40 protein-coding genes, 2 pseudogenes and 1 riboswitch are annotated in these 43484 nt (G+C 36.8%); of the genes and pseudogenes, 10 read left to right on the top strand and 32 right to left on the bottom strand.

Annotated features, from left to right (window positions below):
* Positions 1-321: 321 nt before the first annotated feature.
* From GD441_RS13340 to GD441_RS17675, 6 genes and pseudogenes are all read right to left on the bottom strand, one after another.
* Positions 322-513, bottom strand: a complete 192-nt coding sequence (locus tag GD441_RS13340) for a hypothetical protein (RefSeq protein WP_153126928.1) — start codon at positions 511-513, stop codon at positions 322-324.
* A 102-nt stretch (positions 514-615) separates the two neighbouring features.
* A complete protein-coding gene (locus GD441_RS13345) occupies positions 616-894 on the bottom strand; it encodes a YokU family protein (protein ID WP_420849704.1) in 279 nt (92 codons plus the stop codon).
* Positions 890-2308 carry a lysine 2,3-aminomutase gene (gene kamA, locus GD441_RS13350; protein WP_153126930.1) on the bottom strand — a complete coding sequence of 473 codons (1419 nt, stop codon included), beginning with the start codon at positions 2306-2308 and terminating at the stop codon, positions 890-892. Before kamA ends, GD441_RS13345 begins: the two co-directional genes overlap by 5 nt.
* An 89-nt stretch (positions 2309-2397) precedes the next feature.
* Positions 2398-3753, bottom strand: a complete 1356-nt coding sequence (locus tag GD441_RS13355) for a sigma-54 interaction domain-containing protein (RefSeq protein WP_225434236.1) — start codon at positions 3751-3753, stop codon at positions 2398-2400.
* 461 nt (positions 3754-4214) lie between these two features.
* The gene (locus tag GD441_RS13360; RefSeq protein WP_153126931.1) at positions 4215-5681 is read right to left on the bottom strand and encodes an NAD(P)/FAD-dependent oxidoreductase; all 1467 of its coding nucleotides are present in this window, start codon (positions 5679-5681) and stop codon (positions 4215-4217) included.
* A gap of 231 nt (positions 5682-5912) precedes the next feature.
* A pseudogene (locus tag GD441_RS17675) lies at positions 5913-6014 on the bottom strand (YjcZ family sporulation protein); the annotation flags it as partial.
* Positions 6015-6286: 272 nt separating this feature from the next.
* Here GD441_RS17675 and GD441_RS13370 point away from each other — a divergent pair.
* Positions 6287-7390 carry an SGNH/GDSL hydrolase family protein gene (locus GD441_RS13370; RefSeq protein WP_153126933.1) on the top strand — a complete coding sequence of 368 codons (1104 nt, stop codon included), beginning with the start codon at positions 6287-6289 and terminating at the stop codon, positions 7388-7390.
* 12 nt (positions 7391-7402) lie between these two features.
* Complete coding sequence (locus tag GD441_RS13375; protein WP_153126934.1) at positions 7403-8008, top strand: DUF502 domain-containing protein; 606 nt, start codon at positions 7403-7405, stop codon at positions 8006-8008.
* Between the two features lie 306 nt (positions 8009-8314).
* On the opposite strand, the gene msrB is transcribed toward GD441_RS13375, so the two are convergent.
* Together msrB and msrA are read right to left on the bottom strand one after the other, a co-directional pair.
* The gene (gene msrB / locus GD441_RS13380) at positions 8315-8746 is read right to left on the bottom strand and encodes a peptide-methionine (R)-S-oxide reductase MsrB (RefSeq protein ID WP_153126935.1); all 432 of its coding nucleotides are present in this window, start codon (positions 8744-8746) and stop codon (positions 8315-8317) included.
* Complete coding sequence (msrA, locus tag GD441_RS13385) at positions 8733-9278, bottom strand: peptide-methionine (S)-S-oxide reductase MsrA (RefSeq protein ID WP_153126936.1); 546 nt, start codon at positions 9276-9278, stop codon at positions 8733-8735. The genes msrB and msrA overlap by 14 nt, the downstream gene beginning before the upstream one ends.
* 204 nt (positions 9279-9482) lie before the next feature.
* Between msrA and GD441_RS13390 the strand changes: the two genes are divergently transcribed.
* Positions 9483-10238, top strand: coding sequence for a DUF4397 domain-containing protein (locus GD441_RS13390; RefSeq protein WP_153126937.1), 756 nt, complete (start codon positions 9483-9485; stop codon positions 10236-10238).
* A gap of 107 nt (positions 10239-10345) precedes the next feature.
* Here GD441_RS13390 and GD441_RS13395 read toward each other — a convergent pair whose 3' ends face one another.
* From GD441_RS13395 to GD441_RS13405, 3 genes are all read right to left on the bottom strand, one after another.
* The gene (locus GD441_RS13395) at positions 10346-10933 is read right to left on the bottom strand and encodes a YpmS family protein (RefSeq protein WP_153126938.1); all 588 of its coding nucleotides are present in this window, start codon (positions 10931-10933) and stop codon (positions 10346-10348) included.
* Between the two features lie 17 nt (positions 10934-10950).
* Positions 10951-11775, bottom strand: a complete 825-nt coding sequence (locus GD441_RS13400) for an SGNH/GDSL hydrolase family protein (protein ID WP_191992193.1) — start codon at positions 11773-11775, stop codon at positions 10951-10953.
* 141 nt (positions 11776-11916) lie between these two features.
* Positions 11917-12501, bottom strand: coding sequence for an SCO family protein (locus GD441_RS13405; RefSeq protein ID WP_153126940.1), 585 nt, complete (start codon positions 12499-12501; stop codon positions 11917-11919).
* A gap of 234 nt (positions 12502-12735) precedes the next feature.
* On the opposite strand from GD441_RS13405, the gene GD441_RS13410 reads away from it, so the two are divergent.
* Entirely contained in the window at positions 12736-13236 is a 501-nt protein-coding gene (locus GD441_RS13410) for a PCYCGC motif-containing (lipo)protein (protein ID WP_153126941.1), read from the top strand.
* A 98-nt stretch (positions 13237-13334) separates the two neighbouring features.
* Here GD441_RS13410 and GD441_RS13415 read toward each other — a convergent pair whose 3' ends face one another.
* From GD441_RS13415 to GD441_RS13455, 9 genes are all read right to left on the bottom strand, one after another.
* The gene (locus tag GD441_RS13415) at positions 13335-13712 is read right to left on the bottom strand and encodes a hypothetical protein (RefSeq protein WP_225434235.1); all 378 of its coding nucleotides are present in this window, start codon (positions 13710-13712) and stop codon (positions 13335-13337) included.
* 63 nt (positions 13713-13775) lie between these two features.
* The gene (locus GD441_RS13420; protein ID WP_153126943.1) at positions 13776-14027 is read right to left on the bottom strand and encodes a DUF2535 family protein; all 252 of its coding nucleotides are present in this window, start codon (positions 14025-14027) and stop codon (positions 13776-13778) included.
* 371 nt (positions 14028-14398) lie between these two features.
* Entirely contained in the window at positions 14399-15607 is a 1209-nt protein-coding gene (locus GD441_RS13425) for an MFS transporter (RefSeq protein ID WP_420849703.1), read from the bottom strand.
* A gap of 284 nt (positions 15608-15891) precedes the next feature.
* Entirely contained in the window at positions 15892-17313 is a 1422-nt protein-coding gene (locus GD441_RS13430) for an alanine/glycine:cation symporter family protein (RefSeq protein ID WP_153126944.1), read from the bottom strand.
* 198 nt (positions 17314-17511) lie between these two features.
* Positions 17512-18261, bottom strand: a complete 750-nt coding sequence (locus GD441_RS13435) for a response regulator transcription factor (RefSeq protein WP_153126945.1) — start codon at positions 18259-18261, stop codon at positions 17512-17514.
* Positions 18242-20059 carry a sensor histidine kinase gene (locus GD441_RS13440; protein ID WP_153126946.1) on the bottom strand — a complete coding sequence of 606 codons (1818 nt, stop codon included), beginning with the start codon at positions 20057-20059 and terminating at the stop codon, positions 18242-18244. The genes GD441_RS13435 and GD441_RS13440 overlap by 20 nt, the downstream gene beginning before the upstream one ends.
* Before the next feature lie 140 nt (positions 20060-20199).
* The gene (locus tag GD441_RS13445) at positions 20200-21498 is read right to left on the bottom strand and encodes an ABC transporter substrate-binding protein (RefSeq protein WP_153126947.1); all 1299 of its coding nucleotides are present in this window, start codon (positions 21496-21498) and stop codon (positions 20200-20202) included.
* A 100-nt stretch (positions 21499-21598) separates the two neighbouring features.
* On the bottom strand, positions 21599-22426 hold the full coding sequence (locus tag GD441_RS13450; protein WP_153126948.1) for a carbohydrate ABC transporter permease: 828 nt from the start codon (positions 22424-22426) through the stop codon (positions 21599-21601).
* Positions 22427-23293 (bottom strand): carbohydrate ABC transporter permease, encoded by an 867-nt coding sequence (locus GD441_RS13455; RefSeq protein ID WP_153126967.1) that lies wholly within the window; start codon positions 23291-23293, stop codon positions 22427-22429.
* 454 nt (positions 23294-23747) lie between these two features.
* Between GD441_RS13455 and GD441_RS13460 the strand changes: the two genes are divergently transcribed.
* Both GD441_RS13460 and GD441_RS13465 read left to right on the top strand, forming a co-directional pair.
* Complete coding sequence (locus GD441_RS13460) at positions 23748-24008, top strand: hypothetical protein (RefSeq protein ID WP_153126949.1); 261 nt, start codon at positions 23748-23750, stop codon at positions 24006-24008.
* A gap of 461 nt (positions 24009-24469) precedes the next feature.
* Positions 24470-25387 carry a ketopantoate reductase family protein gene (locus tag GD441_RS13465; RefSeq protein ID WP_153126950.1) on the top strand — a complete coding sequence of 306 codons (918 nt, stop codon included), beginning with the start codon at positions 24470-24472 and terminating at the stop codon, positions 25385-25387.
* Between the two features lie 431 nt (positions 25388-25818).
* Here GD441_RS13465 and GD441_RS13470 read toward each other — a convergent pair whose 3' ends face one another.
* The 3 genes and pseudogenes from GD441_RS13470 to GD441_RS13480 form a co-directional block, all read right to left on the bottom strand.
* Complete coding sequence (locus GD441_RS13470) at positions 25819-26799, bottom strand: NERD domain-containing protein (protein ID WP_153126951.1); 981 nt, start codon at positions 26797-26799, stop codon at positions 25819-25821.
* Positions 26800-27305: 506 nt separating this feature from the next.
* Positions 27306-28142 carry a TIGR03943 family putative permease subunit gene (locus GD441_RS13475; protein WP_153126952.1) on the bottom strand — a complete coding sequence of 279 codons (837 nt, stop codon included), beginning with the start codon at positions 28140-28142 and terminating at the stop codon, positions 27306-27308.
* A gap of 13 nt (positions 28143-28155) precedes the next feature.
* Positions 28156-28449 (bottom strand): annotated as a pseudogene (locus GD441_RS13480) (permease); the annotation flags it as partial.
* Positions 28450-28603: 154 nt separating this feature from the next.
* Between GD441_RS13480 and GD441_RS13485 the strand changes: the two are divergent.
* Both GD441_RS13485 and GD441_RS13490 read left to right on the top strand, forming a co-directional pair.
* On the top strand, positions 28604-29326 hold the full coding sequence (locus tag GD441_RS13485) for a DUF3784 domain-containing protein (protein ID WP_153126953.1): 723 nt from the start codon (positions 28604-28606) through the stop codon (positions 29324-29326).
* A gap of 72 nt (positions 29327-29398) precedes the next feature.
* Positions 29399-29500: riboswitch (purine riboswitch) on the top strand.
* 224 nt (positions 29501-29724) lie between these two features.
* Positions 29725-30915 (top strand): NupC/NupG family nucleoside CNT transporter, encoded by a 1191-nt coding sequence (locus GD441_RS13490; protein ID WP_153126954.1) that lies wholly within the window; start codon positions 29725-29727, stop codon positions 30913-30915.
* A 103-nt stretch (positions 30916-31018) separates the two neighbouring features.
* On the opposite strand, the gene GD441_RS13495 is transcribed toward GD441_RS13490, so the two are convergent.
* The 3 genes from GD441_RS13495 to GD441_RS13505 form a co-directional block, all read right to left on the bottom strand.
* Positions 31019-32011 (bottom strand): zinc-binding dehydrogenase, encoded by a 993-nt coding sequence (locus GD441_RS13495; protein WP_153126955.1) that lies wholly within the window; start codon positions 32009-32011, stop codon positions 31019-31021.
* Positions 32012-32143: 132 nt separating this feature from the next.
* Positions 32144-32680 (bottom strand): DinB family protein, encoded by a 537-nt coding sequence (locus tag GD441_RS13500; protein WP_153126956.1) that lies wholly within the window; start codon positions 32678-32680, stop codon positions 32144-32146.
* A 463-nt stretch (positions 32681-33143) separates the two neighbouring features.
* Positions 33144-34679: a multicopper oxidase family protein gene (locus tag GD441_RS13505; protein ID WP_153126957.1), complete on the bottom strand. Its 1536-nt coding sequence runs from the start codon at positions 34677-34679 to the stop codon at positions 33144-33146.
* A gap of 196 nt (positions 34680-34875) precedes the next feature.
* Here GD441_RS13505 and GD441_RS13510 point away from each other — a divergent pair, with 196 nt between their 5' ends.
* Complete coding sequence (locus GD441_RS13510; protein ID WP_153126958.1) at positions 34876-35322, top strand: cupredoxin domain-containing protein; 447 nt, start codon at positions 34876-34878, stop codon at positions 35320-35322.
* 11 nt (positions 35323-35333) lie between these two features.
* Here the strand turns inward: GD441_RS13510 and GD441_RS13515 are convergent, their stop codons facing one another.
* The 3 genes from GD441_RS13515 to GD441_RS13520 form a co-directional block, all read right to left on the bottom strand.
* Complete coding sequence (locus GD441_RS13515) at positions 35334-35918, bottom strand: hypothetical protein (RefSeq protein WP_153126959.1); 585 nt, start codon at positions 35916-35918, stop codon at positions 35334-35336.
* 136 nt (positions 35919-36054) lie between these two features.
* A complete protein-coding gene (locus tag GD441_RS17040; protein ID WP_191992194.1) occupies positions 36055-36210 on the bottom strand; it encodes a hypothetical protein in 156 nt (51 codons plus the stop codon).
* A gap of 279 nt (positions 36211-36489) precedes the next feature.
* On the bottom strand, positions 36490-36753 hold the full coding sequence (locus tag GD441_RS13520) for a GyrI-like domain-containing protein (RefSeq protein WP_153126960.1): 264 nt from the start codon (positions 36751-36753) through the stop codon (positions 36490-36492).
* Between the two features lie 352 nt (positions 36754-37105).
* On the opposite strand from GD441_RS13520, the gene GD441_RS13525 reads away from it, so the two are divergent.
* On the top strand, positions 37106-40144 hold the full coding sequence (locus GD441_RS13525) for an efflux RND transporter permease subunit (protein ID WP_153126961.1): 3039 nt from the start codon (positions 37106-37108) through the stop codon (positions 40142-40144).
* A 353-nt stretch (positions 40145-40497) separates the two neighbouring features.
* Here the strand turns inward: GD441_RS13525 and GD441_RS13530 are convergent, their stop codons facing one another.
* The 3 genes from GD441_RS13530 to GD441_RS13540 form a co-directional block, all read right to left on the bottom strand.
* Positions 40498-40782, bottom strand: a complete 285-nt coding sequence (locus tag GD441_RS13530; protein WP_153126962.1) for a CC/Se motif family (seleno)protein — start codon at positions 40780-40782, stop codon at positions 40498-40500.
* Positions 40783-41086: 304 nt separating this feature from the next.
* A complete protein-coding gene (locus GD441_RS13535; protein ID WP_153126963.1) occupies positions 41087-41566 on the bottom strand; it encodes a hypothetical protein in 480 nt (159 codons plus the stop codon).
* Between the two features lie 192 nt (positions 41567-41758).
* Complete coding sequence (locus tag GD441_RS13540; protein ID WP_153126964.1) at positions 41759-42964, bottom strand: MFS transporter; 1206 nt, start codon at positions 42962-42964, stop codon at positions 41759-41761.
* Positions 42965-43484: the final 520 nt, after the last annotated feature.

Consider the following 43484-nt stretch of genomic DNA (forward strand, 5'->3'; position numbering starts at 1 on the left):
TGTTCCCTTCGCCCTTGATGGCCGTATCGCAACCTTTTTCGACTGTTTGTCAAGAGCGATTGCGGACTTGGCTATTCCTGAAATCCTGGCGGAGATGCCTAGAACTAGTTTTTCATAGAACTTTTGACACTACCTTATTTTTTAATATATAAATATAACGCATTTTTTCTCGAAAAACAAAGGGGTTGTCCGAATAGGGCAACTTCATTAATAATTAAAAATCAAGAATGGTGATCGATCCATTTTCTTGAACATAAAAAGGGGCATCCAAAAGCCGAAAATTCGACTTATTGGACAGCCCCTTCATGTTTCCATTTATTGTTAACCCCAACGTCCAGATTTGCTCATTTCCAACAAGGCCCAAATAATATTAAACATTAGGATGGCGATTGTTAGCGGAACAGCAAAGAGCCAGTTCTTCCCATACTTCTCTTTAATGACTCCGACATAATAGCCACACATGAACAGAACGAACATGGCAGATACGAGCATGAATGTAAGCGCAAAATACATTTGTCTTCTCCCCTATTCTCCCTAATTGCTTACCCTACCCCCTATCTTATAGGAAGAATATAGAGAAAATCTGTATAAACAATGAACAATTTGTGAAATTTTTTAGGAAAAATCAAAATAGTTCCGTTTTAAAAGTCTTTTCATGTTCATGAGCTCTTGATAGGAGATGATGGAAGGAATCGCTTTTCGATCGACGAGAAAAAGTTGATCCTCAATTTCTTTTATCGTTTCTTCACTTTGATAGGCTGCCTTGCATTTGGAACAAACAAACGTCGGAGTTTCTGTAATGGTGACCGCTCTTGTCCCATCAGGCAGTTCCCAATACGCGTTGTGAAACTCTGAAAACAATTCCCCTTCCTCGCACCATTCACACAGTTTAATCATTTTTGGTTTCCTCCTGATTTTTCTCCTTATACTTCACTTGTTCTGCAAGGAATTTTTTTTCTTTGAGCTCATCACGTTTTTCCCTTTTATCCTTCAATGAAGAATGACTAGGGTCACTTTGATAATGGCGACGTTTATTCATTCTTTTCAGCCCTTCAGGAATGAGGTTAAATTGAATATCCTGAGTCAGTCCTGAAATACCTGTTAAGGACTGTTTCTTTTCATAGTCAGGATACATTTCCTTAAAGTAATCTTCTGCGCGCCCTGCTACATAGTTTTCCGGTTCTGGATAAGTGGTTATAACTCCTTCAAAGTTACGTAAAACGGTCTTTGCTGGTGTTTGGGAAAGAATATAATTTGGCTGAAGCGAGATTTTTCCTCCTCCACCAGGCGCATCGACTACAAAAGTAGGAACTGCATAACCACTCGTATGCCCCCTCAAGCCTTCAATGATTTCTAATCCTTTTGATACCGGAGCTCTAAAATGACTGATTCCTTCTGAAAGGTCACATTGATAAATATAATAAGGTCTTACTCGAATTTTTACTAAATCATGCATTAATTTTTTCATGATTGGTACGCTATCGTTTATCCCTGCTAGAATCACAGATTGATTTCCAACCGGTACACCAGCGTTTACAAGCATTTCACAGGCACGCTTTGAGTCTTCGGTTATCTCAATGGATGTGTTAAAATGAGTGTTTAGCCAAACTGGATGATATTTTTTTAAGATGTTACACAAGTTTTCAGTGATTCTTTGTGGAAATACAACTGGGGCTCTCGTACCGATTCGGATAATCTCAACATGTGGAATGGCTCTAAGATTTTTTAAAATATATTCAAGAATTGTGTCGTTAATTAATAAGCCGTCCCCTCCTGAAATAAGGACATCACGAACTTCAGGTGTATTTCTGATATATTCGATCGCCGCATCTAACTGCTTTTTTGGGACACCCATGCCAATTTGTCCGGAAAATCTTCTTCTCGTACAATATCGGCAGTACATGGAGCATTGATTCGTCACTAGGAAGAGTACCCTGTCTGGATAGCGGTGAGTGAGTCCCGGTACAGGTGAGTCTTCATCCTCATATAGAGGATCTTCTAAATCATATTTTGTTTTATAGATTTCCTTAGAAACCGGTACCGATTGCATTCGAACCGGGCATCTCGAATCATCGGGATTCATTAAAGAAGCGTAATATGGTGTAATGTTTAATGGGATCGTTTTTGTAGATATCTTGACTCCTTCTTCTTCATCAGGGGTCAAATGGATCACTTTCTTTAAATCGTCAAGCGTTCTTACTGTATTGGTCAGCTGCCATAGCCAATCATTCCATTGTTCATCTGATACGTTCTTCCAAAGTTCAATTTCCTTCCAATGTCGTTTTGGTTTATATAAATCATGCAGCATGCGAATTCCTCCCTGCCATTTGTCATATTTATTTATGCAATTCGCATGCCAATGGATTATTTTTTGAGAGCTATTATATAAAAAAGGCTCTATAAGTTATACTTTGAAAGTTTATATTGCAAGGTTTGTCTGGGGATTTGGAGTAGTTTTGCAGCTTTTAAAATATTTCCATTTGTACTCTCAAGTGCAGCTTGTATTAATTGAGCTTCCGTTTTCTTTAAGACCTCTCTTAATGGTGGGATCGTACCGACACTTTCGCTAAGAATTTTTCTCTTTTGAATAAAGACCGGAAGATCCGCATAGGTAAGACGAGACCCTTCAACAACATTCATCATAAATTCGATGGTGTGTTTTAGCTCACGAACGTTCCCTTTCCATTCGAGCGATAAAAAAAGCTCCTCCACTTCTTTTTCGATGCCTAAAACATTCATTTTTAAAAGATTGTTATACTTTTCAATAAAATGGTTCGTTAAAAGCATGATATCTTGTTTTCTTTCACGTAATGGGGGAAGCTCAAACGACAAAACATTTAATCGATAATAAAGATCATGCCGTAAAATTTGATTTTTTAATGCTACCTGTGGTTGGATGTTCATCGCCGCTGTTAGCCTGACATCAACAGAAATGGATTTTGTTCCACCAATCCTTCGTACAAGACCATCCTCAATCACTCTGAGTAGTTTCGATTGCAGTTGGATCGGCATCGATTGAAGCTCGTCCAAAAATAACGTTCCTCCGCTGGCAAGTTCAAACAAGCCTGGTCGATCGACTGCTCCAGTGTAGCTTCCTTTTGCTGTACCGAAAAGAATACTTTCTAATAATGATTCTGGCAAGGCAGCACAGTTTTGGGCGATAAATGGCTTCTTTCTTCTCAAGGAAGCATTATGCATACCCTGCACAAACAATTCTTTTCCTGTTCCGCTTTCTCCATACACAAGAACCGGGGATGAAGAGAGTGCAGCTTTTTTCCCTTTCGCAATTGTCTCTAAGAAAACTGGATCTTTTGTTATAATTGAATCAAAGCTATACTTTGCACCATTATGATTTTCATTGTTTTTATTTGGATTTTTGTAAATGCTCTCTAAGTCTATCAACCTTTCAGCTATTTTCCTTAGCTTTGAATAATCCTTCGCCACTTCTACGGCACCAACCAACTTTCCGGATACAAAAATTGGGAGGGTTGTGTTGATGGTATCAATCGTTTTACCATGAACATTCACATACGTTTGACCTTTATGGAAAATTGGCTTACCGGTTGCAATCACCTGTAACAATGTACTACTTTCCTTTGTAAGAGACGGAAACACTTCTAAGAGTGGTTTACCAAGAACCTCTTTGACTTTCATTCCATCATGTCGGGCAGCCACTTCGTTATAAAAAATCGTGTTTCCTTTTGTATCCACAACATGAATCCCTTCATCAATGACTTTAAGAATCGCTTCCATGATTTCTCGGGTTATATATAAATGATCCAGCACGGTTCTCCTCCTAATGATCTTTTTACATATATATGAGAGGATGCCGAAAAATTGCCACCAAATTGCCAATAACATAGCAGCTATTATCAAGAAACTTGCCCCAATATTTATGTCCTCGATTTTGTCAGAGGTATAGCAATTTGCCCTAATCTCCTTGTACCCGATCTAATAAATTCCAAAAGTAAGGGATCTTGCGATGAAATATTGTTAGTAAATACCTTATCAATAATTTCTTTTAATTACATGATGAAACTTTCATCAAGCAATACTGCCGGAAATTAAGCAACGGGCCTCCACTTTAGTGATCGATATACAGGGGCAAATTGCTTTATCGGACCATAAAATACAGACTTGATCGATTTGTGCGAATTAGCAGAATAAATAAAAAAGACTGTCCAAAAATTCACCTTTTAGACAGTCTTTATCGATTATACTGCTACAGTTTCAGACGCTTTTTTCCCTTTCATCTTTTCTACAATATCTCGTGCAATCCATACGCCACAGGCGCTTGCTTGAGCTAGTCCACGGGTGATCCCGGCACCGTCTCCTCCAACGTATAACCCCGAAATTTCCGTTTCGAATCGATTATTTAGCTTAGGGCGAGCGGAATAGAATTTTGCTTCAACACCATAGAACAGTGTGTGCTCTGACGCTAAACCAGGAGTAACATGGTTTAATGCCTCTGTCATTTCAATTAAGCTCTTTAATGTATTATATGGGAGAACTAGGCCTAAATCTCCTGGGACTGCTTCCTTTAAAGTCGGTTCTAAAAAGCCTTCTTTAATACGTTTTTCAGTAGAACGGCGACCTTTTAATAAATCCCCATATTTTTGTACGATAATTCCCCCGTTTGATAAAGCGTTAGCTAGTCTTGATACTTCATGGGCATATTCATTCGGCTTATCAAACGGCTCTGCAAACGTATGGGAAACTAATAGCGCAAAGTTTGTATTGTTGCTTCCAAGCTTCGGGTCCTTATAGGCGTGACCGTTTGCAAGCATAATACCGGAATGATTTTCAACTACTACATGACCAGAAGGATTGCTACAGAAGGTACGTACAGTCGTCCCGACAGACGTGTTAAAAATAAATTTTCCTTCGTATAAATGCTCATTGATTTCTTCCATTACGATATTGGACGTTTCTACACGCACACCAACGTCAACTTGATTGTTAATCATTCGTAGACGACGGTTTTTCAACATTTGTGTCAACCATTTAGAGCCGTCACGTCCAGGAGCAACGACTACTTTATCAGCTGTGATGGTCTCACCGTTTTTCAATAGAATACCACGAGCAACAAATCCATCAGAAGTTTTTTCGGTAATGAGGTCCTCAACTTCCGTTTTGAAAACCATATCGACCTTTTCACGTAAGTATTCAAAAATATTTTTCAAAATTTCCAGGTTTTGCTCTGTACCAAGGTGGCGTACTTGAGCACGAAGAAGCTTCAAGCCTGCTGCATATCCACGACGCTCAATTTCACGAACTTTGTCTGTTAAAGGGTCAGTGATTGAGTCCGTGGCACCGTGCTTTAAGTTTATTTCATCTACATATTTAATGAGATCAACTACTTGAGAATCTGGCAAATAATCCGTCATCCAGCCACCAAATTCACTAGTAATATTAAATTTTCCGTCTGAATAAGCACCTGCCCCTCCAAAACCGTTCGTGATCGAACAGGCTGGTAAACAACCCGCATAATCTTTCTTTCCGGCTGCAGGTGGACATTTTTCTATTTTCTTTTGTAGAATAGGACAATTTCTTTTATATATATCATGACCTTTATCAATCAATAAAACATTTGCTTCTGGCATTTTCAAAGTCAACTCATAGCATGTAAAAATCCCAGCAGGACCCGCGCCTACCACAATCACATCATAATTCGTTTTCATATAGCATTCCTCCTGATGTAAATCATCAAGTTATCTATTACCCTTGGATACTATAACAAAAACCATCACAACTAGTCAACGAATTTGACGAACTATTTATAATTAATTTATAAAATTGTTCGTGATTTATTTTATGTATACCCTTTTATTACAAAATTCTTCTAATTCAATAACTAAAAATCTAACATTTAAAAAATAAAAACCGGCTAAAAAAGCCGGCTATGTTCCATATTAGCAGCAATCTCTACCCGTGAAAGAAGCACCGATGATAATGAGAAGAATAAACAATACAACAATTAGAGCGAAGGAGCCGGCGCCCCATCCAAAGCCACCGTAACCATATCCACCATATCCGCCACCAAATCCGCCGCCATATCCGCCATGCCCACAGCCATCATATCCATAATACATATTTTTCACTCCTCAAAAGTTTCTGTAATCTCAATTACACTCATACTTTATGTTAGAAGGCAAATGTCTGTATGTGCATTCGCCCATTTTTCTCAATATAGGCTTGTTTGAAAATAGATTTCTTTTGCCTTTTCAACCCATTATCCTATTTGCTATGATACTAGAAAAAGAATACGATATGGTGGAGATTGCACTTGAAAAACGTTTTTAGGCCCTTTGCATTCAGTTGCATGCTCTTTATGACAGCTGTTTGCCTTAGACATGCACAATCATTCTATGTAGAGCCGTCTTATACATCCTTTCATTTTTACGAAAAGCTTACTCATGGGCTGCCGATTAAATACATTGTGATTGGCGACAGTATTGGCCGTGGTTCTGGAGCTGAAACCTCAGATAAAAAATGGTATAAGCAAATGGAAAAGAAAGTATTTAGGCAATATGGTGCGTCCATGAAAGGCTACTATGTTGTGCAAAGTGGAGCTACTGCGTTCGAAGGACTATTCAAATTACAGAAAAAACAACCTGACAATAGCGTGGATGTCGTGTTTATTTGTTTTGGAGAAAATGACCGTAAATATATGAAAGCTCATGCTTTCAGCTTACTTTATGAGTCATTGCTTCGTAAGGCTGCTTCCCTATATCCTCGTGCCGAGATCATAACTTTTACAGAAAGCTCCTTGCCAAATCAAGAATTTGCAGAAGCCATTGAAAAGATCTCTCGTCACTATAATGCCTCGAACATCGATATGCGGGCTGCTTTTCAGCAAAGTGGCATGACAGTTCATGAACTTACAAAAGACAATGTCCATCCGAACGGAAGAGGATATGAGGTATATGCAAATACCATAATGGAGAGGCTTAAACAACATATACAAAAGCACAAAAAAATCGCGGAGCTAAAACCGCCAATCCATGAAAATTCCGATATGGAGTTTGATGTCGTTACTGAATTTTCAGAACAAAAAGGTTTTAAACTTCAGCAAAACTATCTCGTTAGCAATAAGAAAGGCAGCTACGTTGAATTTCATTTCTATGGCAGCATTCTTGGTATCAAACTGTTACGAAGCCCGGATGGTGGCATGTTCAATGTTTTTATAGATGGAAAATTTTACACTACAATGAGTACTTGGTGGCCATTTGAAAAAGAGCGATATTTGTACATTACAAGCGGGCTAACCAATGACCTTCATACGGTACGATTTGAAGTGACGGGTGAAAAAAGTAGATATAATGTTACAAATGCATCCGTGATTAGACTGTCTTCGATTATTATGAGCAAGAAAATAGAAAACAAATAGGAAGGAGAACTTATGAAAGCGATATTGAAAAATTTCATTAATGGAATTTTGACCATTGTTCCTATTATTTTAGTCATCTATGTAGTATTTAAAATTTTTACCTTTTTAGATGGTTTACTTGGAGGATACTTAAAAATTTATTTAAAAGAAGGATATGTGCCAGGTATCGGAATCCTACTTACTATTATTCTCATTACCGTTTTAGGATGGCTTTCTACTCAATTCATTACAGGAAGTGTGATTAAGCTCATAGATAAATTATTGATTAAAATTCCTTTCATTAAAACCATTTATTCGGTTATTAAAGATACTGTGCATTCCTTTTTAGGGGAAAAGAAATCTTTTTCAAAGGTCGTGATGGTCACACAGCCAAACTCTAACATGAAGAGCATCGGCTTTATCACTTCAGAAAATATCAAGGACTTTTATAGTCCACTTAGTGATCATGTAGCTGTTTATATTCCACAAACCTTCCAGGTAGCAGGGTTTACTTTCTTAGTTCCAAAAGACCAAGTGGAAGTTATTGACGTGAAGCCTGAGGATGCAATGAAGTTCATTCTATCTGGGGGCATGACATCAAAGGGGCTGCCCGAACAGAGCAACTTTGTTAAAAATTGAGGCTCTTTTCGTATAGATTAAGTGGGAGGAGTCCCCCTCCCACTTCAAATAATTTTGTATGCCAAAATCAGTTCACACTTTTAAAAAGTGTAAAAAGTAACGTTTGGCGGGAATTTTTCCTAAAGTGACGGGATTAATGTGTGAATTGGCCGGATTATTGGGAAAACTCGGGGAATATTGTGAAGAGAGGCTGCACAATCAAAAAATATAAAAGCAAGTGGAGAAAAACGGATCGTTTTTCTCCACTTGCTCAATATAGGGACTTATGGTATAGCCCCTTTCTATCATTTCATTCTAGTATCTATACTAGTTAAATAATTTCTTATACTCCCCATAACCCTCTTCTTCCAGCATTTCAACCGGTATGAATCGAAGGGAAGCCGAATTAATGCAGTATCGAAGGCCATTAGGACCAGGTCCATCTGGAAAAACATGACCAAGATGTGAATCTGCCGTTTTGCTTCGAACTTCAGTACGGCGCATCCCATATGAAAAATCTGCTTTCTCTACGATTTCATCTTCATCAATCGGTTTCGTGAAGCTTGGCCAGCCGCAGCCGGCATCATATTGATCCTTTGAACTAAATAACGGTTTTCCAGAAACGATATCTACATAGATTCCCGGTTCTTTATTATTCCAATACTCGTTCCTGAAAGGTGGCTCAGTCCCGTTGTTTTGCGTTACTTCATATTGAATAGGTGTTAGACGTTTTTTTAATTCCTCTTTATTTTTTTCCAAGTTGATCCCCCCAATGCTTCAAAATAAAAGCTTCTCTTCCGGATCCCTTGTTATAACGTTCATAGTGTAAAGGATTCTTCTTATAGTAATACTGATGATATTCTTCAGCTGGATAAAATGTCTTTGCTGGCAGGATTTTTGTAGCAATTGGCTTGTTGAACTTTCCACTTTCCTCAAGCTTTTTCTTTGATTTTTCTGCTAGTTCCTTTTGTTCATCATTATGATAGAAAATGGCTGTTTGATAAGATTGGCCGCGATCGTAAAACTGGCCTCCCGGATCGGTTGGATCGATTTGCATCCAGAAAACATCCAATAGCCTTTCATATGGATAGATTGCTGGATCGAACGTAATTTGAACAGCTTCATAATGACCAGTATTTCCTGCACAAACCTCTTGATAGGTTGGGTTTTCTTTTGTACCGCCCGTATAACCGGAAATCACTGAATGGATGCCTGGCTCCTCATCAAAAGGCTTTACCATACACCAAAAGCAACCTCCTGCAAACGTTGCTTTCTGTAATTCCTGTGACATGTTATCTCCTCCAAATATAAAACTCTTTTTACTATTTTCCCCATTTTTTGAATTTTACCCTTTCTACCCTGTTTCGTAAATGAATTTGCATCTTTTCCAATAGAGATAAATCGAATATTTTCTAATTATAAAAAACCATGGCACATGCCCAAGTTGTCTTGCATATGCTTACAACGAAGGACTTTTAAGAGAGGGGAAAAGCAGATGACGGTCCAAAAGCCTGAAAATCATTTTCAAAAAGCTGCCAAGTACGGAATGCTTGCGGATTTTTATAAATATACTAATCCAAATTTACATGTTCACTATTATCAAAAACATTTTAAGCATCTTCAAAGGGCCATTCAAAGCGGAAGAGCTAATGGGACACCTTCTATGAGTGAGTCTCCTGCAAGAGTTCGAATTCTTCATGCTGCACCAGATGCTTCGAATGTCGATGTCTATATAAATGGAATGAGAGTTTTAAAAGACTTTTCATACAAAAATGTTACAGACTACTTAAATCTGCCGAAAGGCAAATACCATATAGACATTTATCCGGCAGGAAACATGATTGCAACAGTCATAAGTAAGAGAGTGACCGTTGATAGCGGAAAAAACTATATGCTTGTAGCAGCTGGGTCGGGTAAAAATTTAAAGCTGCTAGCATTCGAAGATTCACCAATTACCCCACCGGGAGAAGCTAAGGTCAGATTTGTCCACCTTTCTCCTGATGCACCTGCAGTGGATCTAGCTGTCAAAAGCGGAGACGTAATTTTTCCAAACGTTTCATTTAGAAAGTCTACGGAATATATGGGACTGTCCCCAATGACTGTCGATCTAGAAGCACGTGTTTCAGGAACTAAAACGGTTGCATTGGCTTTGCCAAATATCACGTTCCGACCTAATACAGCATATACCATCTACGCGGTAGGATTTGCTAACGGAACACCAGCTTTGGAAGTGTTAATTTTATCTCCTTAAACCATAGTGTCTGTCCCATAGAGTTGGTATTTCATGAGTGAACTTTTTAATACAAAAATAATAAAAGGGACGACACGTGTTGCCTTGGCTAATGTCATCCCTTTTTCTCACTTAGTCGGTACAAGTAGTTCAAACGAGATCTTGTTGTTCGGTAAATCGAATTGTTTGACTTTGATCTTTGTATTACCCTTTAGCTTCAATTCCTGAAGCGATACATAAACTTGTTCATTTTTTGGATCAATTTTCACCCAGATTGGGGTTTTATATTGCTTCTTAATAAAATTCATAATATAGCTAGCAGGCAGCCTTACTTCACCCAATTCTATTGATTTTTGCTTTAACAGTAGGTCCCCGTTTCTAAGGGCTTCAGGTTCAAAGGTCATTTTCAACTTAAATTCCCTACCAAAAGCTAGCAAAGATCCGTAAAACTCTACCTCATCTGCCAAAATCACATCATAATCGATTGGACCAGTCAAACCTTCTTTATCTAAATAATGATTAATAAGTGCATTTAAATCTTTTTTATTGGTCGTAATATGAAAATTCACTTCATCTTGTTGAAGTGTCTTCGTTTTAGGAGGTTTAATGTTTTCGGTAGAGCCACCGAACAATAGTAATAATGTCCCAACGCTTACAACATTCAATACGAATAAAACGAAAAACAATATTTTCCATTTGTTTTTTACTACTTTCAAAACCAAAAATTCCTCCTCTACCTTCTTCCCGCTGCTTCTGCTGAATTCAGCATTGTTTCTTCTTTAAACCTAAGAAAAATCCTTTCTGCCATCAATTCATATCCTCGGTCATTTGGGTGAAAGTAATCCTTTTCAAATAATACATTTTCTTTTGAGTTATTGAAAAGATCTTCTATTTCAACAAAATATACATCATCGTAGGAATTGGTCATTTTCTTAATACTCATATTCCAATCCTCGATGATGAAATCAAGCTCTCTCAAGGTTGCTACCCACTTTGAATAGGGATTATATAAGCCGACTAGATAAATGTCAGCATCATTGTTTAAGGAACGAATCTTCGTAATCATTTTATTCAAATTGTTCTCATATTCTATTTTTTGTTCTGTAAAGTATTTTAATTTGAGATGTAAGTAATGCTCTCTAACCACTTTCATCACGTCGTTACCGCCGACCGTAATAATAACTGCATCAGCGTTTATTATGTCCTTTTGTATTTCTTCTCTATTCAATCTCTTCAATAATTGATCCGAGCGATGACCTCTAACTCCATAATTGGATGTTTCTATATTTCTGATTTGTTTTTCTTTATTTAATAGCTTGACTAAATAGGGTAGGTATCCACCTCTATTCGTGCTGTCACCCACCCCTAATGTCAAGGAATCCCCGATTGATACAATATTTATATCAATAGGAAAAAAATCATTTGGAATCTCTTTTTTTGGGGTTAGATTTGTAGCTCTTTCTTTATGATAGGAAGGAGAATGTTGAATTCTGCTGGGTACTGAACAAGCCGTCAATACAATACAGCATAAAAAAAGAAAGATGAATTTTTTCTTCAACTCTCTCACCTGCCTTAAAAGCCTTGAATTCATCATTGTTTATTATACTATACTAGTTGTACCTTTTATGAAAACAATAAAAAAAGACTTTACCTTTTTCAGATAAAGTCCTAGGGTGATCCAAACTCTACCTTGTATCCCTTAATCATTTTGCAAAATTTTTATGTCTTTTATAATTTCTTCCAACGGGAAATCTTTTGCACCGTTGTAATTTTGAATGATTTTTCCTTCTTGATCGACAAGAAAGAAGTCGGTGCCATGAATGACCTGATCTTCTCCTTCCGGTTTTTTGACAAGAGTTTTAAAGCTTTCCTTCGCAAATGATTCAATCTCTTCTTGGGAATACCCCGTTAAAAAGTGCCAATTTGAAAAATCAGCATGAAACCGTTTGCCATATTCAGTCAGAACATCAGGTGAATCGACTGTTGGATCAATGCTAAAGGAAACAAGCTCTACATCTTTTATTCCTTCATCCTTTAGCGCATTTTGCAATTTCACCATATTAGAGGTCATCGGAAGACAAATCGTTTTGCAGTTTGTAAAAACAAAATCTGCAACCCATACCTTCCCTTTCAAATCCTCAAGGCTCACTTTTTCTCCATTTTGATTTGTATACGAAAATTCTTCAACGGGCCAGTTCTTTGCGTTCGGAATTTCTTTTCTTCCGCATGCTGATAACAAGAGAAGCAAAATCAAAAGCGGCCATGATTTTTTTAGAAATGTCATAGAATCAATCCTTTATGTATAATTGTTACGTCAACATTCTATCAGACAAATGTGAACAAAAAAAGAAATAAGTAATAGATCTTTGTGTTTTAACATGGAGATTATGAAAATATAGATGAAAAATTGACCTTTTAATCAAGCTTAGAATGTATAAATCATCACGAATTTTATAAAGTCATTGAAGCTTGTAGTATGATAAAATAACAAAAGATTCTAAAATGGAAGGTGGTCCATATGAAGAAAAAACTAATAATTGGTACTTTAATTCTATCTTTTTTCTTAACAGGCTGTAGTGCTTCAAAAAATCAAGATTCTTCAAGCTCTTTGAAAGAGGAGCATATTCATTATGCAGAAAGCGGAGATTTACGTGAAACCACTAAATCTGCCGATGACTTGCCACAATTTTTGAAAGATAAGCCAGAAGAAATGGTAAAAATCTATGCGGCAGCAGCCAAGCATCGAGATCTTCTTGAGAAAATCCCTTGCTATTGTGGATGTGCTGATTCTAGCGGTCATCGTGATAATTATGATTGCTTCGTCCATGACAATAAGGAAAATGGTGAAGTGGTTTGGGATGACCATGGCACTCGGTGCGGCGTATGCCTAGAAACAGCAACCCAATCCATTCTTCAATTTAAGGATGGCAAATCAATGAAAGAAATTAGAGAATATATTGACAGCAAGTATAAAAAGGGATTTGCTAAACCAACTCCAACTCCTATGCCAAAAGGTTAATCGGAATAAAAAAACATTCCGTTTCAATTAAACGGTTTTGTCGGATCTATACGCTGATGGCAACTGGTTTTTCACTCATCATTCCAATATTTCTGTGATTAAAGGGCAATATATCGGTCGGGTAGCTTAATAATATCGGTCGTTAGCCGAATAAATCGGTCGTCAGCCCGCATATATCGGTCATCAGCTCGCATATATCGGTCGTTAGCTCGCATATATCGGTCATCAGCTCGCATATATCGGTCGTCAGCCCGCATATATCGGTCGTCAGCTCGCATATATCGGTCATCAGCTCGCATATATCGGTCGTCAGCCCGCATATATCGGTCGTCAGCTCGCATATATCGGTCGTCAGCCCGCATATATCGGTCGTCAGCTCGCATATATCGGTCGTCAGCTCGCATATATCGGTCGTCAGCCCAATATATTGGCCAGTAGATCGATATATCAATCATTGGACCTTCAAGCCTCATCAAAAAAGGATGACCACTGTAAAGTAGGAAGGGCTATGCTCCCTCTACAATTACAGTGGTCATCCTTTATGCATTATTTTTTAGTTCAGTTTCTTCAAATAACCTCTGATAAACGGGCCATTTTAATCCCCTTTTCAAATAGTCTTTAAAAGAATACATTCTTTTTTTGTCAGTGCTCAAATAAACGGTTTTAATGAATCCTTCTAATTTCTTAGAAATAATAAAATAGTTTAAGTTATCTTCCTCCACTAATGGAATTTCAATAATTTTTACCTTCTGTCCAACAACATTTTTGAACTCTAGGCTTTTGAATAGCAAGATATCAATCCTCTTTTTTCACCGTTTGATTTTATTATACACCAACTTTAGCCTCGATATTGTCGGAATGTGTCAGAAATATTTATTTTTTTTATAAAAGTCTGTCGTAAACAAAGAGCCTATCCTCTTAGTCGCTTATTATTTTTTCGATAATAAGTGACAACAAGCAGAAGGTAGGCTCTATAGAAGCATGACTAGTAACAAATTCTCGGCAGCATGATCCCTGATAATCGCTGCATTTTTCTTTTAGCGCCAATTGGGGTAATTAGTATCATTTCCCCTTTATTGATGTCACTCACTTTGCCAATGATTGTGCTATCTTTACCTGTTTTGAAAGGTTTTCAAATAAATATATTCGATTGTTTCTTACTTTATGTTTGCACTTTTATCCAAAGTAACGAAGACAACAAAAGGATGATTCCCATTACTCCAAATAGAAGGAAAATGAGATCGAATGATTTTGTTAGAGCTATAGACATCATTGGAGGTCCAACAGCTACCCCGATAAACCTTGCGGAACTATAAAATGAAGTAATGATTCCTCTTTCTTCTTTTTCTATAAACTCTGTAATTAAAGCATCTAAGGCGGGTAATAAACTTCCAAAGCCAACCCCTGCAATACTTAGTAATAGTAATTGTAGGAAAAACTGATCCGCTTTCCATAAAAAAGCGCTGCTAATTGAAATGAGAAATAAACCAATCATAATAATGGCTTTCATTTTCTTTACACTGTCCTTTATTTTTCTACCTGAAAGAAGGGAGGCTATACATAAAAACAGTAAGGGAACAGCTAATATGAAGCCTTTTATGATCCCCTCATAATGATATTGTTCCTCTAGAATTTTTGAAAAGTAAAATAGAACTGCAAAAAGGACGAGCATCAGATAAATACCAATGATAAAAATAACAAGCAGCCATCTCCATTCTCTTATTAATATTTCCTTCGTTTTACTAAAAAAAGCTTTAAATGGTAGAGATGACTCTTTTTGAGTTGGCGTTTTTATGAATTTTACTACCATGAACAACGATATAAGACTGAAAATAGAAATAGAGAAAAAAGGAAAAAACCATATGATAGAAAATAATATCGAACCTAAAATTGGGCTTAATACTTTACCAAAAGTATTCGAGGTTTCAATAATCCCTAGACAATTACTTGCTTCCTCTTCATTACTATATAAATCCCCAACCAATGGTAAAACGATGGGAGCTGCTCCTGCAGCACCAATTCCTTGTATTACTCTCCCGATGATTATAACGGTAAAAGGTTCACTTAACCTCCACGCAGCAAATGATGAAATAAATCCCCCAATAATAACCAGAAGTAAGCTCGGAACCATTATTTTCTTTCGTCCAAACTGGTCAGATAAATATCCGGCGACTGGGATGAGAAAAATAGATGCGATCGAATATACTGTAATGATTAAACTAGACTGAAAAGCCGATATATGAAGGATTTTTTCAATCTTTGGCAAGATGGGAATTAACATGGAATTCCCCAAAGTCATAACTAATGGAATAGACGCCATACTGACTAAACACCATTTACTAACCTTATGTTTTGATCCCAAGCTGCTCATCCTTTCAATGGTCTACCACATTTATTTTGGATATATTTTCATCGTCCTATACTACATAAACCATTTAAAGAAAAAGTTAAAAAAATATATGAGGGTTATGAAAGCACATTGTAAGATTGACTGTTATGCCAACTAAACTGGTCATTGTAGGAAAAGTTTCTGAAAAAGAATTACAATCGCTACATTCACCCCAACATCATACCGGTGATCATAATCATCATTAATAGAGAAACAACGCCAGCTCCATACGAGCTGGCGTTAACCATTATTGAGACTAAAATGAATTAATTTTTGTCAGCCTCCATCTTATCTGAAGCATTACTCCATGCCTCAACATTTTTTAGCCCTTCAATATTCGAAACATGAAAGACAGGATTCTTTCCGCTCGCTTTTTGTTTTTTATAATCAGCAAGTGCAGCAAATGCAATTTTCCCTAGCAATGAAATAGCGATTAAGTTAATAATTGCCATCAGACCCATGAATAAATCTGCAAGACTCCATACAAAATCTAAGGATGCAATAGAACCAAATGCAACCATACCGACAACTGCAACACGGAAAAGGTTTAACAAGAGTTTACTTGAACTGAAAAACTCGATGTTGGATTCGCCATAAAAGTAGTTCCCTACTACCGAACTGTAGGCAAATAAAAACACAATGAAGGCAAGGAAGATACCGGCCCATTCTCCTATGGAGGTCTCAAGTGCATTTTGTGTTAGGATAATACCATCCGATTCTTTAGATGTATATAGTCCTGACAATAAAATGATAAAAGCAGTCGAGCTACAAATAACAAGCGTGTCCACAAAAACGCCTAACGCCTGAATGAGTCCTTGTTTAACTGGATGGGTGACGTCAGCAGCCGCTGCTGCATTGGGAGCGCTCCCCATACCGGCTTCATTTGAAAACAAGCCGCGTTTGATTCCATTCATCATGGCTGCACCAAGTGTTCCTCCTGCCACTTCTTTCAATCCAAATGCATTTTCAAAAATTAAAACAAAAACGCCTGGTATTTCGGTTAGATTCGTAATCATTATATATAAGGCAATTATTATGTAAGCACCTGCCATGATCGGTACCATTAGTTCAGCCACTTTGGCAACTCGCTTAATCCCACCGAAAATAATCACAGCTGTAATAATAGATAAGACGATAGCAATAAGTGTCTTGTCTATTCCAAAAGATTTATTGAGTGCACTTGAAATGGTGTTTGCCTGAACAGAGTTAAATGCAAGTCCAAAGGAAAGGGACAATAATATAGCAAACGTAATCCCCATCCAGCGAGCGTTCAATCCTTTTTCCATATAGTAAGCTGGTCCGCCCCGGAATGTGTCACCATGTTTTACTTTATAGATCTGAGCAAGAGTACTTTCGACAAAAGCAGAAGCTGAACCGATAATTGCAATCAGCCACATCCAGAATACCGCACCTGGACCGCCCGTTGTAATGGCCAAGGCTACACCTGCAAGGTTTCCAGTACCAACGCGAGAAGCTGTGCTAATACAAAAAGCCTGGAATGACGAAACACCTTTTTTTTCATCCCTTGCTCCTTCGCCTAATAGTCGAACCATTTCACCGAACATACGAAATTGAACAAACTTTGTACGAATCGTAAAATAGAGTCCTAAACCAATTAACATGATGATCAGAATATAAGACCAAAGTATGGTATTGGTATCACTCACAAAATTTACTAATAACTTCATCCACGAACCCCCTCTAGTTTGTTTACTATTCATTTTGTATGGACTCAAGTTTTTAATGTAACAAAACCTTAAATAAATATCAATATTTATACTCTCCTGTAAGCTCTTTAAAAATGCAAAATGGACTGTCGAAACAGCCCATTTTTTAGGTAAAGAAGTATGCTACGTCTTTTTTAATAAAGAATGATATCTCCATTACTATTTAAACGATTTTGCAGTTTTCCGATATTCATTCGGCGTTACACCAACTTTTTTCTTAAACAATTTTCGAAAATACTTATCATCTTCATAGCCGATCCTATGAGCCACTTCATAAATTTTTATGTTTGGATCAGATAATAATTGTTTTGCTTTATCCATCCGGACATTTGTTAAATAGTCTGATAAGTTTTGCCCGTATTCTTGTTTAAATTTTCTTGAGATGTATTCCCTGCTTATAAAAAATCGATCAGCAATTTCTTGTAAAGAGACTTCTCGTAGATAATGCTGCTGAATGTATTGTTCCACTAATTGAATGGTTTTTATTTCTTTTTTTGGCTGAATTTGATCCATTTGAATATTAAAAGGGTTTTGCTCTTCTTTTAATAATAGAATTGTTTTTTCAATGGTTTGATTTAACGCCTCTGGGTCGACCGGTTTCAAAATATAATCACTGGATTTATACTGGATCGCCTTTCTCATATACCCATAATCATCGTAACCTGTAATTAATACAGTTTTTATATTTCTTTTTTCATCATAGATCCATTTCAATAAATCCATTCCGTCCATCTCTGGCATTTTAATATCTGTTAAGACAATTTCAGGCTGGAATCGTTTGATTTGTTCAATCGCAACCTGACCATTTGCTGCTTCCAATAACTCCGTGACTCCAAGACGGTCCCATTCACCAAGCAACTTAATACCTTCTCGAACATGCTGTTCGTCATCAACGATCAATACTTTCATCCAATCTCTCCTCTTCACGGGAAATCGGTATACATAAATCGACCGTAAAGCCTCCCAATTCCCCTCGATAAACATCCATGGAAGCCTCGCTGCCATAATAAATTTGAAGACGGTCATATATATTTTTTAAACCAACACTCTCGGTTTGTTTAATTCTTGATAACGATTGAATGATTTCCCTTAATCTCTTTTCAGAAACTCCACTACCATTGTCAGAAATGATGATTCTTTTGTGGGTATCATTGATTTGTCTTGCTACAATTTCCATTCGACCCGTTTTGGAATTCCCTTCAAATGCATGCTTAAAATAATTTTCAACGATTGGCTGAAGAATCATTTTAGGAATCTGAGAATTGAGAATACTATGTTCAATATTGAAATCATACTCCAGTCTTTCTCCAAATCTCTCTTTTTGCAGCATTAAATAGGTTTGAACATGTTTCATTTCTTTCTCAAGGGAAACAAAATCTTCATCCATATTGATGCTGTAACGCATTAAAGATGATAAGGAAATCAGTAATGAATACACCTTTGGTGCTTTATACTTTAAAGCTAGAGTTCCAATGGATTGTAAAGAGTTGTATAAAAAGTGCGGATTGACTTGCGACTGTAAAACCTTTAATTGGGTAGACTTGTTTTTAATTTCAAGTAAATACTCTCGTAAAATTAAGTCATTGATTTTTTCAATCATCGATTTAAAATGCTGCCCGAGTAGGCCAAATTCGTCATTTCCTAACGTTTTAAAATGAACCTTTAATTCTCCTTTTTCAATTCTCTTTATATTTTCAATCAATAATTTAATTGGGGAAGTAATTTTAATAGAAACAAAGAATGTCGCAATCAAAACCACGATAATCATAACGGCTCCAATGAAGATATTCATAAAGGCAATTCTTCTGGCATTTTCGTATAAAACATCATAAGGGATACTTTTCACAATCATCCATTTTTCATATGGTGCAGAAAACTTCTCATATACATACACACCTTTAAAATCCCCTCTATTCATTAGAAGAGATCCATTGGTATCTTTTTTAGATTGGATTTTTTGATACCAGTCCTCCGTTAATTTCTCCCCGTTTTTTTGCTTTTCAGAGGAGAAAATGAGCATTCCTTTATCGTTGATTAGGAAAAAGTCTTCAACTCCAGGCTGAAACAAACGCTCTGATATCGCTTGAATTTCTGAAAGCTCGATATCAATGGAAAGAAATCCAAGTAGTCTACTATGAGGTATGCTATAAATTGATTGATGAAAGCTGACCACGTCTTTTACAAAGGAATTGGGAATGAAGGATAAATGATTATAGCTGTAAATTGGATGGGTTCCCTCTATAAGAATTGGAGTCTGCTCATTGAGTAATTCTTTGTACAAAGGATGATCTTCAACATGCTCATATTTTCCTCGACTGCTAAGCTTGTTGGAATAAACGGTATAAGAATCATTTCCATTTCTGATATACAGATGCACCTGTTCTATTTCTTTCCTCGTAAAATAAATGTTAATAAGCGTTCGGCTAATCTCTTGCTGATTTTTTTCAATATAGCTTTCCGCCCCACTCTCCATTACATTCATAAAGGAGCGATTTTGGTATAATGGGGGAAGAATGGAAGTGATGTCCTGAAAATAGTTAGATAGGTCCACTCTTCCTTTCGAGATGATATTTAAATTCTCATGGATAAACTGTTCCTTTACGGATTCCGTTGTATAGATGTATGTAATCCAAATGGAGATCGTAAACGGAAATAAAGTAGCAATCGTAAGAAACAAAAACAATTTTTTTCGGATGCTAAAGAACATATATTTCCTCTTTTACAAGTTTATATAATCGATTATACCACCTTGTATAACGAATGATTGACATTTTTTGATAGAAGAAAGAGCTGAAACGTGAAACGAATCTCAGCTCTTTAAAAAATATATAATAATGTGAGGGGTACCTATTTCTTTAAGCTATCCCAAGAATCTTGGAACTGCTTAAGCATTTCTTCTTTTGTTTTTTGTCCACCGATATAAGCCTGCATCGCTGCACCAAATTCATTTGCAACGCCATCAGGATATTTAAACCAGTTCCAGGACAACGTTTTCCCTTCGTTAGAATAACGAATAATGTCATCAGCCATCGCACCTAGGCCTTCTGCCTTAATGTTATCGAACGCAGGAATAAATTTAAATTGATCTACAATGTATTTCTGTCCTGTTTCAGAGGAAACCATCCAGTTTAAGAATTTTTTCGCTTCTTCTTTTTCAGGAGAATTTTTGTTGATGACCCAGTTATTTGGAACGCCTACAGCCAGTTTATCCATGGCTTGAGCATCATTGTTAATTGGAATTGGCAAGAAACCAATGTTGATTTTCTCATCAATTTTCATGATGTCATTATGAGTCCAGTTCCCTTGCTGCATCATAGCTGTTTGACCTGAAGCAAATAGAGTGACTTGTGTTTTATAATCTGTTGTTAGTGGGTTTTTATTACCGTATTTAATCGTTAGATCAAATAAGTCCATCCATTGTTTAAATACTTCGTTTCCTGTAATTTTTTCAGTACCTTCGCTAAGTCCTTTAATAAATGCATCTGGATCCGCTTGGTGTGCAAATGGAATGTTTGCTAAGTGAATTCCTAATACCCACCATTCTCCATACCCAACTGAGAAAGGAGTAATGCCTGCTTTTTCAAGCTTCTTCGCAGCATCCTCAAGTTCCGTTAGAGTTTTTGGAAGGGTTGTAATACCAGCTTTTTCAAATAAAGCTTTGTTATAGATGAAGCCGTATCCTTCAAGGTTTAATGGCTGTCCATAGACCTTACCATCAATCGTCATTGGTTCTTTCGCATTGTCATAAACGTGTTGAACCCAAGGCTGATCGGAAAGGTCTTCTAAGTGCTCTAACCAAGTTTTTGCCTCTTGGAAACCACCGTTATTGAAGATATCAGGAGCATTTCCTGAAGCAAATTCTGCTTTTAAAGCTGCACCGTAATCTGCTCCGCCGCCCACGGTTTTAATATTGAAATTTACATGGGGATTTTCCTTCGTGTATTCTGCAGCAAGCGCTTCTAAATCTTCTGCAATTTCCACTTTGAATTGGAATACATCTAACGTCACTTCTTTAACTTCTTTTTTGTCAGTATCTTTGTTATCTTTCTCATCTGCTTCCTTACTCGTTTTTTCAGACGAGCAAGCTGCTAAGACTAACATAAAGGCCATCAATAATGCCAATAATGAAAACCCTTTCATTTTCATTTATTTTCCCCCTTTTTTCTTGTACACTTTCATATTAGTAAACTTTCACTACAATTTAAGGAGACCAGATTGACCAATTAGGTGGAATATGTTGATGTATTTATTTAATAGATCCTGCTGTGATTCCTTTAATAATATGTTTTTGCAAAAAGAAGAACAATATCAATAGCGGCAAAATACTAATAACCAGTGCAGCTAATGCTAAATCCCATTGTTTCGTAAATTGACCGAAGAAATAGAACGTGGCTAGTGGAATCGTTCTTAAGCTAGCATCCTGAAGGACTAGGAGCGGCAATAGGAAATCGTTCCAGATCCATAAGCTATTCAATATGATAATGGTAACTGTTATCGGTTTTAGTAGGGGAAACACAATTCTCCAAAAAACCCCAAATCGACTGCAGCCATCGATTATCGCAGCTTCCTCTAATTCAATCGGGATCCCTTTAATAAAGCCGTGATATAGAAAGATCGACAGCCCCGCTCCAAACCCTAAATACATGAAGACTAGACCAGGTATGCTATTAATTAAATGGATTTTACCAGTAAATTTTACGAGCGGAATCATAATCGACTGGAACGGGATCACCATTGCTGCAACGAACATAAAGAATAATACCGTGCTTAGTTTACCTTTTGTTCTGACTAACATATAAGCAGCCATCGAACAAAAGACAACAATCACAATATTACTTGATACAGTAATAATCAATGAGTTTAAAAACACTTTTCCAAAATTCATTTTTTCAAAGGCATTACTATAATTCTCCCACATTAGCTCTTTTGGAAGAGCTGACGTATTTAACAATATTTCAGCAAAAGGCTTTAAGGAATTCACGATCACGTAATAGAAAGGAACTAAAAATACCATTGCAATCGCAATAGCTATTACTTCTATCGAGAAAATCTTCAAGTTATATATTCGCTTCATTTATGATTCCACCTCCTTTTTCTTCGTTAAATACACTTGTAATGTTGTTATCGACGCGACGATCATAAAGAAAATAAATGCTTTTGCTTCTCCGAGTCCATAACGGTTATTAACGAATGCCTCAGTATAAATGTTTAGAGCTAGCATTTCCGTCGATTTAAACGGACCACCATTTGTTAATGACAGGTTCACTTCGAAAATCTTATAAGACCATGAAGTTGTTAAGAATAAACAAATCGTAAAAGCAGGAACAATCAAAGGAATGATGACGTGACGGAGAATTTTCCATGGGCCCGCCCCATCAATCTTCGCAGCTTCTACCAGCTCTTGTGGAACATTTTGAAGTGCAGCAACATAAATGACCATAATGTAACCGGCACCTTGCCATACACTTACGATCACAATCCCCCAAAATGCGGTCTTTTCATCACCGAGCCAAGGCAGTTCGAATAATTTCCAGCCTGTTAGTTGTCCGATTGAAACGAATCCTTTTACAAAAATAAATTGCCAAATAAACCCTAACAATAATCCTCCTATTAAGTTTGGAATAAAGAATACGGTTCGAAGAATGTTACGAGTCTTCAACGGTTGAGTTAGGAGAAGAGCTAAGGAAAATCCAATCAAATTTGTGAATATGATCGCAACAAACGTATATTTCGTCGTAATCCAAAAGGAATGTAAAAACTGTTTGTCTGTTGTAAAAATTGTCTTAAAGTTGTCCAATCCAACCCATTTCACTTCACCAGAAACACCATTCCAGCTAGTAAAGGCATAATAAAGTCCAGTTAAAAACGGGTAGAGAACAATAAGAGAGAATGCTAAAAACGCAGGTCCAACAAAAGCCCAAAAAACAAATGATTTTTTCATCTTCTTTTTTGTCACTTTTACTCACCTCCTCTTACTCATTGTAAAGCGAATGTAAACGCTTCAAAATGGACAGGATTGACTAGAAAGGTGGAATATATTGACCTGTTTAAGTGCTCCTCCATTCGAAAGTAGATGCTTTAATTATCAGTTTACAAATAATATATTCAATGGAAGCTTTTCGCTTTCATCCTTTCTAGTGTCACATTCTATATATAAGACAAGCAAAATTCAGAACAGATCGTAATGGGTTACTGCAGCCCTAACGATCGAAACTCAGTGAACGAACAAGAGAAGCAAATGAATCAAAAAGGGAAGGCTGTTTTCGTAAACTTTGTGGCTTTTGAAGGAGAAAAATAAACATTGTGATATAATAAAGATATAAAAATAGTAAATGTATAAAGGTTTGAATATGATAAATTAGGAATAACAAATACCTTTCAGGAGGTGAACCCAGTTGAATAAATACAGTATTTTTTCACTTGCTACTTTGGTAATCTTCATTGGTTTGTTTTATACAATGTTGGGTGGTGTATCGTTAGGAACATTCGGTAAACCATTTATTATTTCGATGTTTCTTTTCCCATTATTAGGAGTTTTTTCGGGACTAAAAGCCAAAAAAGGCATAATGAAATGGCTACTAATAATACTTAACATTATTGCAATTTGTATAATCGGATATATTTCATTACTTGCCAATGGTATTGCCGAAAATTGATGCAAGACAGGTAGCATATGCTATTCTTTTTTTTATGCCTTATAAAACAGACCTTAAAGAATTGACTGTGGTGTTGGTCGATTTTTGACTCACTGAAATAAGCATTTGCTCAACACGTTTTTCAAATGCCAAATACTTGCTAATTATAGTTTGTTACATTATCTGTACATAACAAAGCAGACGGGTGAATATACTCACCCCTCTATCATTAATTCAATGTATTTCACCCATTTTTCAGGGTATCGAGAACCTGAAAATGACGTATTTGTCAGATCATTGAAAGAAAGAGAAAGATGAGCTCCCCTTATTTATTAAAGTGATTCTTGTAATTGTAATGATTGGAGGCTTATTATTCGCCCTCTTCAGATAATTCTTTCCAAAAAAGTGCACGTGACTGCGTGCACTTTTATTATAATGGTGATAAGCAAGCGAAAAGTTTTTTAAATAGGAGGCTTCATGTTATGAGAATTTTAGTTGTTGGTGCTGGTGCCATTGGAGGTTATTTTGGCGGACGTCTGTTGGAAAAGGGAGAAGATGTAACATTTCTTGTTAGGGAAAAAAGAAAGCAGCAGCTTGATCGGGATGGTTTAGTAATCGAAAGTGTTAATGGAAATATGATAGTAGAGCCTAAGACTGTTTTAACCGGAGAAAAAGCGGAGCCGTTCGATGTCATTCTTCTCTCGACAAAAGCCTATCACTTAAACGGTGCAATCGAAAGCATCCGCCCTTATATACATAAGGAAACGATGATTTTGCCGCTTCTAAACGGTATTGCCCATATCGATGAATTAGATGAAGCATTTGGTAAGGATAAAGTACTTGGCGGCTTATGCTTTATTGAAACGACTCTGGATGAAAACGGAAAAGTAATTCAAACCAGCCCTATTCACGAGTTAGTTTTTGGAGAGCGATCCGGTCAAAAAACGGAAAGAATCCTTAAGCTGCAGGATGCTTTTCACGGAACAAAAGCCACCTTCCGTCTCTCAGACAATATTAATGAAGAAATGTGGCATAAGTATTTGTTTATTACTACATTTAGCGGAGTCACTTCCCTTTTCCGTTCCCCAATTGGCCCGATTCGTGAGCAAAAATACGGAATGGAAACGATTCGGAAGGTCATAAATGAATCCGCTAATATCATGAGAATAGCTAACGCACCTTTAGCTCTTCATATTGAAGATGTGTTATTAAAAAAACTGACCGAAATTGGTTATCAAATGAAATCTTCTCTACAAAGAGATATGGAAAAACGACTTCCAACTGAAGCCGATCACTTCTTTGGGTATCTTTTAAAAATCGCTGAAGAAAAAGGAATGGAAACCCCTGCCCTAAACTCTATTTATGCTAATTTAAAAATTTATGAGAAGCTGAATCTATAAATCTATTGAAAATTCTTCGTTATTTTGGTTTTGAAAGCATCTGCTTAATAGTAGGTGCTTTTTTGAACTAAAAACTGGGATCTAACACAAAAAACAATTTGATCATTTTTAAAATAGCCAGCCCCCATTCAACGACAATTGTCTTTGATGGTTGACTGGCATCCATTTTGTATATTAACTGAATTTGCAAAGACTGCCATAATTTACTGTAGGCTTTATATTTTTAGACAATTCTCCCCTAATTCCTGGTCCAGAAACCCTCTAAGTCCTAGCACTCATATAGTTTTTCAGACCTTACATTTAAGAGAAAACTCACTGATTTAAGCGAAACCCCCTTCGATTTAAGCGTTCAGCCCCTCGATTTAAACGAAAACTCGGTTTATTTAAGCGTTCAGACCCTTGATTTAAGCGAAACCTTTTCCACGGGCCGCCTACTCTCTATAAAAATTTGAAGGTGCATGGTAGTATCGGTCTTTTGTGGTTCCAGTACTAGGAAAATTAGTAGAGGTTAGTAATCTAGATGCGGCATCTCTTGATTTAAGATGAGCAAACTCACGAAACTGCTGAATTGTAATCTTCGAATCAATCAATAAGAAATAATCGTATAGTGAATAAATATGTGCATCTTTCGAAAAGGTGTTGCAGGCTGGGCAATGCCATTGCCTTTTTATTCGATTCATAGGAATATGAAAACAAGAAGGACAATGGATTCCGGTTTTTAACTGTTTTTTTGAAATGAGGTATCGGTCTAAAAAAAGCTTTCTGGGAGGGGTATTCTTTTTTAGCAGAAAACGACTGATTTTGCGGAGTTCTTTTGAGGAGAGGACTTCCTTTGGGTACTGCATTTCCAGGTCATGAATTCGGTTCATGAGCCGAGGAGCTTTAAACACTTTTTGAAAAATCCTTCGGTGTCCGGGGTTCGTTTTTAATATACTGTATTTATTGCAAATTACCACAGCATATTCGATCGGTACTTTTGGGAGATTATATTTTTCAAGGAATTGTTTCAGTTGAAGCTCGTGGAGGCTTGCCTGAGTAATTGGATCAGCGAAGCCTTCTTCTTTCCCATTTTCATTGGTCCGAATCAATTGATGAAATACTTGGTCAAAAAATAACGTACCAGCCATGTTCTTTACTTCGATAATAATGGCTAAATGAGGAGAAAGGAGCAGGGTATCAATCTGGAAGGTATAATCACCCCATGGGAGGTTTAGGTCGTGGAAAATCAAGAATTTCTTCTCATCTAAGAGATTCAAATAATGATCTAAAGACTGCTCTCCCCGATAACCGGCCCACCTCTTATCTAATTCCTCTTGCAATTCTTCGCGAAATAATTGGTCATTAGGAAACCTTCTTAACAACGCTTCGCCAACTTTAATTTTTAATGGAATAGTTCGTTCTTTAACAATCAAGCTTTTCACTCCTTTTATTAGTTTGGAATTAAAATTCGATATCTTTCAACATATTTCCTGCAGGTTATGGTTTTAATTTTGGATATTTTGTTACATTAAATGTTTTTTTTTACTTCCCTGCCTAAATACATCACCATATAAGCCTGAGCTAGTATTCTCCCAAAATATAAAAATATGTATGTAAGCGAAAGTTTTGTTGATTTAAGTGTTCAGCTCCTTGATTTAAGCGAAAACTCACTTGAATTAAGCGTTCAGCTCCTTGATTTAAGCGAAAACTCACTTGATTTAAGCGTTCAGCTCCTTGATTTAAGCGAAAACCCCTTCGAATTAAGCGTTCAGCTCCTTGATTTAAGCGAAAACCTCAACCATTTAAGCGAAACATTTTCCGACCTATATAAAAGCTGGCTAATCATACCTTTGAAATTTAAAAGAGTAGAAGACTGTTTTTCGTCTTCTACTCTTTTATTACAGATCTCTTGATCATCTTGAGACTTCATACAAGATCATTAATTCCGATACACATAAGGATCTTCAGGCTGTTTAATTTTATTCCATTCCTTTACCTTTAAAACAGGAATCGTTGATTTAAATGGTTGATAATACATGGATGACAATGTTCCTTCTACATGGATCCACTGATCATCTTTCATTTGAATATCTTCAGGAAATTCAACCAGCATACCGAAAACCCCCGAATCGGCGATGCAATGTATGACCCCAAATCTAAGAACAAACATTTGCCGTTTATTCATAGCTTCACCTTTAAAAGTAAACCCATCAAAACTAATGGTATCTCCCAAAAATTCACCGGGATAATTATAAATGGTTTCCATTCCTTTTAAATAATCCTCGTCCTTAAGAGCAATTACATCTTTCGAAGAATACTTTTTCAACTCTTTTTGCATTAATTCATCATATCCTTCTTTCCCGTAGTAAATGCTCGTATCGGGACGAAGATATTGAGTTTGAGCAAATGGCTCGCCTGTTTCGATACTTTTAAAAGAAAAGCCTTTGGATTTTACAATCGTTGAATCAAGTGTTGCAATTGGAAAAAATATTCCCGCTATAATCGGAAAAACAAAAATCACATAAATACCTATTCTTTGATAAAATGGCTTGTCTTTTTCATGATCATGATCGTGATCGCAGCACACATGTGATTCATGCTCTTTTTCGCACTTCAAATAATAATACGCCTGCACAATGGTCAGGATTGCAAAGATGAAAATGGCAATATAGGACAAATAGGAATATTTCATATTAATATATTTACTTATATTTCCAGTGGCGTGAAGATGAAAAAAGAAAAAAGTAAATGCCATTAAGATGAGTGTTCGAAACATTGTTTCCCCTCCTTTATAGCAAAAGTGATCCGAGCAGCACTAAGATAGCAATATAGGATATTAACACAAAAACAAAACGTTTTTTAAAGACTCCAAGCATCATTAACATGTTTTTGATATCAACCATCGGTCCGAATACTAGGAAAGCGACAATCGATCCGGTCGCAAACGTACTGCTAAATGAAGAGGCGATAAAAGCATCAGCTTCCGAGCATAGAGATAGAACAAAAGCCAGACCCATCATGACAAGTGATGATGAAATGTCGTTTTGTCCAATTGCAAGTAGAGTTGACGTTTTTATAAACGTTCATAATAGCACAAATGAAATATAACGTTACTATAAAAATTAACCATTTTTCTTTAAAATAGGTTATAACGTATAGGAATCTGACATGATCTCACATCTAACATAAACGTAATATAAAATAAAAGTGTTTTCTCATACAAAAGGAGAGATGATAATGTGGTTTCTTATTGCCGTTCAATTTTTTGTGATCGTACTGTTATTCTTGATCGGCTGGGCAATTCGCAACATGAAAACGTATTGGATGATTTCCGGTTTTGAAAATCGTTCGAAGGAAGAACAGCAGCAATTAATTCAAAATGGTTTACCACAAAAGATTGGGAGCTTGTTGATGACAACCGCTGTCGGCATGAGCGTATTGCTGCCTTTGCATTTCACCTCATTCAAATATGCAATAGAAGTTCAATTTGGCTTTATGATTGTATTTTTACTCGGGGGTCTTATCTATTTATCCAAATATGAGATTCCGAAAAAAAGGAAAAGAAGTTATCTTATTAATTCTCTCCTGTTTGTTGTAGTAATTGGTTTTATTAGTGCTACTATGTTTTTAGGTTATCAAGATCATAAATTGATTCCTAAAAATGATTCATTTGAAATTACCGGAATGTATGGAGATGAATGGAAGTATCAGGACATTCAGCGAGTTGAATTAATGGAAGAAATGCCTGAAGTAACTTGGAAGCAAAATGGCTTCGGTCTATCAACGATGGCAAAAGGTCATTTCACAGTTAAGGAATATGGCAGCAGCCTACTTTTCATTCATAAAAACTCTTCTCCCTACTTGTATATCGAATTAAAAAACAAAAAAATCTTCATAAATGGTCATGATTCAAAGCAGACACGTTCTTGGTATGAGCAGTTCCGTAAAAATATAAAATAGATCGAATTATTTTACTTGTAGAATTATTTTAGAAGACATTGTTTTTTTCATAATAGGCTGATAGAATAACTTCAAAATTTCATACGATTCTCTTATATAATCATGGAAATATGGTCCATAAGTTTCTACCTGACAACCGTAAATTGTCAGACTATAAGAGAAGGCTTACTTTTGGTTTTAAAAGAATATAAACCGCATGCCTAAGCTTTCTCTTATTGCAGACAGTTTAGGTGTGCGGTTTTTTGTTTGAATTCTATTGGAAATTAAAACCTTATGATTCACCTTTTTTTGTAGGGAATTCACACCGCAATAGAGGTCGGACATCATACCTATTTTGATGATTATACATTGAGAGTCTCTTTAAACAAAATTTAGTGTGCTTTGGAGAGGAGAAAAAAATGAAAATCGCTATGGGTCTTTTATCTATTTTGGGGGTTATTGCGCTTAGCTGGATTTTAAGCAGTCAGAAGAAAAAAATTAATTGGCGGCCAATCACAGTGGGAGTCGTATTGGAAATTTTATTTGTTATGTTTGTTTTAAAATCCAAGGCTGGACAATTGTTGTTAGAAAAAATATCGGCCGGGGTTCAAAAAGTCATTAACTACAGTAATGAAGGAATCCAATTTGTATTCGGAGGGCTGTTTGAGGGAACAAATATTAAATTTGTCTTTGCCTTCAATGTATTAACTGTCATTATTTTTATTTCTGCTCTTACTTCAGCCCTGTACTACATGCGTGTTATTCCATTTTTTGTCCGAATCATCGGGACTCTATTAGGGAAAATTCTCGGAACGACAAAGGTAGAAACATTTAGTGCAGTTGGAAATTCATTTCTTGGATTGGTCGAAGCTCCTTTGTTAGTCAAACCTTATTTAAAAATATTGACCCGATCTGAGATGTTTGCCGTTATGGTAGGAGGTACGGCTTCCGCAAGTGGGGCGATCCTGGTTGGTTATTCATTAATGGGTATTGATATGAAATATCTATTAATTGCTGTTTTCAGTGTGCCTCTCGCGTCACTCATAATTTCTAAAATTATGGAGCCGGAAACGGAAGAATCACAATCTAATGGCAATGTGTCCATGATGAAGACCAATCATTCCAATATATTTGAAGCGATTGCCGAAGGAACTACAAGTGGGGTTATGCTTGCTATTAATGTTGGCGGTATGCTGATTGCTTTCATCGCAATATTAGCACTTATCGATGGAGCACTTGGCTTAATCCATACAGATCTTGCATCTATTTTTGGTTATCTTTTCTATCCTCTTGCCCTGTTAATCGGAATCCCAGCATCAGAAGCGATGCAGGCTGCTGGAATTATTGGAACAAAATTGGCTGCCAATGAGTTTGTTGCCTATATGTCTCTTACAAAAGTAAAAGAAACATTGTCACCACAAACCGTAGCCATTCTCTCAGTTGCTCTTTGTAACTTTGCCAACTTTTCTTCTATTGGTCAACTAATTGTAGGATTAGGTTCATTAGAGCCTTCAAAAAGAAGCCAAGTTGCTCAGCTTGGTCTAAAATCTATAATCGGCGGAACATTGGCAAGCTTTCTTACTGCGTCAATTGTTGCGATGTTCTTATAATTAGCTTGCAAATGTTGAGGTTTTTCCCTTTGCTAGCAAATCATTAGTAGAAATAGAAAAGGAGATCGCTGTTCCGATCTCCTTTTTCTATTTAAAGGCTGAATTAGTCGATATAAAATCCAATTTTCCCCAATTGAGCTGCCGTTTCCATTCGATGGAATGCTTGGTCAAATTGATCTAGTGAATACATTTGATCCATAACAGGTTTAATGTGGTGCGTTTCAATAAACTGGAGCATTTCTTTATATTCTTCCGCACTTCCCATCGTTGAACCGAGAAGATTATACTGGCCATAGAAAAACTTACGTAAATCGAATTGGATGACATCTCCTGTAGAGGATCCAAACGTAACGATGGTTCCACCCGGACGTAGCTGATCGAGCGACTTGTTGAAAGTTGCAGCTCCTACACATTCAATGACGAGATCCACTTTTTCTCCGCCAAGTGCTTCATTCCAGTCTTCATTGCTATCAAGGGCTTTGTCTGCACCAAGTTCCAGGGCTTTCTTACATTTGTCCTGTGACCGGGACGTAACATACACTGTAGCCCCTACCGCTTTAGCAAATTGTAATAAAAACGTGGCTACTCCACTGCCGATTCCTGGTATTAGTACCTTCATATCTTTACGTACCTGACCTCTTGTAAACAATGCCCGATAAGCCGTAAGTGCAGCTAATGACAATACACCAGCTTCTTCCCAAGTTAAAAACTTCGGTTTATGTACAACGTTTTCTGCTGGAACCACTACATATTCTGCAAACGTTCCATGAAAAGGAAGTCCTAGAATTTCAAAACCTTTAGGAGGCGCATCGCTTTTTTCCTTCCATCCAAGACTAGGGTTAATCATCACTTCATCCCCTACTTGAACGTTTATGACTCCTTCACCAACAGCATCGATGATCCCAGCACCGTCTGAGCCGATGACTAACGGTGGATCAGTTGATTTATGGCGATGAAGAACCATTAAATCACGATGATTTAAACCTGCCGTTTTCAATTTCACCCTTACTTCTCCTGCTTTCGGGTGCATCTCTTCTATCTCACCATAAAATAGCCCATCGTAACCAGGTTTTTCTGCATGAATAACTGCCTTCATATTATTTCACTCCATTTATTACTAGTTAAGTTTAAAAAACATTACTTTTATATTACTGCAGAAAAGGAAAGAATAAAACGATTCTAGCTTTTTTTATTTTAAGGCATATGTTCCAGCAGAACTTCCCCTCATTTAGCTCAATGGATAGGATTCTGAACCCAAATAGCGTTCTTTTATGATTTTGCGATGATGTAGTTCATGACCCGCCATAATCGTTGCAAGTGCACGAACCGTAACTTCATGGTTGTTTGCAATTCCTCTTCGTAGCCAAGCTTCTCGGTCCAAATTCTTGATTAAATGCAAAGTGGATTGTCGGACTGCATTCAAATTTTCAAGGAGGTCTTCCATGGATTGTTTATTAAAAGAAGCATGAAGAACATAATCATTTTCGTTAAAACCAGGAAGGGACACCGTATCTCCTCGGGCAATGCATAGGAGTCTATATCCCATAACACGTTCCGTATCAGCCATATGGCCAATCACTTCTTTTATACTCCATTTTTCAGGAGCGTATCGGAACTGACCTTGTGTCTCTGATATGTTCTGAAGCAAATGGATTGTTTCCTCCATTTGCTCCTTTAAAATATGTAATAGGTCTCCTTCTGGTACTAAGTTTACGTATGGTAAATAATATGGGGCAAATTCACCGATTTCTGGTCGTTTTTGCATATTTATCCTCCTTTTTCTTTTGTATTTTTAGTAGGGGAACTTTGATGGAGCCATTGACCCATCATTCCCCTAGCCTATTTTTATTTTATTATATATTGATCATAATGCTGTACATGAATCGTAGTAAAACCACAAGATTCATATAATCGTAATGCGTTAGAATTTTTTGCTTCCACCTCTAAAAAGAATTGTTACGTCATCATCCCCCACTAATTCAATTCCTGACCATTTCATTTGATATTCAGAGAAAGAAAATCTGATCATTTTCTTCACATTGACGTTGAAGCTCCTTTATGTCTTCTAACTGATTACTAATTAACATGCAAGTCCTCCTCCCTAATGACTCTTCATCTAAGTTCTTTCGTTACCTACTCTCAATTTTCCTTTTTTTTACACAAACTCGAGCTACTCTCAAGACAAGTTGTTGGTGTCACCTTCTTCCGATGATAGGATCTCTCAAAGTCTATGATCGGATCACCACAAACGGTCGCATCATTTCGTAATCCTCATGCTCCAACATATGACAGTGCCACACATACAATCCAGTATATGGCCCAAAATTCATAATCACTCTTGTTACCTCTTTAGGATTAGCTCGCACTGTATCCTTCCAACCTCTTTCTTGTGGTTCAGGAGGAATCGATGGCCCTGTATAATGAATGACTCTTTCCTTTTTAAATCGGTCAACATCGAAAGCTCTTCTGTCTAGGACTTGGAAATCTATTAAATGAATATGAATAGGATGGGAATCTTTCGTTAAATTGATAAGATACCATATTTCGGTTGTTCCCAATTTTGGATTTTCTGTAATGGGTGCATCCCATTTTTTATCATCTAATAACATTAGAGGACGACCGTACTGATCTGTTTTTTCATCTAACGTTAGATACCGTGCCTTTGACGCTGATTCTTCTTTCATTTTTGGAAAAGAACTCAAATAGGAAGGAATTACACTCGTATCAATACTTGAAAGAGGAAGTGTCACTCTAAATTCCATGATTGTTCCCGTATCTTTATTGGTCGGCTCGCCATCTGGAAAAGGAGCAGGGGCATCATTCGTTAAAATCATATTCTTTCCATCAAGATTGGCAAAATCAATAATGACATCCGCTCTTTCTGAAGGAGATAAAATGATTTCTTTTATTCCGATCGGGTATTTCATAAATCCTCGATCTGTTCCAATTTGATACATAAGCTGACCTGAGTCTAGCTTTATCCTAAAGAAACGGGAGTTCGAAGCATTAAGTAATCTAAACCGGTATTTACGTGGTTCTACTTTTAAATAGGGCCATACTTTTCCATTGACCAGGATGGTGTCTCCAAAAAATTCAGGAACGATCGATGTTTCTAATCCCGGGACTGATTCTTTAGGCTGCCTCGGATAATAAAGAGAACCATCTTTATGAAAGGATTTATCTTGAATGATCAGAGGAATTTCATATGGACCTCTTGGTAAATTCAATAACCGTTCTTGTTGATCTCGTATCAGGTAAAATCCTGCCAATCCAGCATAAATATTAAGTCTGGTGATACCAAGAGCATGGTCGTGATACCAAAGGGTACAAGCACGCATGTAATTAGAGTATTCATATACTTTCTTTGTAAAATAAGGCCCCACTTGTTCAAATCCATTAGTAAACCAAGCCTCTGGATAGCCATCGCTTTCTGCTTCAACACTAGCTCCGTGTACATGGACCACTGTTCTTACTTCCGGCACATCTAAATGGGCACCATGCACCGTATAATCTACCGGCAAAAGATGCTTTTTAGGAAGGCTGTTGCACCATTTTATGAACACTTTATCTCCACTTTCTACCTCAATGGTTGGGCCTGGATAGCTGCCTTCATACCCCCAGACCGTTGTTTCATTTAACTCGCTATGGAGGCATTGCTTAAATTCCGTCATGTTCACTTTGTAATAAGTATAAAATGGATTTTTTCGAAGGGGTTTTAAAATTGGAAGAATGGGAAGTTCATTCATAAATTTAGTGAGAATCATAGGTTTGCTCCTTTATAACCGGCTAATTTTATCCTTTCTAAAGGTTATAAATCGTACAAACCTTATATGCCAATAAGTATATATATGGCTAATGTAGTGATTGCTTTTTAAAAACGACCCTAATTTTTTGATAAGTAGACAAGTTTTCCTCATACCCATCATAAAAATGAATAAACCAAGAATAGGAGGAGGAATTATGCAATTTGTTTTGATTAAGAAAAAATGGCTTTTCTATGCTTTAGCTTTTATTGTATTTATCATTAGTTGTTGGTTTTATTTATCTTCACAATCGACTTCGACTGCAAGTTTGGAAAAATCCAACGCAAATTTAGAAATTCATATGGTTACGGGCGAATTTTCATCCAAAACGGAAGATGGAAAAGTAATCGAGGCGTACAGATGGGATCCAGGCACAATATATGTTCCGCAAGACGAAAATGTTACATTAGTCATTCACGGGGTAAATGGCAGCGAACATCCCTTTCATATTGAAGGAACTGATATAAAGGGTGTTGTAAAGAAAGGACAAGAAACCGTCATTCCAATAAAATTTAAAGAAGAAGGAATCTATCGTTTAATCTGTGATACACATGGACATCATGGACAAGATATACCTATGATCGCCTATATTGTTGTTGACTAAATGTATTTTGGTTAAAGGCCGATATATCTTGCTTGATGACCGATATTTTGAGCTGACGACCGATATATGTTGGCTGATGACCGATATTTTGAGCTGACGACCGATATATGTTGCCTGACGACCGATATATGTTGCCTAATGACCGATATATGTTGGCTGACGACCGATATTTTGAGCTGACGACCGATATATCTTGCCTGACGACCGATATATGTTGGCTGACGACCGATATATCCTGCCTGACGACCGATATATCCTGCCTGACGACCGATATATGTTGGCTGACGACCGATATATGTTGGCTGACGACCGATATATCCTGCCTGACGACCGATATTTTGAGCTGACGACCGATATATCCTGCTTAACGACCGATATATCCTGCCTAATGACCGATATATGTTGGCTGACGACCGATATATCCTGCCTGACGACCGATATATGTTGGCTGACGACCGATATATCCTGCCTGACGACCGATATATGTTGGCTGACGACCGATATATCCTGCCTGACGACCAATATCTTGAGCTGACGACCGAAAAGTGTATGTCATAGATAGTAATAAGAATAAGAAATTGACCTATACTATACATTTAAAAGGGAAGACTAGATGTTCTTCCCTTCTTTTTTTGATGAATAGAAGGACCTTTTTAGAATTCAATCTAAAAAACATCTTTTAATAATCGTTCTCACACTAAATCCTTTGATATAATGGCTCTCATTCATTAATTAGCTTGGATCATTTTCGTCTAATGATAATGTGGTAACGCGCGTATATTCACCCTTTTCAATTTCCTCTTTGGTAGCACTCTTTTGTAGCTCATCTTCTGTATTCATTCCTTCAGCAATAGTTGGTTCATTGATTGCTTGTTTCTGTCTCTTCATGTAAACACCCCTTTCTTTTTTATTTTTTCCATATATAATGCATTCATCCAATTTTTTATCCATACATGTTTGAAGTCTTGCAATATAAAAAAAGCTGATCGAACCATAAAAAACAGCCTCACTTATGTAAGTGAAGCTCCCTTCTTGCTCAAAATAACAGGTACATGATTTTTCTTAATATACTTCTTTACTTAAGATTGGTTTAAGTAATTTAACCTCTTCAATACGGTCAACAGTCTTTTTATTCTTTTGTTCTTATATTTACAAATACTGCCCCTATTATTTTACGGGGATCCAAATTTCAGAATAGTAATCAGGGCTGTAAGGATCTTTGTCTGGGTATACTTCTATATCTGGTGTGCCGGCATGCTGAAAGCCACTTGATGGAAACCATTCTAAAAAAATTTTCTTCCACACTCTCTGCATCGCATCTGGCATTGGACCATTGACTTCAAATACAGCCCATTTGGATGCAGGGATTTCTAATTTCAGTAATTTGTCAGGTGTGTCACCAATATATTCTGTGGCTATCCAATAATCCATTTATTGTAGAACTTATTATTGAAAATTTCTTGTCTAAAGGCTTTATTCCCATAAAATCAGTTCCTTGTGCAAATTCAGTACTGTTACACTTTGGACACGTATTCTCGTTCATCATAGAATCAACTCCTTGATCAATTTTAAAATTTATACGTATTATTAACAGAAAAGTTCCAACATTACGTAAAACTTTCAAAAAGGGTGTCTACTAGATAAGGACATTTGTCCACGAACGGTGCCTGACACCAAAAATAAAAGATTCTTAATATATTTTTTTCTTTCCTAATATGATTAAATGTGATACGATTCTACTCAGAATTTGCAGGTAATTTGTACCAAAAAGGAGAGGTTATCTATGTCTTGGTTTACAAAATGGTCTTTCAAGAACAAGGCTGCTGTTTCGTTAATGACCCTATTAATTTTAGCCGTGGGAATTGTCAGTTACTTTAGGCTCCCAATGGAGTTTTTACCGGAAGCTGATAATCCACAAATTACGATCGTCACTTTGGGTCAAGGTACTGATTCAAAAACAATGGAAACACAGGTTACAAATTCAATCGAAAGTGCTGTCACAGGAATAAAAGGAAAACGCTCTGTTTACTCCACTACTGGTGATGGTTTTTCAAAGGTCGACCTGTTTTTTGAAGCAGGTTCTGATATGAAGCAAGCAAAACAAGATGTCCAAGATGCACTCAACAAAGTAGCCCTTCCACCAAACATATCTAAGCCCTCTGTTACTCAGCTTAATACTTCTATGATTCCCATATCATTCATAGCCGTAACTTTTAAAGAAGGCGTAACCTCTGAAAATCTTGATTTTGTCAAGGAAGAACTACTACCTCTGTATAAGGATATTAAAGGGGTTGCAAGTGTTCAAACGTTTGGGATGTCCGAATCCGTGATTTCAGTAAAAATCGATCATGTCAGATTGGCAGAAAAGCAAGTACCTCTCCAAAATGTCATGGGCGTTCTTCAAGGCCAAAATACTGCTATAGCCATCGGAGAAAAAATTATGGATGGAAAAACGAGCAATATTAAGGTTTTAGGAGACGTAACGAGTATTGAAAAATTAAAAGGAATTTCAGTGGCCCCAAATGTCACACTTGGAGATATCTCAAAGATTGAAGAAACGAAAAATGAAAACATCATTAGCCGTTTTAACGGAAAAGACAGTATTGACATAAGCATTACAAAGGACAGCCATTCAAATGCTGTAATCCTCAACAAAGAAATCGAAAAATTAACGAAGGAAATAAACAAGAAATACCCTCATCTAGAGTCGACTGTATACTTATCAACTGCTGAGATGGTCGAGACCTCTGTTCATACCATGATGAAAGAGGTGCTTCTTGGCGCATTTTTTGCAACAATAGTTATTATGGTGTTTTTACGAAATATCCGGTCCACCTTTATTACAATCGTTTCAATACCGTTATCCCTTTGCTTTACACTATTCCTACTATCATGGTCTGGCATTACATTAAATATTTTAACGCTGGGCGGGGTAGCAGTTGCCGTTGGACGTCTAGTTGATGACAGTATTGTCGTGATTGAGAACATTTTCCGTAAAATGCAAAAAGAAAAATTCTCTGTGCAAATGGTAATGGATGCAACAAAAGAAGTGGGTGTAGCGATTACTGCTTCTACATTAACAACAGTAGCCGTTTTCTTACCAATGAGCTTATTGAACGGCGGGCTTCAGGAATTCCTTCTACCGTTTGCCTTAACGGTTACCTATTCTTTGCTCGCTTCCTTAATCGTAGCATTGACTGTTGTACCTTTAATGAGTGCTGGAATTTTGAAGAACACAAATTTGCCAAAGCATAAACCGGCTGTTCGTTTTACAAGACTCGTAACCTGGTCTTTAAATCATAAATGGGTTGTGCTTCCTATTGCATTCCTGCTGTTTGCCGGTTCTATTGGTACGTATTTTGCCATGCCGAAGGGTGCAGTTGATAACTCCACAGCAGACTATATAGGTGTTTCTTTAAGCTATCCGAATGATACGCCTGTCGAAAAAGTAAAAGAAAAAGCTATTGAACTCGAAAACTCTATTCGGGAAATAGATGAAGTGAAATATGTTTTCGTACAATTAGGAACGTCAGCCGAAACTGCCCAATACGGTGTGGTAACTTCACCTACTGAAGCGACCATTAGTATTATGTTAAAAGATCAAGATGACACGGACAAAATTCTAAAAGAAGTGGAAAAGTTCAAGGATGATTATCCTGGTGCTGAGTTTTCAGCCTCCGCTGCATCATTCATGGGGGCAGGATCTAAAACGAACATTACAATTGATGTAATTGGAGATGATGTTAAAGATCTTGAAGCAGCTGCTAACGATATTAAAGAAAAGATTAAAGATATTGATGGAGTTGAAAAAGTTACAACCAATCAAGAAGCAAAGAAAACTGTTTACTCTTTAATCGTTGATCCTACGAAAGGAAACACTGAACAAATTGCGCAGCAGCTAGGTGTTATGTTAAATAGAACACCGATTGGTACGATTTCCTTAAATGAGAAGCAAACACCTGTCATTCTTGAGCCGGTTCTTGACACAAAAACGCCTGAAGATTTAAAAAATATTCCGATCATGACACAGGCTGGCATGGTTCCTGTATCAAAAATTGCTTCATTAAAAAGTGAAGAAAGTACAACGAACCGTTTCCATAAGGATGGTAATACCTACCTTCAAGTATCAGCAACTGTAGATCCGGCTAAGCTATCTGAAATTTCTAGTAAGATTAATCTTGAAATTTTCGGTGATAAAAAAGACAAAAAAGGCATGGATTTACCTGAAGATGTAGAGGTTTTCGTTGGCGGTGCAAGTGCCCAGCAGTCAGATGATTTTACGGATTTATTCCTTACAATGCTTGTATCTATAGGAATCGTCTTTTTAATTATGGTTATTACATTTAAATCATTCAGAGCACCTATTGCCATATTATTTGCTCTTCCTCTTGCAGCAATCGGAGCTATTTTAGGCCTATTAATCAGCCGAATTTCGGTTGATATAACAGCGCTTTTGGGTGCTCTTATGCTGATTGGAATCGTTGTAACAAACGCAATTGTCCTTTTAGATCGTGTTAAGCAAAACGAGCAAAAAATGATCATTCGTGACGCAATTGTTGATGCATCGACGACGAGAATGCGACCAATTATGATGACTGCTGTAGCAACCATTTCAGCTATGCTACCACTGTTATTCAAAAAAGCAGAAACGGGTAGTTTAGTATCCCAAAGCTTAGCTGTCGTAGTAATAGGCGGGCTGGCTGTTGCTACCCTACTGACACTGATCGTGATTCCGTGTATTTACGAATTGCTTTATTTTAAGAAATCAAAAAAGCAGCGGGCAAAAAATACTGTCCCTGTCGATCAGGATCTTGCTCTTTAAAGAGAATAAGCAACATCATGTCTAGTCGGGAAAATTCTTGAATATCTTACATTTAAGAGCATTTTACATTTGATTGAAGAAAAATATCCCCAAACTTAAGCTAATATGATCCCTCCTATGTGACAGTATGAAATAAACATGCTGTTACATAGGAGGGATTTTTTTTCCCCAAAAATACGACTTTTTTAAATGAAAAACATGATCAATTGGTATTATTCATGCATTTACCTCCTACTATTTCTATTATTAAATAAAAAAGCACAATCCGTATTATATACGTAAAGTGCCATCGTTGGAGAATACCTATGAAAAAGATTCTATTCATTTCTACTAGGGTCGTAAATCTCACTTAACTAAATAATGGCAGAGACATTGGCTGAAATCGATTGTAACAATCCAATTCCCGACAGTTTTAAATGAATCTTTTCGTCTGAGTTAATATTTTTATGTACATAGATTGAGAGAGTATCAACTTTATACTGATTATATCGTTCCAAAGCCTTTGGTTTTTTTGGTATAGCAACTAATTCTTGAACCCCTACAAAACAGCAGCCTTTTACCTCAACATTTTTTACTGTTAAATGGTTTCCTTTTGATTCAATCCACCTTTTTGCTTGTTCATCTAATTCGATAATCATGTCACCATTCTTTCCTTTCTACTATTAAGAATACGATATTCGTTGATATAACAAAGATTATAAAAGGAGCTGTCCAATAAGTCGAATTTTCGGCTTTTGGATGCCCCTTTTTATGTTCAAGAATATGGATTATCACCATTCTTGATTTTCAATTTTTAATGAAATTGCCCTTTTCGGATAGCCCTAAAATGAATATGCAATTTCATATGTTTCTCCACGATAACGGAACTACTTAATCATGAACGTGCCTGTCTTTTTCATTAACATTATTTTGCACTGTTATCCAAACGTCTCTCCATTCACATTACGGAATATATTGCTCAGTAATGGAAATGATTTTTCCGTCTTTTATTTTTATGTGAAAAGGGATCATTTCATATCGATCCTTTGAGGTCACTTCTCTCATGAACTCTTCTAGTGTAACTTCTTGATTCCAGTTGATTTCATTTGTTTGGTCTAGCTGATAGGTTTGCATAATAAACGTGGCACCTTGGTCAATCGGTAGCTTTTCCGTTTCCGTGTCGGAATTTCGTATGTAATATCCATCAGGCACTACACATTTGCCCTCTTCTTCATAACATTCCCCATCGATTTCTGCTTCTTGGTTGGCTTTCTCGCCTTCATACCATTCGATCCAATCAACTTTAGCGTAATTCCCTTCTTTAGCAGAAACAAAATGAACAAAAGCAGTTCTTTCTTCTACCGTGTTTCTTTCTTTTTCAGCAGCTACAAATGTGACAGGTAAAATGCTAAGTATGAGTATAGTAATCAAGGCTTTTTTCATTTTTTGGAAGCCTCCTGTTTTGATATCTTCTACTACTTTATTAGACGATTGAAACGATGATTAGTTTCAACATAATAAAAAATATTTTTTTTGTTGGATTCCTCCAAACATTGGACAAGTTATCTGCTATCACTGACATCCTATTCAATCCTTTTTAAAAAAAGAACCAGCAGAGAAAACTGCTGGATCTTCTTATACTAGTTCCTTTTGTTTTGTTTCTTTTCCTAATGTAAAAACAGCAAAAGCTCCTATGAGAATGGCAATTGTGAAGATTGTAAATATGGTTGTGATGGACGTTTTTTGTGCTACAAAATAACCGACAAGCAGAGGTCCTAATATTCCACCGATTCTTCCAAAAGATGCAGCCATTCCGGCACCAGTACCTCGGATCACAGTCGGATATTGTTCAGGGGTATAAGCGTAAAGCGCTCCCCAAGCACCAAGATTAAAGAATGAAAGAAAAATTCCGGATGTTAATAATAAAGATAAGGATTCGGCTGTTCCAAAGAAATAAGCGCTAGTTGCAGTTCCGATTAAATAGGTAATCAAGACGAACTTTCTTCCCAATCGTTCAATAAACCAAGCAGCTGTAAAATAGCCTGGTAATTGAGCCAACGTCATGATTAATACATATTGAAAGCTTTTGATCATACTGAAACCCTTCATAACCATAACGCTCGGCAGCCATAAGAACATTCCATAATAAGAGAACACTACGCAAAACCATAGAATCCATAGCATGGTGGTTTGGCGTACATGCTCTTTCGACCATACCTTTATAAGATTTTGAAGAATGGATAGTCTTTGTTGCTTTTGAACAGCTTGAAATTTCGGTGAATCAGGCAAATTCAGACGGAGATATAGTGCATAAAAAGCAGGTAATGCACTTAATAAAAGTGCTGCTTGCCATCCAAATTTAGGGATGACAAAAAATGAAAGGATTGCTGCTATTAACCACCCTCCAGCCCAAAAGCTTTCAAGCAGAACGACTACTTTTCCTCGCTTTTCAACCGATACACTTTCAGAAACTAACGTAGATGCAACGGGAAGCTCTCCTCCTAAACCCATGCCAATGAAAAATCTGAATATCAAGAATGCTGTTAATGTCGTGGTAAATGCTGAAACACCACTTCCGATTGAAAATAGAAGCAAAGTAATGATAAAAACCGCTTTACGCCCTATGCGATCAGCCATTAATCCGAAAACAAGCGCTCCAACAGCCATCCCGATCGAATTCACACTGCCAATCCAGCCCATTTGCTGGACAGATAAGCCCCAATCCTTTTGTAGAGCAGCAATAATAAAGGAAAGTATCCCCACGTCCATTGCGTCAAACATCCAGCCAAGACCGGCAATTCCAAGCAACTTTTTAGTAGAAATCTCTTTCTTTTTTTTCATAATTTCCCCCTTAATCGTAAATGCGTATTGTCAAAACTTTTATAGTAAATAGGTTAGTAAATCCTATATTAGAGGGCTTTTTGAGCAAAAAAATTGCCACCCCCTGAAATTTAGGTAATAGTGAGGTTACCACACCGACACTAAATCCCTAAATAAAGGAAGTGACAATCTTGTACCCTCAAATTATAACCTATTTATTAAATTTTATAAACTATCAAGAACAGGTNCGTATTGTCAAAACTTTTATAGTAAATAGGTTAGTAAATCCTATATTAGAGGGCTTTTTGAGCAAAAAAATTGCCACCCCCTGAAATTTAGGTAATAGTGAGGTTACCACACCGACACTAAATCCCTAAATAAAGGAAGTGACAATCTTGTATCCTCAAATTATAACCTATTTATTAAATTTTATAAACTATCAAGAACAGGTAATTCGAACATTATTGACTCTTCTTGTGGGGAAGAGTATGTTCGACAAACCTTTAGATCAACCTGTAAAGCAAGAATATCGAAAGTTACA

The organism is Peribacillus tepidiphilus, from assembly GCF_009466385.1.
GTDB classification, from domain to species: Bacteria; Bacillota; Bacilli; order Bacillales; family DSM-1321; genus Bacillus_BN; species Bacillus_BN tepidiphilus.

Excerpts from the sequence above, each read along its gene's own strand:
- GD441_RS13505 (WP_153126957.1), bottom strand. The coding sequence starts at position 34,679 with ATGATTCTCACTAAATTTATGAATGAACTTCCCATTCTTCCAATTTTA.
- GD441_RS13405 (WP_153126940.1), bottom strand. The coding sequence starts at position 12,501 with ATGACATTTCTAAAAAAATCATGGCCGCTTTTGATTTTGCTTCTCTTG.
- GD441_RS13535 (WP_153126963.1), bottom strand. The coding sequence starts at position 41,566 with ATGAAAAAAGCCTTGATTACTATACTCATACTTAGCATTTTACCTGTC.
- GD441_RS13510 (WP_153126958.1), top strand. The coding sequence starts at position 34,876 with ATGCAATTTGTTTTGATTAAGAAAAAATGGCTTTTCTATGCTTTAGCT.
- GD441_RS13525 (WP_153126961.1), top strand. The coding sequence starts at position 37,106 with ATGTCTTGGTTTACAAAATGGTCTTTCAAGAACAAGGCTGCTGTTTCG.
- GD441_RS13485 (WP_153126953.1), top strand. The coding sequence starts at position 28,604 with ATGTGGTTTCTTATTGCCGTTCAATTTTTTGTGATCGTACTGTTATTC.
- GD441_RS13375 (WP_153126934.1), top strand. The coding sequence starts at position 7,403 with ATGAAAGCGATATTGAAAAATTTCATTAATGGAATTTTGACCATTGTT.
- GD441_RS13360 (WP_153126931.1), bottom strand. The coding sequence starts at position 5,681 with ATGAAAACGAATTATGATGTGATTGTGGTAGGCGCGGGTCCTGCTGGG.
- GD441_RS13455 (WP_153126967.1), bottom strand. The coding sequence starts at position 23,293 with ATGAAAAAATCATTTGTTTTTTGGGCTTTTGTTGGACCTGCGTTTTTA.
- GD441_RS13390 (WP_153126937.1), top strand. The coding sequence starts at position 9,483 with ATGACGGTCCAAAAGCCTGAAAATCATTTTCAAAAAGCTGCCAAGTAC.
- GD441_RS13425 (WP_420849703.1), bottom strand. The coding sequence starts at position 15,607 with ATGAGCAGCTTGGGATCAAAACATAAGGTTAGTAAATGGTGTTTAGTC.
- GD441_RS13430 (WP_153126944.1), bottom strand. The coding sequence starts at position 17,313 with ATGAAGTTATTAGTAAATTTTGTGAGTGATACCAATACCATACTTTGG.
- GD441_RS13435 (WP_153126945.1), bottom strand. The coding sequence starts at position 18,261 with ATGAAAGTATTGATCGTTGATGACGAACAGCATGTTCGAGAAGGTATT.
- GD441_RS13445 (WP_153126947.1), bottom strand. The coding sequence starts at position 21,498 with ATGAAAATGAAAGGGTTTTCATTATTGGCATTATTGATGGCCTTTATG.
- GD441_RS13440 (WP_153126946.1), bottom strand. The coding sequence starts at position 20,059 with ATGTTCTTTAGCATCCGAAAAAAATTGTTTTTGTTTCTTACGATTGCT.
- GD441_RS13410 (WP_153126941.1), top strand. The coding sequence starts at position 12,736 with ATGAAGAAAAAACTAATAATTGGTACTTTAATTCTATCTTTTTTCTTA.
- GD441_RS17040 (WP_191992194.1), bottom strand. The coding sequence starts at position 36,210 with ATGAAGAGACAGAAACAAGCAATCAATGAACCAACTATTGCTGAAGGA.
- GD441_RS13530 (WP_153126962.1), bottom strand. The coding sequence starts at position 40,782 with ATGATTATCGAATTAGATGAACAAGCAAAAAGGTGGATTGAATCAAAA.
- GD441_RS13465 (WP_153126950.1), top strand. The coding sequence starts at position 24,470 with ATGAGAATTTTAGTTGTTGGTGCTGGTGCCATTGGAGGTTATTTTGGC.
- GD441_RS13355 (WP_225434236.1), bottom strand. The coding sequence starts at position 3,753 with ATGGAAGCGATTCTTAAAGTCATTGATGAAGGGATTCATGTTGTGGAT.
- GD441_RS13450 (WP_153126948.1), bottom strand. The coding sequence starts at position 22,426 with ATGAAGCGAATATATAACTTGAAGATTTTCTCGATAGAAGTAATAGCT.
- msrA (WP_153126936.1), bottom strand. The coding sequence starts at position 9,278 with ATGTCACAGGAATTACAGAAAGCAACGTTTGCAGGAGGTTGCTTTTGG.
- GD441_RS13475 (WP_153126952.1), bottom strand. The coding sequence starts at position 28,142 with ATGTTTCGAACACTCATCTTAATGGCATTTACTTTTTTCTTTTTTCAT.
- GD441_RS13340 (WP_153126928.1), bottom strand. The coding sequence starts at position 513 with ATGTATTTTGCGCTTACATTCATGCTCGTATCTGCCATGTTCGTTCTG.
- GD441_RS13495 (WP_153126955.1), bottom strand. The coding sequence starts at position 32,011 with ATGAAGGCAGTTATTCATGCAGAAAAACCTGGTTACGATGGGCTATTT.
- GD441_RS13490 (WP_153126954.1), top strand. The coding sequence starts at position 29,725 with ATGAAAATCGCTATGGGTCTTTTATCTATTTTGGGGGTTATTGCGCTT.
- kamA (WP_153126930.1), bottom strand. The coding sequence starts at position 2,308 with ATGCTGCATGATTTATATAAACCAAAACGACATTGGAAGGAAATTGAA.
- GD441_RS13515 (WP_153126959.1), bottom strand. The coding sequence starts at position 35,918 with ATGTATAGTATAGGTCAATTTCTTATTCTTATTACTATCTATGACATA.
- GD441_RS13520 (WP_153126960.1), bottom strand. The coding sequence starts at position 36,753 with ATGGATTATTGGATAGCCACAGAATATATTGGTGACACACCTGACAAA.
- GD441_RS13540 (WP_153126964.1), bottom strand. The coding sequence starts at position 42,964 with ATGAAAAAAAAGAAAGAGATTTCTACTAAAAAGTTGCTTGGAATTGCC.
- GD441_RS13500 (WP_153126956.1), bottom strand. The coding sequence starts at position 32,680 with ATGCAAAAACGACCAGAAATCGGTGAATTTGCCCCATATTATTTACCA.